The sequence below is a fragment of the Rhizobium sp. AAP116 genome (assembly GCF_001295785.1).
Lineage (GTDB): Bacteria > Pseudomonadota > Alphaproteobacteria > Rhizobiales > Rhizobiaceae > Allorhizobium.
This window is the reverse complement of the sequence record NZ_LJIB01000004.1, coordinates 228474-284603: the sequence shown is the minus strand read 5'-3', so window position 1 is coordinate 284603 and position 56130 is coordinate 228474. Positions and strand designations below refer to the sequence as shown.

Here is a 56130-nt window from a genome sequence, read left to right as displayed (position 1 = left end):
GCGACACCTGCGCGTGCAGGAAGGCGGCAAGCGCGTCGGATCGTCCGACCCCATGGGCTGACGCCACCGCACCAATGGCGACGCTGTAGGGCACAGGCCCCGCCAGTGTGTCGATCACGGGATGCGGCCAGGCGGCAGCCGCCTTGACGAAGGCCTCGCCAAGCCGGGTGAGTTCAGCATGCCGCTCCGCGGACCCCGCCAACGCTGCCGCGAGTGCAATGAGGTCGGCAAGCGCCCGGCCCTCGTTCTGGCAGCGATGCGCCTCGGAGAGCAGGATTGCATCATTGCGCAGCCCGCCGTCGCTCATCAGCATCTGAAGCCAGGCCTCGACCGCGTCACCATCAACGACATGCCTCTCCACCACAGCGCTCTCAAAGCCCGCAGAATAGGAGAACCCGCCAACCGGAAAGGCCGGTGACAGCCAGGCCATCAGACGCAGAAGCGCCTGGCGACCACCAAGGCCACCGGCGCCCAACTCAGCCGTGGCCGGCATCGTGGTGCCCCCCGTGGGAACCGTGGCTACCATGCGCATGATAAGCCCCGCGCACCGGCTGGAACGGCTCGACCACCTCACTGACCTCGGCCCCGAGCCCGGCCAGCATGTCGCGGATGACGTGATCGCGTTGGATCAGAATACGGTCGGCCTCGATCTGGGCCGCCAGATGCCGGTTGCCGAGATGCCAGGCAAGTTCGATCAGATGCAGAGTATCGCGCGCGCGGATCTCGAACAGCCGTTCCTCCGCCGCCTGGATCTCGATGGTCGTGCCATCGTCGAGCACGAGCCGATCTCCATGATGGAACAGCACAGGCTCCTTGAGGTCGAGCATGACCATCTCGCCATTGTCGAGATGCAAGAGCTTGCGCCGCAGATGGCGCCCGTCATGGGGAAGCACAACGACCCCATCAGGCGCATCGGTGATAAAACCGGCGGATTTGAAAGACGTTGCACGCTGCATGAAAACTCCGGCATGGCTGTTTTTTGAACCATGCACAGGAATAAGGCAGACAGCAAGATCGTTCTTCAGCCCCGGCGTCCGATGGCCGCAAAAAGCTGAGCATCATCAGGGGCATGATCGGCGGAAAAAGCCTCCACAAGGGCGAGCGAATTTTCGTGGAAAACGCAATCCCGTCCACTTTCCTTGGCAAGGTATAACGCCTTGTCTGCCCAGGCATAGACGCTTTCGGGCCGCTTGCCGGGCGTAAATTCGGCAACGCCGGCGGAGACTGTGACGTGAAGCTCCGCATCCTGGAACAGGATTGTTTCGGCCGCCACACGACGTCTCGCCTGCTCGACAAGAGCGAGCCTTTCGGCAACGCTGCCGCCCCTGATGATGACGCCGAATTCCTCCCCGCCGAGGCGGGCGACGAGATGCGCTTCGCCAAAGACCTCCTTCAACAGCGAGGAGATGGACTGGATGACGCGATCCCCCGTCTGATGGCCGTAGCGATCATTGATCGTCTTGAACCGGTCGATATCGATGATCGCGAGGGAAGCATCCCGATCAATGGCGAGTGACGCCTCGTTGAAGGCACGGCGGTTGGCGAGACCGGACAGTGTGTCGGTGCGGCTGAGGCGCTCGAACTTTCGCCGCGACAGCAGAAGTTCACGCAGCACATGGCCGGCGACGAAAGCACAGGCAGCCGAAAGCACGCCGCCGAACAGCCAGGAAAAGGCCACCATCAACCGCATCGTCTGGTCGATCGGAGTGGCGACGACGTTGAGGACATAAAGGAGCGGCAGCAAGACGAGGCCTGCCAGACTGGTCACGATCACCGCTCGGAAACCAACCGACAGGGCAAAGCGACGGACCGCGCCGGCGCTGTCCAGCGCCCCCACATCGACCTGCCGCCAAAGCCATTTGCTGCCGCGACTCAACCGCCCGCTCCTTCATGAAGATGCGTACTGGATTAGGCAGTGTCGCTTCCTCAATCCCTAATCGAATCGCTAAAATGCGATCGATCGCCGCATTGACCTCGGAAGCACCTAAAATGGACGACAATGTCATCCGATGACGCGCGGTCAGGCGGCGATGGCAAGATCGATGTCGAGGTCTCAGGCACCGTGGTGAAGATCGATGGAAAGATCGAGCAATTGCGGCAAGGGCGTCCACCAGCCCGTACGCACCCCACCTGCCCGCAACACCGCAGCCGTCCAGGTGTTGCATCCGAGAAAGGCGTTAAACGCGCCCTTTGCCTCGAAGAAGGCGTCGTCGAAACCATAGGCCGTACCGGGAATGGCAACCGGCGAACCGCCGTCACGCACGAAGCTCGCACGGATCGCCGCGATCATCCGTTTGCGCCCCTCTTGCGTCACCACGAGCGGGCGCGCCGTGGGATGGGCAGGATCGATCGGACCGGCAACCGAGACATGCAGTACGGAGCGATCGATGGTCAGCGCCTTCAGGACCGGCAGCGGCCGGATATCGCCCCAGGTCGGCGTTTCGATGTAGAAGGACCGCCCACCCCAGCCGATGATCAGATACTCGACACCGGGCATGTCGACCGGCAGGCCGGAGGGAACGAGATCGGCAAAGGCGGCCCGCACCTCGTCATCGACCGGCAGCGCGATATCGGTATGGATAGGATTGGCGAGCAGCAGGATCTGCGTTCCGTCGCCCACGGATGCCTCCGCAGGCGAGGCCAGCGGACGGGGCACGAACACGCCCATTGAAAGCGCAACAAGAAGGGCGACCATCAGGCCGCCCATCCATTTCGTCACCTTAATGGCAAAGCGCATCAGAACAGGAAATACCGCTGCGCCATCGGCAGCTTCGTTGCCGGCTCGCAAGTCAGCAACTCACCATCAGCGCGCACTTCATAGGTTTCCGGATCCACTTCCACATGCGGCGTCAAGTCGTTGTGGATCATCGACTTCTTTGAAATTCCGCCACGGGTGTTCTTGACTGCCACGAGCTGTTTGGCGACGCCGAGACGGTTGCCGAGACCGGCATCGATGGCGGCCTGGCTGACGAAGGTGACGGAGGTGTTGGTGCGCGCCTTGCCATAGGCACCGAACATCGGACGGTAATGCACCGGCTGCGGCGTCGGGATCGAGGCGTTCGGATCGCCCATCGGGGCGGCGGCAATCATGCCCCCCATCAGGATCATATCAGGCTTGACGCCGAAGAAGGCCGGGTTCCAGATGACGAGATCGGCGCGCTTGCCGACTTCGACCGATCCGATCTCGTGGGAGACGCCATGGGCGATCGCCGGGTTGATGGTGTATTTCGCGACATAACGCTTGGCACGCATATTGTCGTTGTCGCCGGTTTCGGACGGCAGCGCACCGCGCTGGCGTTTCATCTTGTCGGCCGTCTGCCAGGTGCGGATGATCACTTCGCCGACGCGGCCCATGGCCTGGCTGTCGGACGAGATGATCGAGAAGGCACCGATGTCATGCAAGATGTCTTCGGCCGCGATCGTTTCCTTGCGGATGCGGCTTTCGGCAAAGGCGATGTCTTCGGGGATCGACGACGACAGGTGATGGCAGACCATCAGCATGTCCAGATGCTCGGCGATCGTATTTACCGTGTAGGGGCGCGTCGGATTGGTCGACGACGGGATGACGTTCATCTGGCCGCAGATCTTGATGATATCAGGCGCATGACCGCCGCCCGCCCCTTCCGTGTGGAAGGCGTGGATCGTGCGGCCACGGATGGCGTTGACAGTATCCTCGACAAAGCCGCTCTCGTTCAGCGTGTCCGTATGGATCATCACCTGGACATCGTACTGGTCGGCAACCGAGAGGCAGCAATCGATGGCGCCAGGCGTCGTGCCCCAGTCTTCGTGCAGCTTCAGCGAGGTAGCACCTCCGAGTACCATCTCCTCAAGCGCGCCGGGCAGCGACGCATTCCCCTTGCCGGCAAAGGCAAGGTTCATCGGGAAGGCATCGGCTGCCTCGATCATCCGGGCGATATGCCAGGGGCCGGGCGTGCAGGTGGTGGCAAGCGTGCCATGTGCCGGCCCCGTACCACCGCCCAGCATGCAGGTGAGGCCGGACATCAGCGCCTCCTCGATCTGCTGCGGGCAGATGAAGTGGATATGCGCGTCCATGCCGCCGGCAGTGACGATCTTGCCTTCGCCCGCGATGGCTTCCGTGCCGGGACCAACGATGATGTTGACGCCGGGCTGGGTATCCGGATTGCCGGCCTTGCCGATCGCGACGATCCGGCCGTCCTTGAGGCCGATATCGGCCTTCACGATGCCCCAATGGTCGAGGATCAGCGCATTGGTGATGACAGTATCGACGGCGCCATCCGCCCGCGTTACCTGGCTCTGCCCCATGCCATCACGGATGACCTTACCGCCACCGAATTTCACCTCTTCGCCATAGGTGGTGAAATCCTTCTCCACCTCGATGAACAGTTCCGTATCTGCAAGACGCACCTTGTCGCCCGTGGTCGGACCGAACATCGAAGCATAGGCGGCGCGGGACATCTTGTAGGACATGGGCGTCAGGTTCCTTGGGAGAGGGAGGAAGCGAAGAGAGGCTGCAGCCGCATCACGCGGCCACTGGCAATGTAACGGTCCACCAGACGGCGTTCGGCCTCGAAGGGATGACCGTCCCAGCCGCTGTGGCCGAAGCCGGCAAGAATGATCGTGTCCTCGGCATGCCGGGGATCCGTGAGCAGCGCCTGGATCACCACCATGCCGCTCGACGGCACGACATAAGGTTCGGCATCGAGCGCCAAAAGCGCCGCATCCAGGGCCGTATGCACGTCGCCATGGATAATCCTGTGCTGTTTGCCATTGGCCGTGGCAAAGGTCGCAAAACCATCGGTGTAGTCGTCGCAGAAATCGTCGAGCTCGGGATGGCTGATCGCCAGCTGCGGCTTGAGTTCGGCGAATTTATCGGGATCACGCACGGACCAGATCGCGGCGGTACGGCGGACGGCCTCGCTATCGCGCCACTCTGGGTCGGCGAGCATGACAGCTCCCGGTCGCCCGGTGTTGCAGACGGCGATGATGTCGGTCTTTTGTCCGGCTGAACCAAAATTCCGGCTGCCGTTGAAGCGGATCACCAGATCGGCCCCGTCGATCAGAGGCGCTGCCCCCGCATCAACAGGTCCATTGCCGACGATCATGATCTGTCTCGCCTGAGCCATCGCGTCACACCCTCAATAGAGCCCGACCAGCGATTTCAGCGCCTCCGTGCGGCGCCTGGTCAGCTCCGCAAGGCAGGATGAAATCACCAATGGCTGCATCGAACCACCTTCGACCGAGTAACCTTCGACATCGCAGGCCGTGTCGCGATAGGCGAGCCAGGCACGCTGCGAAGCCAGAAGCCGCTTGGCTGCTCCATTCTCGTCCGGGGGTGGCGTCGCCTTGTCCCATGCGAGCATGGCGGCGCGCGTCTCGGCCCATTGGGCATTCATCGCGGCATCGGCTTTTCGATAGTCCTCGGCCGCACACTGGTTCATGTCGGCCTGGGTCTGGGCATTGTTGCAATCGACGTCCCGCACGTCCTCACCCGAGGCCGGCGCGTCTTGCAGCAATACGCAACCGCACAGCATCAGGATCACGCTCCAGTTCATCGCTCGCCCCATGCCCCCGCCTCGCCCATATCAGAGGCTGCCCATGACCTGCTGGCGGAAACCATAGACCTCCCGCTTGCCGGAGAGCGGGATCAGCGTCACCTGACGCGTCTGTCCTGGCTCAAAGCGCACGGCCGTTCCAGCCGGGATGTCGAGCCGCATGCCACGCGCCTGTTCGCGCTCGAAGATCAGCCCGGCATTGGTCTCGTAGAAATGATAGTGGCTGCCGACCTGCACCGGGCGATCGCCGCTATTCGACACCTCGATCGTGACCGTCGGATGGCCGGCATTCAGTTCGATTTCGCCAGGTGCTGCAATGATTTCACCGGGGATCATCAGGCTTCTCCATATATCGAGCACAACTGAAACAAGAAGTTGAGTAGCGTGATTGACGCGCCGCCTCCCCAGTAGACGTGCCTCCAAAGCCGATGATTGAGAGGCTTCCCCGCAATGTACTCTCCGTAGTATCTCACAAATCCAGGCCTCGATGTACCACTGTGAAAGTAAGGCTCTATAAAATCACGAATATAATCATCATGCTTCACAATCGCATCCATGATCAATTTATATCTCACCCACCCATAAACAAAAAAAAGAAAAACAAACAAACCGATTAAAAAAAACACATAATCACGACTCAAAACAAAAAGACCATCAGCGGATGCCGAATGCTGAGACTCCAAATCACCGAACAACATAAAACCATAGAACGAGACAAACCCGCTTAAGGAAAATATCTCAATCCGGGTGACTTCGGAAGAGAGACCTTCCAGTCGAGACCTGATGTACTTCAACTCCTCGATGAGATACTGAGCCGCCTCGACTGACGTCGCACCCATTTTATCACCTTATTGGTTCGTGCACGGTCACGAGCTTCGTCCCATCGGGGAAGGTCGCTTCGATCTGCACGTCGTGGATCATCTCGGCAATGCCTTCCATCACCTGATCGCGGGTGATGACATGGGCGCCCGCCTCCATCAGATCCGCCACCATGCGGCCGTCACGCGCACCTTCGACGACGAAGTCAGTGATCAGCGCGATCGCTTCCGGATAGTTGAGCTTCACGCCCCGTTCCAGCCGGCGCCGGGCTACCATGGCGGCCATCGCGATCAGCAGTTTGTCCTTTTCCCGCGGCGTCAGATTCATGCGTGCTCCAATGGCGTGATCGTCAGAGATTCCAGACTTTTGGCACAGACGCGCCCCCGCGCAAGGCCGAAATGACGGGCAACAGGATTTTTCTCAAGGCAAAACCGTCGGAGGCAGCCACACGGGCAACAAGCTTGCCTTGCCAATGACTTACGCCGCCCATTTCTTCACCGATCTGCTCACGAATTGGGCGGATCAGCGCTTCGGCACGCGGGCTGACGAAGATGAGAGTCGCAAAGGCCACGCGCCCGGCAAGTACCGCCGGGGACGCCACAAGGTTAGCGACATCCCCCTCGAGCTTCAGCTCTTCGGCATGCAAAAGCTGACCTCCGCGACGGATCCGCCAGCGGTCGCGAACCAGACCCGCATTCATCGCCTCCCCCATGGCCTTGCGCCCGAGCAGGATCGCCTCGACGGCCAAGAATTCGGCATCCTCGGCGAGGTCGACCTCCAGCCGGCGCGTCAGCGAGGCGTTGTCGAAGAGAATGCTTTCCTGTGGCAGCCAATGCATTTTGGCGCCCTCGCCCACCTCGATCCGCGTGGTGATCTGGCCGGTACCGGCAGAGGCCTTGTAGATCTTCTCACAGGCCTGCGTGGTCGCGGTGAGGAAACATTCAGGACCGGCGCGAAAGCTCCAGTCGAACTGGTCGCCACCAGTAATACCGCCCGCAGTGTTGATCGTCACCGCTTCGAGCTCGTCGGTGAAACTCTCAGGAAGGCGGATCTTGGCCGCCCCTTCCTGATAAAGCTCGGCGATGCGCGTACGCCCGCCGAGCGACTTTGTCACAAGTCGTCCGACACCGACGGCGCGTTGCTGTCTGGTTTGCTTGTTCGCGTGCACCGTGTCCCCTGCCCGCCATCGCTGATCGCGGCGGTTTTCTGTTTGTCGCTGCAGGCAGCGTCGACTGCGACTGTCGCAATCATCTCGCCGCCCGAGGCTTTGAAGAACTCCCACATTCTGTCGGTCGCATCAACCTCGCGGATCGCCTTGTCGCCGTTAGAAGCGAGACGGAAGCGCACCGTGCGGGCCGGCCAGGCGTGGTCGGCACTGGCAATCACATAGGAGACAACGCTGGTGCCTGCGCGGCAGCCGGCATAGGTCGCCACGTCGGCATTCTCACCGGTCTCGAGAGAGGCCCGCGTATCGCAGCCGTTGAGTTCGGCCCAGCGGTTGAGCGCAACTTCGCCGCCATACCGCCAATAGGCCCGGCCACCGCCTTCGAACGGATTGACGTGATCCTTCTTGCCGGAAAAGGAGATAATCGATACCGGCCGGCTCGGCTGGCAGCTTTCCCGCCGCGGCCGCCAGACACCGTTTTCTTCGACGGGTGTACCGGCACGCAGGCCCATGACGAAGCCGGCAGCGGCAAAGTCGCCGAAGCCGTTGCAGATATACTGCGACAGCATGCGCCCGCCGCCGGAATAACCCGAGGCGTAAACCTTGGTTGCGTCGATGCAGAGCTTTTCTTTTGCGATCTTCAGCGCCTCACGAATGGCGGCGGACTCATCCGCGCCCTCACCTGCCGTGACACCGGGCACGTTCCAGGCATAGGTGTTCGGCAATCCACCCTTCAGGCTGCCGGCCAGCGCCATGACCACGAAGCCCTCGCGCTCGGCAACCTCGTTCCAGTGGCTGCGGCCGAGCTGGACCTTCGGATTGCTGTTGGAGCCGTGGAAATCGAGAACCAACGGGACCTTCTTCTTGCCCGTATAGCTCGACGGAATAACATAGATCGCCTCGCGCTCCACACCACCGGACTGAAAGCTGAGGCTGTAGTGGCCGGGCTGGACGGGTTCGCCACACCCCGCCGCCTGGGCGGCGGCGCTGGAAAGACCAAAGAGAAAGAGCCCCGCGACCACGCGCGAAATACCGCGTGCCCGCACGAGTGGGAAAACCGTGCTGGTTGTCATGGATGTGCCTTCTGTTCGAAGATGCGCGTTCAATATCACGCGTGTCCCCAGCATCAACCCGACTTCGCTAATAAATCATCAACCCTGTCTTGCAAAATCAGACGGTCAGATGACGCCGCGCTTCCGGCGTATCGAGCGTCTCCGCTGCACCCTCATGCACGATCTCGCCGCGATCCATGATGTAAACGTGATCGGCGAGCTCCCGGCAGAAATCCAGATACTGCTCGACCAGCAGGATCGCCATGCCGGTCGTATCGCGCAGGTAGCGGATCGCCCGGCCGATATCCTTGATGATCGACGGCTGGATGCCCTCGGTCGGCTCGTCCAGCACCAGGATCTTCGGCCGCGTCACCATAGCTCGCCCGATCGCCAGCTGCTGCTGCTGCCCACCGGAGAGGTCACCCCCGCGCCGCGACAGCATGGTGTCGAGGACTGGAAACAGCGCGAAGATATCATCCGGAATGAAGCGGTCCTTGCGCTCCAGCGGCGCATAACCGGTCTCGAGGTTTTCTTTCACGGTCAAAAGCGGAAAGATCTCGCGACCCTGCGGCACATAACCCACCCCTGTTCGCGCCCGGTTGAACGGCGCCATGCCGTTGAGCTTTTGGCCGTTGAAGGTGATCGTTCCCGCCGACACCGCATGCTGGCCGGTGATGGCGCGCAGAAGCGACGACTTGCCGACCCCGTTGCGACCGAGCACGCAGGTGATCTTGCCCATCTCGGCATTGATGGAGACGCCTCGGAGAGCCTGTGCGGCACCGTAGTGGAGATTGACGTTTTCGACTGTCAGCATCGCAATTCTCTTTTCAAATTTAGGTCGCCCCTCATCCGGCTGCCGCCACCTTCTCCCCGCAAGCGGGGAGAAGACCCCGTGCTGCCGCCCTTGCGACCACCGCCGAGGTTCCGGCGGGCAAGTCCCCTCTCCCCGCCTGCGGGGAGAGGGTTAGGGTGAGGGGCAAACGCCAGAGCGCTCATCATCACCGCCCCAGATAGTTTTCGATGACCTTCTGGTCGTTCGAGACGAAATCGATCGAGCCCTCGGCCAGGACCGAGCCTTCCGCCAGACAGGTCACCTTGACGCCGAGGTCGCGGATGAAGCCCATGTCGTGTTCGACGACGACGACGGAGCGGGTCTTGGCGATTTCCTTGAGCAGGATGGCCGTCTCAGCCGTCTCGGCATCCGTCATGCCGGCGACCGGCTCGTCGACGAGCAGCAGCTTCGGCTCCTGCGCCAGCAACATGCCGATCTCCAGCCACTGCTTCTGGCCGTGGGAGAGATTGGCAGCGAGCTCGTCCTTGCGATGGGTCAGACGAACCGTCTCGAGGATCTCCTCGATGCGCGCCTTGTCTTTGGACGACAGGCTATAGAACAACGTGGCAAAGACACCCCGCTTGCGGTTCAGCGCCAGTTCCAGATTGTCCCAGACGGTATGGCTTTCGAACACCGTCGGCTTCTGGAACTTGCGGCCGATCCCGAGCTGGGCAATCTCGGCCTCATCCTTCTTGGTGAGGTCGATCTTGCCACCGTCGAAAAAGACTTCGCCACTGTCAGGCCGGGTCTTGCCGGTGATGATGTCCATCATCGTAGTCTTGCCGGCGCCGTTCGGGCCGATGATGGCGCGAAGTTCACCGGGTTCGACGATGAAGGAGAGCGAATTCAGCGCCTTGAAGCCGTCGAAGGAGACGGAGACACCGTTGAGATAGAGCAGGCTGGACGTGGTCTTGTCGCTCATCACATCACTCCGCAGCCACGGGGGCCGGTTGAGGTTTCACGCCGGTATCAGCCGCATCCTTGTCGGCTGCATCCCGATATTCCTTCCGGCGTGCGAGATACTGCTGCACCGTGCCAACGATGCCCTTAGGCAGGAAGAGCGTGACGAAGATGAAGAGACCGCCGAGTGCAAACAGCCAGAGGTCGGGGAACGCGCCTGTGAAATAGCTCTTGCCGACATTGACGAGGATCGCCCCGATGATCGGCCCGATCAGCGTGCCGCGCCCGCCGACAGCCGCCCAGACCACGACTTCGATCGAGTTGGCCGGATCGAATTCACCGGGATTGATGATGCCGACCTGCGGCACGAAGAGCGCACCGGCAATGCCCGCCATCATCGCCGAGACGACGAAGGTGAAGAGCTTGATGTTCTCGACCCGGTAACCAAGGAAGCGCACGCGGCTTTCCGCATCGCGCACGCCGACCAGCACCTTGCCGAACTTAGAACGGGTGATGCCGGACGCAATCACCAGGCAGAGCGCCAGGAAGATCGCCGAGAGCGCAAAGAGCACCGCACGCGTTCCGTCCGCCTGGACGGAGAAACCGAGGATTTCCTTGTAGTCGGTGAGGCCGTTATTGCCGCCAAAGCCCATGTCGTTGCGGAAGAAAGCAAGCATCAACGCATAGGTCATCGCCTGGGTGATGATCGAGAGATAGACGCCGTTGACGCGGGAGCGGAAGGCAAACCAGCCGAAGAAGAAGGCGAGCAGACCGGGCACGATCAGCACCATGGCCATGGCGACCGGGAACATGTCCATGCCGTGCCAGAACCACGGCAGCTCCTTCCAGTTCAGGAAGACCATGAAGTCGGGTAGGATAGGGTCGCCATAGACGCCACGGGAGCCGATCTGGCGCATCAGATACATGCCCATGGCATAGCCGCCGAGCGCGAAGAAGGCGCCGTGGCCAAGCGAGAGAATGCCGCAATAGCCCCAGACGAGATCGAGCGCCAGCGCCAGCAGCGCGTAGCAGAGATACTTGCCGAGCAACGACATGACATAGGTCGGCACATGCAACGGGCTGTCGGGTGGTGTGAGCAGGTTGAGCGCTGGAATAAGCAGTGCGAAGGCGACGAGGATGCCGGCGGCAATGAGGATCTTGCCTTCGAGTGCGCGTAAGATGAAGCCGGTAATCATGCTTCCACCGCCCTTCCCTTGAGCGCAAAGAGGCCGCGCGGTCGTTTCTGAATGAAGAGGATGATCAGCACGAGCACGAGGATCTTGCCGAGCACCGCACCAACCGAAGGTTCGAGGAACTTGTTGAGAATGCCGAGCGACAAGGCGCCAACCAGCGTGCCCCAGAGATTGCCCACACCGCCGAAGACCACGACCATGAAGCTGTCGATGATATAGGCCTGGCCGAGGTTCGGTGAGACGTTGTCGATCTGGCTGAGCGCCACACCGGCAATCCCAGCAATGCCCGATCCGAGCGCGAAGGTGAAGGCATCGACCCAGGGTGTCCGAATGCCCATGGAAGACGCCATGCGGCGGTTCTGGGTGACGGCGCGCATCTGCAGGCCGAAGGCGGACTTCTTCATCAGCGCGAGCAGCGCGAAAAAGATGGTGAGCGAAAACAGCACGATCCAGAGACGGTTCCAGGTGATCGTCATGCCCCCCAGCGCAAACGAGCCGGACATCCAGGACGGGTTGCCCACTTCCTGGTTGGTCGGGCCAAAGATCGTGCGCACGGTCTGCTGGAGGATCAGCGAAATGCCCCAGGTGGCAAGCAAGGTCTCCAGCGGCCGACCGTAGAGGAAACGGATGACGCCACGCTCGATGATGAGACCAATGACCGCCGTCATCAGGAAGGCGACGGGCAGCGCAATGGCGAGAGACCAGTCGAAGAGACCGGGATAACTGGTTCGGATCACCTGCTGCACCACGAAGGTGGAATAGGCGCCGATCATCACCATCTCGCCATGCGCCATGTTGATGATGCCCATGACGCCAAAGGTGATCGCAAGGCCAATCGCCGCGAGCAGCAGCACCGATCCGAGCGAGATGCCGTACCAGACACTCTCGGCGGTATCCCACAGGATCAACTCGCCTTCGATCTTCGAGACGGCGGCGTCGAGATCCGGCCGCAAGCTCTCATCAATGGTGCCGGATACGGAGAGCAGGATGCTCTTGGCCGGTCTGCCGCCGATCGATGCGACAGCCTCGATCGCGCCTCGCTTCTCCTCGATCGAGCGGTCAGACGCCAGAATGGACACGGCACGGGCCTGCTCCATGCGCGCCTTGACCTCGGCATCGGTTTCCTTGGCAAGCGCTGTCTCGACGAGCTCCAGGTTTTCGGCACTCGGAGACTGCAGCACCGCCTGGGCGGCAGAAAGACGGACATTCCTGTCCGGGCTGAGCAGCGTCAGTCCGCCCAGGGCGGAACGGATGGCGCGGCGGAGATTGTTGTTGACCCTCACCTTGGTGAAGGCGCCCTTGGGCTCCTCGCCGACAGTCTCGCCCGTCAACGGATCGATGGCCGCCAGATTGCTGCCGGCAGCCTTGGTGATGAAGACCTGATTGTCCGACTTGCGAACGAAGAGTTCGCCCTCTGCAAAGGCTTCGAGCGCAGGAACGACGCGCGGATCGCCTGTCGCGGCGATCTGCCCCAGAAGCGCTTCGGCCTCTTTAAAGCTGGCTTTTCCAAGAGCGTTGATGAGATCCTTGGGATCGCTCTGCGCAAAGGAGGGCGCGGCGAAGGAAAGGAATAGAAAGGAGAGTGTGATGAAACGGATAAGCATTCTGTTGTCCCCCGGTTGGCGGGGCGGCGGAGCCTGAAAAGCCCCTCATCCGCCTGCCGGCACCTTCTCCCCGTGAACGGGGAGAAGGGGTAGCCCGCATAAAGCCGGTTCGAAAACACCCTCCCCTTGAGGGGGAGGGTCGAACCGAAGGTTCGGGGTGGGGTGACGCTGTGCACGAGATCACCCCCACCCATCGCTAGGCGATGACCTCCCCGTCAGGGGAGGTCGGGATCGGCCAATCAGCTGCCTTTGCCGCCGCACTTGCCGGTGGCAACGTTGAAGTTGCCGCATTCCATCGGCTTGCGCCAATCGGCGATCAGGTCCTTGGAATCAGGCAGATAATCGGACCACTCGTCACCGACGACGGCAGGCGTTTCCTGGACGACTTCAAACTGGCCGTCGGCCTGGATTTCGCCGATCAGCACCGGCTTGGTGATGTGGTGGTTCGGCATGACGGTCGAGTAGCCGCCGGTCAGGTTCGGAACGGCAACGCCGATGATCGAGTCGAGAACGGCATCGGTTTCGGTCGTGCCGGCAGCTTCGACGGCCTTAACCCAGGCGTTGAAGCCGATATAGGCAGCTTCCATCGGGTCGTTGGTCACGCGCTTTTCGTTGCCGGTAAAGGCATGCCAGGTCTTGATGAACTCGGCATTGGCCGGGGTGTCGACGGACTGGAAGTAGTTCCAGGCGGCAAGGTGACCGACGAGCGGTGCGGTATCGAGACCGGCGAGTTCTTCTTCACCGACCGAGAAGGCGACGACCGGGATGTCTTCGGCCTTGATGCCCTGGTTGCCCAGTTCCTTGTAGAACGGCACGTTGGCGTCACCGTTGATGGTCGAAACGACGGCGGTCTTCTTGCCGGCCGAACCGAACTTCTTGATGTCGGAGACGATGGTCTGCCAGTCGGAATGACCGAACGGCGTGTAGTTGATCATGATGTCTTCTTCGGCAACGCCCTTGGACATCAGATAGGCTTTGAGGATCTTGTTGGTCGTCTGCGGATAGACGTAGTCGGTGCCGGCGAGAACCCAACGCTCGACGCCTTCGTTCTCGGCCAGGTAGTCAACGGCCGGGATCGCCTGCTGGTTCGGAGCAGCACCTGTGTAGAAGATGTTGCGCGAGGATTCTTCACCCTCGTACTGGACCGGGTAGAAGAGGATCGAGTTCAGCTCTTCGAAAACAGGGAGAACGGACTTGCGCGACGACGAGGTCCAGCAACCGAAGACGGCCGCAACCTTGTCCTTTTCAATCAGCTCGCGCGCCTTTTCGGCAAACAGCGGCCAGTCAGACGCCGGGTCGACAACGACGGCTTCGATCTTCTTGCCGAGAATGCCACCCTTCTTGTTCTGCTCTTCGACGAGCATCAGCATGGCGTCTTTCAGCGTCGTTTCCGAAATCGCCATCGTGCCGGACAGCGAGTGCAGAACGCCGATCTTGATCGTGTCTTCCTGGGCGAATGCGCCGTGGAAGGCCGTCGTCGACAGCATGGCGCCGAGAAGCGCGCCTGTCAGTTTCATCTTCATGGACATTGTTGTGATCCCCTCTTCTTGGTCGCAACCGGTCGGTTAATGAGTGTTAACCGTTGCTGAAGGGGACTATCCGATGCCGCAGTGCAAAACCGTATACGTCGTTTGACGTAGGTCGGGGGGTAAAAGAGGGAACACGTATGGCGGACCGATCGCAGCCTTACAAGTTCAGGGTTGTACAGATCAGAAAGCCATCGATATAGAAGGACGTATCTAGAAAGGACTGCAATGGATTTCCCGCTCCGTCGAACGGCTCTCAAAGAGGCGACTGCCGACGCTCATGCGGCGCTCGATAGTCTCGTCGGCAGTTTCCGGACTCTTGATGACTACAAGTGTTACCTGGCCGGCATCGCAGCCTTCCGCATGCCGGTCGAAGCCTGGCTCTCCGAGGCAGAACTGCCTTTGGACCTCAAGGGCTACGAGCCCCACCGTGTCCATGCGGAACTGGAGGCCGATCTTTCCGACCTGAACACTCGCCCGCCGACTGACCAGCCGGCGTTCACGCCGCCAGAAGGCGACGGCATCGTCGGATTGCTTTATGTCCTGGAAGGATCGGCGCTCGGTGCCCGCCTCCTCGCCAAGCGCGCGGAAGCACTCGGCTTGTCGGCCGATTTCGGCGCACGACATCTTTTTTCACAAGCACGGAACTTTTCCAGCTGGCGTGCGTTGACCGAGCATATGGAGAACGTGCGTGTATACGACAACCGAGCCGCTGCGAGTTGGGCAAACACCGCTTTCGACTATGCCCGTAGTGCCTTCGAAAGCGCCCTGAATGCAGAACGTTCCATCCGTAGACCTCACCAATTGTGATCGCGAACCCATCCACATCCCCGGCTCGATCCAGCCGCACGGATGTCTCCTCGCCTGCGACCCCGGCATAAGTTCGATCCGGCTTTATTCGGCGAATGCTCCGGAAATGCTGGGCGCCGAGGGCCCGATGGACGGGCTCTGGATCGCCGACCTGCTCGGCGAGGACGTGATCCACGATATCCGCAACGCCGTGGCCGCGGCTCCCGAAGCGAGCCGCCCGGCCGTGATCGCCCATCTCCAGCTTCCGACGGGGCAGCACTTCGATGTCGCAGTCCATCGCCAGAAGCAGGGCGCCATCCTCGAATTCGAGCCCTCGTTTCGGCGCACCCAGCCGCTGCAGCTCGCCCGTGAAATGATCGGCCGAGTAAAGGATATCAACGATATCGATCTGCTGATCACCTCGTCCGCAAAGCTGGTTCGCACTGTGCTCGGCTACGATCGCGTCATGGTCTACCGCTTCGAGGAAGATGGATCGGGCAAGGTCGCGAGCGAGGCCAGGCGCCACGATCTGGAGAGTTTTCTCGGCCAGTATTTTCCGGCGACCGATATCCCGCGCCAGGCGCGCATCCTCTACATGCAAAACCCGATCCGCGTCATTTCGGATGCGCGAGGTCTGCGCGTCGATCTGCTGCCGCAAGCTGAAGAACGGGCCGCGCCGCTCGATCTTTCCTTCGCCCACCTGCGCAGCGTCTCGCCGATCCATTGTGAATATCTGCGCAACATGGGCGTTTCGGCCTCCATGTCGATCTCGATTATCGTCGACGGCAAGCTCTGGGGCCTGATCGCCTGCCATCACTATGCGCCCAAGACCCTGACCATGTCCGAGCGCATCGCGGCAGAAATGTTCGGCGAGTTCTTCTCGCTGCATCTCCTGGCGCTGAAGCAGAAACGCAAGCTGGATATCTCCAACGAGGCGCGGCGCTCGCTGGACCGTTTTCTCCAGGCGGCATCGCATCGCTCCGATCTCGACGACATCCTGACCGCCGCCCTGCCCGAGTTCCAGACGCTGTTCGCCTGTGACGGCGTCGGACTTCTGATGAATGGCCGCTGGACGGCCATCGGTAGCACGCTGCCGCTGGGCGCCGAGGAGGACTTTACCCGCTTCATCACCGAGGCGGCAGATGGCCGGATCTGGTCGACAAAGGCGCTTTCTGAGGACTATCCGCCGGCCGAAGCCTTCTTCGAAGACGTTTCCGGCGTCATGGCCGTTCCCCTCTCGCATTTGCCGCGCGACTACATCTTCTTCTTCCGCAAGGAACGCCTGCAGACGCTGAACTGGGCGGGCAATCCGGACAAGTCCTATGAGACTGGCCCGCTCGGCGATCGCCTGACCCCACGCAAGAGCTTTGCCCTTTGGAAGGAAACGGTTCAGCGCCAGGCGGCGCCTTGGCGCGACAGCGATTTCGAGATTGCGGAAGCGATCCGTTCGGCGACCGTCGAGATCGTCCTGCGTCACAACGAGCTGATGCAAGAGGAACGCAGCAAGTCAGACGTGCGCCAGCGCATGCTGAACGAGGAGCTGAACCACCGGGTCAAGAACATCCTGGCCGTGATCAAGTCGCTGGTGGCGGCGCCCTCGCAGGATGAGCTGCCGATCCAGGACTATATCGGCTCGCTGCGCGGGCGGATCCATGCGCTATCTCATGCCCATGACCAGCTGACGCGGGGTGGTGGTGGCGGCACGCTGAAAGACCTGCTGCAGGCAGAGCTTCTGCCCTATCGCGCTGGTCGTAGCGTGATCGAGGTGAACGGCCCCTCCGTCACGCTCGACGCCCGGGCCCATGCCGTGGCAGCACTGGTGATCCACGAGATGTGCACGAATGCTGCAAAGTACGGCGCCCTTTCGCGTGACGGTGGCGCACTCGCCATTTACTGGGAGGAAACCGGGGACGGCGACTGCCGACTGCATTGGCGCGAAAGCGGCGGACCGACCATTGGCCCCATCGGTCGCAAGGGCTTTGGCTCAGCCCTCATCGAGCGTAGCATTCCCTACGACCTCGGCGGGACGAGCCGGGTCGATTATCGCCCCGAGGGACTGGATGCAGAGTTCCGGCTGCCAGGCCGATTTCTGAGCTGGGAGGCTGAAACCGTGAGCGAAGAACCAAATCCGCATGTCGAGGCCGAAGTGGCCGATCATCCGACCAGCATCGCCGGAATACCGGTCCTACTGGTTGAGGATCAGGTCTTGATCGCCATGGATGCGGAAATGATGCTCGCCGATGCCGGCATCGACGATGTCGTGACCGCGAGCTCGAGCAGCGATGCCTTGAACCGCCTCAAGAGTTTCGCCCCCGCGATCGCGATCCTCGACATCAACCTCGGCAGCGACACCTCGGTGCCCGTCGCCCTGGAGCTGATACGTCGGGGCATCCCCTTTGTCTTCGCCACCGGTTACGACGATCGCTCTTCGGTTCCCGAGGAATTGCTGTCCGTACCCGTCGTGCGTAAGCCCTATGATGCCGACGCCCTCGTGAAAGCACTCTCCGACAGGCTGGCCGCCCAGGTTCCGGCAGAGTGATCCGCTGAAACTGTCGCAACCCCTGCGTTGCTACGGTTGCCAGGCCGGCCCGAAGCCAATACGTTCTCATTATGTTCCGACATAAGGGAGGCGACCGTGGAGGCTCTGGAAAGTTTCATCATTGAAGCCAAGGCCGTGACCTATGTCAGCGGTAAGGTCCCTGCCCCCTCGGCAAGCCGGACTGGCGCCAAGGACATTTCCTATGAGCGCGGACGCTTTCGTTATCTCGACAGCCATTTTGGCGGAACGGACTTTCTCGGCCAGGAGGTGGTCTGGCAGGACGAGATCCCGGTCTGGGCAATGAACTATTATGGTCGCATCCTCGATGCCGAGCGTTTCGACGGCGGGCGGGCGGGCACTGTCATCAAGCAGGCTCTGACGGCGCTTTATCAGGAAAAGCGTTTTCTCGGCGGCTTCACCTACCTGCACCCGCTCGGAGAATATGTCGACCAGTCGGTCGGAGACTACCGCAGCTTCCTCGGTGTCGAGCGTATCCGCATGGGTGAGTGCGTGGTCTATCAACTCGACTATCAGGGCGGCCTCATCAAGCCCTGACGGGCCTTGCTATTCTGGACAATCGCGTGAAAATGCCTAAAGGAAAGCCACTCACAACAAGGCGCTAGAATTTAGGCATGGCCGCACGCCAACGCATCATCCCCGTTCGCCGCGAATACAATCGCTGGGTTGCGAACCAGACGCTGGAAGACTATGCGCTGCGCTTTACGGCAAAGAGCGCCCGCAAATTCTCCTCCAGTCGCATCTCGCAAACGGCAATCGGCGCGATCAGTTTTCTGGCACTGGAGGCCATCGGCGGCACGATCACGATCGCCTATGGAACCACCAACGCCTTCTTCGCCATCATCGTCGCCGCGATCCTGATGCTGCTCGTCGGCATACCGATCAGTCGCTACGCAATCCGCCACGGGGTCGACATCGACCTTCTGACCCGCGGCGCCGGCTTCGGCTATATCGGATCGACCATCACCTCGCTGATCTATGCAGCCTTCACCTTCATGCTCTTTGCCATCGAGGCTTCGATCATGACCAAGGCGCTAGAACTCGCCTTCGGCATTCCGCTCTGGCTCGGCTACATCATCTCCGCCGTGGCCGTACTGCCGCTGGTGACCTACGGCATCCGGATGATCTCGAAGTTCCAGCTGATCACCCAGCCCTTCTGGATCGTGCTGAACATCCTGCCCTTCATCTTCATAGCTTTTCTCGACTGGGAAAAGATCGACCTGTGGCTGGCTTTCGCCGGTGTCGGCCACTCCAACGCCCATCTGGGCGAGACCGCCCCCTTCAATCTCCTTGAATTCGGTGCCGCTTCCGCCGTCATTCTGGCGCTGATGCCGCAGATCGGCGAACAGGTCGACTTCCTGCGCTTCCTGCCGCCGGAAGGCGCCCGCAAGCTGCACCATCGCGTCGGCATCTTTCTCGCCGGCTCCGGCTGGGTCGTGCTCGGTGTGCCCAAGCTGCTGGCAGGCTCCTTCCTCGCCGTCCTGACCCTCTCGACCGGCGTGCCGATCAGCGAGGCCGCCGATCCCGCCCATATGTATGTCGCGGCCTTCGGCTACATGATCCCGAACGAGACGGCAGCCATGCTGCTGATGGCGGGTTTCGTCGTCATCTCTCAGCTCAAGATAAACGTGATGAACGCCTATGCAGGCTCGCTCGCCTGGTCGAACTTCTTCTCGCGCCTGACCCACAGCCATCCGGGGCGCGTCGTCTGGCTGGTCTTCAACGTCGCGATCGCCCTGCTGTTGATGGAGCTCGGCATCTACGGCCTGCTCGAAGAAACGCTCGGCATCTTCTCGATCATTGCCATGAGCTGGCTCTGCGCCATTTCAGCCGATCTCTTCGTCAACAAGAAGCTCGGCTTGTCCCCGCCCGGCATCGAGTTCAAGCGCGCCCACCTCTACGACATCAATCCCGTCGGCTGCGGCACCATGGCGCTCTCTGCCGGATTGGCGCTCGCCGCCCATTTCGGCGCCTTCGGCTCGACCATGGCTTCGCTGTCGACCTATGTGACGCTGGTCGCCTTTGTGATCTCCCCGCGGATCGCCTGGGCAACCGACGGCAAGTTCTACCTGGCCCGCAAGCCGCGCTACAGCTGGAAGAACCAGACCGGCATCACCTGTTCGATCTGTGAGCATCCGTTCGAGCCGGAGGACATGGCCTGGTGCCCCGCCTATGCAGCCCCGATCTGCTCGCTCTGCTGCACGCTCGACAGCCGCTGTCACGACATGTGCAAGCCGCATGCGAAGATCAATGCACAGGCCGCGACAGTTGCCCGCGCACTTCTACCGGAAGCGGTGATCGAGACCTTCTCCACACGTCTCGGCCGATACGCGCTGACCGCCATGATCTCGATTTCCGTCATCGGCATCATCCTTGCGGTCATCGCCCATCAGGTGAATGCCGCGACCCCCGCCATGACCGACGTGGTCAACCGCGCGGTCACCGTCGTCTTCTTCATCTTCGCCATCATCGCCGGTATCGTCTCCTGGTTCTATGTGCTTGCCCATGACAGCCGTGTCGTGGCGGAAGAGGAATCCTCCCGCCAAAACACGCTGCTGCTCAAGGAAATCGCCGCGCATCGGAAGACGGACGCCGCGCTGCAGAATGCCAAAGAGACCGCGGAAGCGGCGAACCGCGCGAAGAGCCGTTATGTCGTCGGCCTTTCCCACGAGCTTCGGACGCCCCTCAATGCGGTGCTCGGCTATGCCCAGATCCTCGAGCGCGACGAGACGATCCCCGTGCCGCGCCAGTCGGCGATCAAGGTCATCCGTCGCTCCGCCGACCATCTGTCCGGCCTGATCGACGGCCTCCTCGATATCTCGAAGATCGAGGCTGGCCGCCTGCAGGTCTTCTCCAACGAGGTCAATATTCAGGATTTCCTCGACCAGCTCATCGACATGTTTGCGCCGCAGGCTGCCGCCAAAGGCATTCTCTTCGAGCACCAGCGCTCGCGCGCCCTGCCGCTCTATGTGCGCACCGACGAGCGGCGCCTGCGCCAGATCCTTGTCAATCTGCTGTCGAACGCCATCAAGTTCACCGAGGAAGGCACGATCCGCTTTAGCGTCGATTATCGCAGCCAGGTGGCGACGTTTACCGTCAGTGACACCGGTCGTGGCATCTCGGAAAAGGACCTCAACCGCATCTACGAACCCTTCCAGCGCGGCGAGGCCGACAACATCCGTCCGCAACCGGGCCTCGGCCTTGGCCTTACCATCACCAAGCTCCTGACCAACACGCTTGGCGGCGAGATCTCGGTCACCAGCGAGCGCGACAAGGGCTCGACCTTCAAGGTGCGCCTGATGCTGTCGGCCATCGACCGTCCGAATACGGCACCTGCACCGGAGCGCAAGATCGTCTCCTATACCGGCCCGCGCCGCACGATCGTCGTCGTCGACGACAACGAGGACCACCGCGAACTGATGCGTGAGGTGCTCGCCCCGCTCGACTTCGTCGTCCTGACGGCAGGTGGCGGGCCCGAATGCCTGACCCTCATCGAAGGCGTGAAGGCCGACCTTTTCCTTGTCGACATCTCGATGCCGGGCATGAATGGCTGGCAACTCGTTGAAAAGCTGCGTGACGTAGGCCAGAAGGCACCGATCCTGATGCTCTCGGCCAATGTCGGCGATGCGCCGGCCCCCGGCGGTGATGGCCATGACGACGCGATCACGAAGCCCGTCGACATCACCCGTCTGCGTGACAAGCTCGCTCGCTTTCTCGGCCTCGACTGGATCTATGCAGACGACCCGCGTCTGCTTCAGCCGGGAGTGCCGTCGGAGCGGCCGGTCTCACCGGGGGCGATGCATATCGAGGAGTTGATCAGCCTCTGCGATATCGGCTATGTCCGCGGCATCGAGGCAAAGCTTGCCGAACTCGGCGGGCTGGGGAACACCACGGCCTTCGTCGACGCGGCCCGCGCCTATCTGCAGGCCTTCGACCTCGCCGGCCTGCGCAGTTTCCTGACCTCATTCGAAACCGGCAGGGAGCCGATCCATGGCTGAGGCGAACCGCCGCGATATCGTGCTTCTGGTGGACGACAGTCCCGATGCGCTCGGCTTCCTCACCGAAGCGCTGGAAGCATCGGGCTATTCCGTCCTGATCGCCACTTCGGGCCATGGCGCGCTCTCGATCGTTGCCCGCATCAGCCCCGACCTCATTTTGCTGGACGCGGTCATGCCCGGAATGGACGGCTTCGAGACCTGCCGCACCTTGAAGGCCGATCCGGTGGTCGCCCAGGTCCCGGTCATCTTCATGACCGGGCTCACAGAGACCGAACATGTGGTGAAAGCACTCGAATCGGGTGGCGTGGACTACCTCACCAAGCCGATCAACATCGACGAGCTGCGCGCCCGCATCCGGGTACACCTCTCGAACGCCCGCTCGGCCCAGAGCGCCCGCGTCGCGCTCGACGCTGCCGGGCGCCATCTGCTCGCCATCAGGGGTGACGGTCAGGTCCACTGGACCACGCCGCAGGCCAACCGTCTGATCGAGACGGCGATCGGTCATGCCGAGGGCATCGGCGATGTGGCTAAGGCCGCTGCCGAATGGCTAAGCCATCGGCGCACCGGAACGCCACAGCGGGCCGAAACGAGTTTTGCCTTTCCCGGCGCGACCGGCCTGCCGCTGACGCTGTCATTGCTCGGCACGATCGGCGCCGACGAATATCTCTTCCGCCTGACCTCGGCGAACCGTCAGAGCGAAGACGAAATGCTGCGCGAAAGCTTCGGCCTGACCCATCGCGAAAGCGAGGTCCTGCTCTGGATCGCCAAGGGCAAGGCCAACCGCGACATCGGCGAAATCCTCGGCCTGTCCTCGCGCACGGTGAACAAGCACCTTGAGCAGATCTATTCGAAGCTCGGGGTGGAGAACCGTGCATCTGCCGCCGTGAAGGCGGCCAACGTTTTGCGCGAGGGATGACCAGGCAATCGCGTCCCCCCCTCTTTTCCCTTGAGAGGAACCGGATGGAAAACGCCGTCGTGATCTCAGGCTGTTCGGGTGGCGGCAAGTCGACGCTGATTGCCGAACTCTCCAGGCGTGGCTTTGCAGTCGTGCCCGAACCGGGCCGCCGCATCGTCGCCGAGGAACTGGCAGGCGATGGCAAGTCCCTGCCTTGGGTCAGCCTTGAGAATTTCGCGCGCAGAGCAATCGACGTGGGCCGCCGCGATCGCGAAGAGGCCCACACGTTGAAATCCCGCTGGGTCTTCTTCGACAGAAGCCTGGTAGACGCCTATGCCGCCCTCGCAGATGCGACCGGAGACATCAGCGTAACGGACAGCCTGCTCCGCCGGGACAGATACCATCCCACCGTATTCCTGACACCGCCCTGGCCCGAGATATACCGCGAGGACGCCGAACGACAGCATGATTTCGAAGCGGCTGTCACCGAGTTCGAGCGATTGGCAACGATCTATCCTGCGCTCGGCTATTCATTGGTTCTTCTCCCGAAGGCCCCGGTCGAAGACCGCGCTGACTTCCTTCTGGCCAAACTCTCAGGCAACTAACATCACGAACTGCAAACGCAGAAAGCCCGGCGCGAGGCCGGGCTTTCCGTCGGTCCGATGAAGGATCGAATTAGTTCTGGAAGTACGAGTACTTGCCGTCCTCGCCCTTCTTCCAGGTGTACATGACGTAGTCCGGGCGGGTAATGTCACCCTTGGCGTCGAAGCCGAGTTCGCCGATGACGGTCGTGTACGGGCCCTTTTCCTTCAGAGCCGTCGCAACGGTTTCCGGATCGTTGGAAGCGGCAGCCTTGGCAGCTTCTGCGATGACCTGCAGGGCAGCGTAGGAGTACAGCGTGTAAGCTTCCGGCTCGAAGCCAGCGTCGCGGAACTTCTTCACGGCGTCAGCTGCATTCGGGTTCATGCGCGGATCCGGCGGGAAGGTCATGAGCGTGCCGTCGACTGCGTCACCGGCGATCGAAGCAAGTTCGTTCGAGGTGATGCCGTCGCCAGACATCAGGGTCGCGTTCAGGCCCTGGCTGTCCATCTGACGCATGATCAGGCCAGCTTCCGTGTGCAGACCGCCGAAGTAGACGACGGTGACGCCGGCTTCCTTCATCTTGGCGATGAGCGCCGAGTAATCCTTTTCGCCGGCAGTGATGCCTTCGTAGATCACTTCGGTAACGCCGAGCTCGTTCATCGCCTTCTTGGTTTCGTCGGCGAGACCCTGGCCGTAAGGCGTCTTGTCGTGAACGACGGCAACCTTGCCGTCCTTGAAGTTGTCGGCGATGTACTTGCCGGCAACAGCGCCCTGCTGGTCGTCACGGCCGCAGGTACGGAAGGTGTTCCACAGGCCGCGCTCGGTGAAGTTCGGGTTGGTGGAAGCCGGCGTGATCTGCAGGATGCCGTTTTCGGCATAGACTTCAGAAGCCGGGATCGAAACGCCCGAGTTGAAGTGACCGACGACGAACTTCACGCCGTCAGCAACGAACTTGTTGGCAACCGAAACGCCCTGCTTGGCGTCCGAGACGTCGTCGCCGAGAACCACCTTGATCATTTCGCCGTTGATGCCACCGGCGGCATTGATGTCGGCAGCAGCCTGCTCGGCACCCTTCTGCAGCTGTGCACCGAATGCAGCGTTCGGGCCGGTCAGCGGGCCGGCAACGCCGACCAGGATTTCGGCATAGGCGTTGCCGCTGAAGGCAACCATGGCCGTCAGCGCAACTGCCGAAAGAAGAGACTTCTTCATATTGTTACTCCCAAGTTTTTTGTGCGGGTTTAGGATAAAAACCCTGCGCAATACCCGCTGTGACTGCGCCGGAAAACTGTTCCACTCTTTTGTATCTGGCCGAGGCCTTGTTATATGCCAGGCCGTAGCCTTCTGTCGCCAATCTGCGACAGAAAACAACGGCTTGTCAATCTTTGTTCTTCCACGAGAAATACGAAGTTCTCTCGTAGAGCCAGTAGTAGTTGTCGACCATCTGCGTGGTGCGGCGTGCCTGGAAACCAGCTGCAGCAAACGCCATCAGGATTACGACGTCGACGATGTAATAGAAGGGGCTCAGGAACGGTCCGGCAAACAGCGAGTAGTGCAGGAAACGCATGGCAAAACCCAGCCCCAGCACATAGACGAGAACCGTGCCGTAGCCGTCCCAGCCTTCCGCTGCGGCCTTGCCCGTGCGCCAGGCGGTCCAGAAGCCGAGGAGCAGAACGAGGAAACGCAGCACGAGACGGACTGTCGTGTCGCTTTCGAAAAACAAACCTTGCATGTCAAATACTCCCCGCGCTCAGTGATGGCCGCCTTCGAGATAGGCCGCGCGTACCGACGGATCGGCCAGCAGTTCCTTACCCGTACCACTCATCGTCACCTTGCCATTGACCATGACATAGGCACGGTCGGAAAGCTTCAGTGCGGCGAAAGCGTTCTGCTCAACGAGGAAGACCGTCAGGCCTTCTTCCTTGTTGAGCCGCTTGATCTGCTCGAAGATGCCCTTGACGATCAGCGGTGCGAGACCGAGCGACGGCTCGTCGAGGAGAAGCAGCTTCGGACGCGACATCAGCGCGCGACCGATCGACAGCATCTGCTGCTCGCCACCCGAGAGCGTGCCGCCGCGCTGGCTCTGACGTTCCTTCAGACGAGGGAACATGGTGAACACCTTCTCCACGTCCTCCTTGAAGTATTTCAGGTTGTCGAGGCCTGCGCCCATCTGCAGGTTCTCGAGCACGGTCATGCGCGGAAAGATACGACGGCCTTCCGGCGACTGGGCAATGCGACGACGGGCAATCAGGTGCGTCGGCATTTCGGTGATGTCTTCGCCATCGAAGACCACCCGACCGGTACGTGCCTGGGGGCTGCCGCAGATGGTCATCATCAGCGTCGACTTGCCGGCACCATTGGCACCGATCAGCGACACGATCTCACCCTTGTGCACTTCGACATCGACGCCCGCGAGCGCGCGGATGTTGCCGTAATAGGTTTCGACGCCGGAAACTTTGAGTAGCGGTTCAGAGGACATCAGTGCTCTCCTCCCGCCACGGCTTCGACTTCGTGGATCGCTTCTTCCAATTCTTCATCCTCGACACCCAGGTAGGCCGCGATGACCTTCGGGTCGTTCTTGACGTGATCAGGTGTGCCGTCGGAGATCTTCTGGCCGTATTCCAGGACGACGACGTGATCGGAAATCTCCATGACGACTGACATGTCGTGCTCGATCAGGAGCAGCGAGGTGCCTTCATCGCGGATAGCGCGCAACAGCGTGTTGAGCGCCAGAGATTCCTTCGGGTTGAGACCGGCAGCCGGCTCGTCCAGGCACAGAAGCTCCGGACCCGTGCACATGGCGCGGCAGATCTCCAGACGACGCTGGGCGCCGTAGGGAAGATCTCCGGCCGGATCATCGGCACGCGCGATCAGGTCCGCTTTCTCGAGCCAGTAGCGCGCCTTCTCGATCGATTCGGACTCGGCCTTCTTGTAGGCCGGCAGGCCGAGCAGGCCGAGCACGGTGTAACCGGATGCCTTCATCAGCGCATTGTGCTGCGCCACCAGAAGGTTTTCGAGAACCGTCAGACCGGAGAACAAACGGATGTTCTGGAACGTCCGCGCCACCTTTGCCTTCTTGGGGATTTCGAAGTCTGGCAGCCGCTCGAGGAGATGGCGGTCACCGGATTTCTGGATCAGGGTGATCATGCCCATGGTCGGCCGATAGAAGCCGGTGATGCAGTTGAAGACCGTGGTCTTGCCGGCACCGTTCGGCCCGATCAGCGCGGTGATTTCGCCGCGCTTGGCTTCGAAGGACAGGTCGTTGATGGCCATGAGGCCACCAAAGCGCATCGAGAGATGCTCGACTTTAAGGATCGTATCATTGCTCATTGTCGTGTTCCCGGAGGCCATCAGCCGTGACCCTCCTTGGTAAAGCTGCCCGAGACGGCCTTGCGTTCCTTGAGGAAGGCCGTCGGCTCTCTGCTGCCGACGAAACCGCGCGGCTTGAACAGCATGACGATGACCATGGCGAGGCCGAAGAGGATCATGCGGTACAGTTCCGGAGTGAATTCGGGGCCGAAGATGACCTTGAGGAACTCCATCTCACGCAACGCTTCAGTGCCGCCGATCATGACGATCGCCGCAACCGCGATCCCCGTCAGCGACCCCATGCCGCCGAGCACGACGATGGCTAGGATGACGGCGGATTCGAGGAAGACGAAGCTTTCCGGCGAAACGAAGCCCTGACGTGCAGCGAAGAAGGAGCCAGCAAAGCCGCCGAACATCGCACCGATCGCGAAAGCCGTAAGCTTGGTCGTGACGGTGTTGATGCCGAGCGAGCGGCAGGCGATCTCGTCTTCACGCAGTGCTTCCCACGCACGGCCGATCGGCATGCGGCGAAGCTTGATCGTGACGTAAGCCGTCAGGCAGCAGAGCGCCAGGATCACGTAGAACAAGTAGATCTTGTAATAGGCTGATGACATCGGCAGGTCGAAAGTCTTGGCGAAACCGCCGGCCGAGGCATCGAAAGGCATGCCGAACAGCGTCGCCTTCGGAATGCTGGAGATACCGAATGTACCCTTGGTAACGTCCTGCCAGTTGATCAGCACCAGTCGGATGATTTCCCCGAAGGCGAGCGTCACGATGGCTAGATAGTCGCCTCGGAGACGCAGCACCGGGAAGCCCAGGATGATACCCCAGAAGGCGGCCAGGATACCGGCGAGCGGCAGAAGCAGCCAGAAGGACAAGCCGAAATTCTGGGCAAGCAGTGCGTAGGAATAGGCACCGACTGCATAGAAGGCGACGTAACCCAGGTCGAGCAGGCCGGCGAGACCGACGACGATGTTGAGCCCCCAGGCGAGCATGACGTAGATCAGGATCTGGATGCCGAAGTTATCGACATACTTGAGAGAACCCTGAACCCCGGTCAGCGCAACGATGACCGGCGGGTAGAGGATCAGCGCAAGCAGCGCGATCTTCAGGAAATGCGTCTTGAAGAATGACGGCTGGGCGTCGATCTCATGCACGGGAACGGAAGCGGACTTCTTTTCCCGGCGGGCCGCGAACCATGGCGCGATGAACGCCACCATGGCGAAGCGGCCGACTGCGGCGATCAGCACGAACACTGCGAGAAGGCCGGGACGCGTGTACCAGATCAGCTCGTTCGCCATATTCTGATCGGTCTTGATGCCGATGTAGAGGCTGAACAGACCAAGTGCGATGATACCGGCGAACAGGCCTTCCTTGATGGCGCGCGCCAGTGTGCCGGACGACGCGGCACCATTTACGTTTTCAGAAGTAGTCATGGGATCAAACCTTCTCGACTTCCGGACGTCCGAGGATGCCGGTGGGCTTGAAGATCAGCACGAATGCCAGAATGCCGAAAGTTGCGACATCCTTGTACGCGATGCTGAAATAGGCGGACCAGAGCGACTCGATCAGACCGATGAGCAGACCACCAAGCACGGCGCCCGGCAGGGAGCCGATGCCGCCAAGAACGGCCGCGGTGAAGGCCTTGACCCCCGGAATGAAGCCGTCGTGGAACGATGCGACACCGTAATACATAAGGTACATCGTACCAGCGACAGCGGCGAGTGCCGCACCCATCACGAAGGTGATGGAGATCGTCTTGTCGACGTCGACGCCGAGCAGCGCCGCCATCTTGCGGTCCTGCTCCGTGGCGCGCTGAGCGCGGCCCAGCGGTGTCTTGTTGACGATGTACCAGAATGCGGCGAGCAGGACGACCGTCACCACGACGATGATCACCTGCTTAAGCGCGATGGTGATATTGCCGAAATGCAGAACATCGCTGACCAGCGGCGGGATCGGCTTGTTGCGCGGACCCTGCGAGATCTGGATGAAATTCGACAGAACGATCGACATGCCGATCGCCGTGATCAACGGCGCGAGGCGAAATGAACCGCGCAGCGGCCGATAGGCGACCCGCTCGATGACCCAGTTCCACAGGCTGGTCATCAGCATCGCAACAACCAACATCACAAACAGGGCGACCGCCACGGGAACGCCAGCAAAGAAGGATGTCAGGACCAAGAATGCGATGAGAGCGGCAAAGCCGCCAAGCATGAAGATATCACCATGGGCAAAGTTGATCATGCCGATGATGCCGTAGACCATCGTATAGCCGATAGCGATAAGGCCATAGATGGAACCAAGAGTCAGCCCGTTGATGAGCTGCTGGGCAAAGTACTCCATATATTATCCCCCGGACGCGCCTTGCTGTTGCGTCTCATTTTGTTATCCCTTGCGGGCATAGGCGTCGGGGGATTCCATATCGCTTTGTCCGAAAATGTGAAGCCAAAAAGGCAGGCGTCAGGCAAAATGTTACTGTTAACAGGTGCTTTGACACGGGAAATGACAGGTCACACAAAAAAGCAGCAGAAAAAGCTTACGAAATCAGCAGGTCACGAGAGCGACCTGCCGTCTATCGGATGGAACTAAAGCAAGCCCATTTATGTCGAAAACGGTTCAGTTTCTCATTCGCGACCCGTTGGCGTCAAAAAGCGACTGAGGCTGCAGTCTGGCCGGCAAGATTTCCCCAAGAATCTCCACTTCCCAGCCGTCGATTTCGTCTGCGATCTCCTTCGGAACGTACCCGATTGCCACCGATACCCCGCTCGGATGGGCAAAGCCGCCCGACGTCACCCAGCCGCGCACCTCCCCCTTGTAGGAGATCGGCTCGTCACCGATGACGTCGGCATCCTTCGCATCGATGATGAAGGTCCGCAGCCGAAGCGTACCGCCAGACAGCTTCTCCTCCATCGCCGCCTGCTTGCCGATGAAGCTTGCTTCCTTCTTGAGCGCGACGAAACGCGACAGCCCGGCTTCCAGCGGCCCATAGAGCGGGCGATACTCGCGCGACCAGCTGCCGAAGCTCTTTTCCAGTCTGAGCGCATTGAGTGCCCTGAGACCGAAGAGCGAGATGTTGAACTCGGCCCCCGCCTCCATCAGCTTGTCGAAGACGTAGCGCTGGTATTCCGGGCGCATCCAGATCTCGTAGCCGAGATCGCCGGTATAGCTGACGCGCCCCAGAATGACCGGCGCCATGCCGAGATCCATTTCGCGGATCGCCATGAACGGCAGAGCCTCGTCAGAGACGTCGAGATGGGTGAGTTTGGCGAGCACATCGCGCGACTTCGGCCCGGCGATCGACAGGCCCACGAGACTGAGGTTCAGCGGTTCGACATCGACGGACCCATCGTCCGGCAGATGGCTCTCGAACCAACGCATGTGATAGTCCTCGGCGATGCCGGACCCGATGACCAGGAAGTCCTCGTCATCGAGATTGGCAACGGTGAAGTCGCCGATCAGCTTGCCGGCGTCGTTCAGCATCGGGGCGAGCGCCATGCGGCCCACCTCCGGCAGCTTGCAGGCGAGCATATGGTCGAGCCAGTCGCGGGACCCCTCCCCGCTCACCATATATTTGGCAAAGCCCGAGGTCTCCATCAGGCCGACGCTGTCTCGCACGGCCCTGGCTTCCCGGCCGACGGCCTCGAAATCGGTCGAGCGGCGCCAGGAGAAGGCGTCCTCGACACCTTCAGGCGCAAACCACAGCGGCGTTTCGAGCCCGTAGGAAGCGCCAAACACGGCACCGGCGCTTTTCAGCTTGTCGTAGATTGGCGTGGTGAGAAGCGGCCGCGCGCCGGGCAGCTCCTCGTTCGGATAGCGGATCGAGAAGCGGCGGGAATAGTTCTCGCGCACCTTGGCATTGGTATAGGCAAGCGTCGCATAATCGCCGTAGCGGCAGACATCCATGGCAAAGACATCAAAGCCCGGATCGCCCTCGATGATCCAGTTGGCAAGCGCCAGCCCCACGCCGCCGCCCTGGGAAAAGCCGGCCATAACGGCGCAGGCCGACCAGTAATTGGTCATGCCGCGCACCGGGCCGACCAGCGGATTACCATCCGGCGAGAAGGTGAAGGGGCCGTTGATGATCTTTTTGATACCGGCATTGTTAAAGGCCGGGAAATGCCGGAAGCCGATTTCAAGCTCATTGGTAATGCGCTCCAGGTCTTCCGCCAAGAGTTCATGGCCGAAGGTCCAGGGCGTCTCGATCGGCGACCAGGGGCGGCAATCCTTTTCATAGGTGCCCATCAGCATGCCATTGCGCTCCTGGCGGATATAGATCTCGCCGTCGAAATCGACGCAGTGCATCAGCTCCTTGCCGGTCGTGTTGTTGAAGTCGATGACCTCGGGCATGTCCTCGGTGATCAGATACATATGCTCCATGGCGAGCACCGGAAGCTCCAGCCCGACCATGCGGCCGACTTCACGTGCCCAGAGACCGGCGGCGTTGACCACATGCTCGGCGCGGATTTCACCCTTGTCGGTGATCACCCGCCAGGTGCCGTCTTCCAGCTGCACCAGATCCTCGACCTTGGTGTGCAGATAGATTTCCGCACCATTCTTCTTGGCCGACTTCGCATAGGCATGCGTGGTGCCGTAAGGGTCGAGATGGCCCTCATGCGGATCAAAGACCGCGCCGACGAACTGCTTCGGGTCGAGAAGCGGCATCATCTCATAGGCTTCCTGTGCCGAAATCAACGTCGCCTCGCCGTTCGCATACTTGCCCTTGGCAAGCAGCGACTTCATCCAGTCAAAGCGCTCCTTCGTGGCCGCCAGCATCAGGCCCGAGGTCATGTGCAAGCCGATGTCCTGGCCGGAATATTCCTCGATCTCCTTGTAGAGCTCGACCGTGTATTTCTGCAGCTTGGCAACGTTCGGATCGCCATTGATCGTGTGCATGCCGCCCGCCGCATGCCAGGTGGAGCCGGAGGTCAGCTCCGAGCGCTCCAGCAGGACGACATCGGTCCAGCCGAACTTGGTCAGGTGATAAAGCACCGAACACCCGACGACACCCCCGCCGATGACGACGACACGCGCATGGCTCTTCATGGAAAAACGCTCCCCTTGGCGGCAATGATTGATCCGACAAAGCTAGATCGCGCGCATGAAAGCCAGAAGACCATGCTGCGACGAAAGATGTCGCATGGGTGATAGCGGGTGTTCTGTGGGCGGCGTGCGAACCGGCCATCGGTACGCCTGACAACTCCGTCGGGAAGCTTGCGAGGCGTTGTCAAATATGACAACATAAGACATGAAAGAGATCTTGTGGTTGAAGCCTGCCCGCAAAGACTTCGAGGCGTTTCCGGCAGGCGCCCGCGAGATCATCGCAACGGCGCTTGTGATCGCAGCGGAGGGCCGAAAGGCCGACATCGCAAAGCCAATGAAGGGCCTGGGCTCAGGCGTTATGGAAATTGCACTGCCTTACCGCTCCGATGCCTATCGCGTCGTTTATGCGGTCCAGATTGGCGACGCGATCTGGGTGGTTCATGCCTTTCAAAAGAAATCCACCAAGGGAATAGCCACACCTCAGAAAGAGGTCGAGGTGATAAAAGCTCGGCTGAAACGCTTGAAGGAAATGATGTCATGAGTGAAGACGATTTCGAAGTCGTGCGCGGCAGCGGCAATATCTTTGCAGACTTCGGTGATCCGGAAGCCGAAACCAAACTTCTGAAAGCAAGGCTTGCAGCCGAAATCATTGGCGTGCTCGACGAGCGCAAGATCACCGTCCGGGAAGCAGAGCGCATGACGGGGGTCGCCGCAGCCGACATATCCCGTGTGCGCAATGCCGATCTGGCAAAGTTCACCCTTGATAGGCTGCTGCGCATCCACCACCGGCTGGCACCCGGGGTAAAGGTAGGGCTGACGTTTTCAGCTCGAGACGGCTCGGACCAGCCGGCTTTGGCCTCCTGAACGGGGCTGGCGATCCCCGACCAGCCTCACCGCCCGCCCGCATTCCCAGGCACCGCCCGCAACGTGAACTCCGTCAGCTCCGCCGGCACGCCGATCCGGAGCGCAAAGCCCGGCCACAGGCCCGTGCCGTTGTTGACATAGAGCTGCAACTCCCCGACCCGGTAGAAGCCGGAGACATAGCCATTGTTGGCCCGGGCGACGATCCGGTCGAGGCCGCGCACCATGCCGCCATGGGTATGGCCGGAAAGTTGCAGCGCAACGCCATGCTTTGCGGCCCGCTCTGCCATGCGCGGCTGGTGGTCGAGAAGGATGACCGGGGCATCGGCAGGCGCGCCATGCAGCGCTCTTCCAAGATCCGGCTCGATGGCACCTGTGAACCGCGCCGAAAGATCCGTCACCCCGGCGATGACAAGCCTGCCCTCCCCGCGCTCGATCACGGCATGCTCGTTTGCCAGGATGCGCATGTTGAGTTCGGGGAAATGCTTGAGCCAGCGGTCGACTTCGAAGAAATATTCGTGATTGCCGGGCACGGTGAGCACACCATTGCGAGCGCTGAGACCCGCAAGCGGCGCGACGTCTTCGCGGCGGATGTCCAGGCTGCCATCGATCAGATCCCCGGTGATGACGATGAGGTCGGCACCGAGCGCATTGGTTTTCTCCACGACGGCGCTGGCCCATTTTCCGGTAAACAGCCGGCTGATATGCAGGTCGGTCAGCTGCACCATCCGATAACCGTCGAACTCTGGGGCCAGTCCGGGAATTGCCACCTCGACACGCTTGATCGGGGGGACGCGAATCGCCTGGCTGATTCCGAAGGCTGCGAGCATTAAAGCCGCAATGCCCATGGTGTAACGGACCTCCGGCGGCACCACAGGAAACGACCAGGTGACGGCAAAGATCAGGATGCTGACGATATCGAGGAGCACCTGCATGGCGGCCAGGAGCACGATCGCCCCGAAGAACAGGTTGAAGGCAATCACCAGCGGTCGTGGAAACTCCGGCGCGAAGACCGATCCGGACGTGAAGCGGCTGAACAGGTGGTATTGCGAGGCCAGCAGCAGAAAGACGGCGAGCGAAAGCTGCACCCACCACGGCCACGGCAGGGGGGCGATGAAGCGCAAGGCCACGATCAGCCACGGCAGGGAGAACATCAGGTGGAACATGCGGGGCGGGATCCTTTGTATCTGAAACGCCGAAACAGCCCCGGCAGTTCACCGAAGGAATGCCATGGTCAGGCCTTCACGCAAACCCCGCCGTCAACGCAAACTCCCGGCCCATCTCGCGCATCTCGTCGAATACAAATCCCGCAAAGCTGCGCATCACGATGATCTCGAACGCATCCTGGCCCGTGCGGGCGAGGTTGGCGGCGACATGGCAAATCTGGCAATTGCTCGACTGGCCGATTTCGAAGAGATCGGCATGCAGGTCAAGCGCCGTGCATTTGGCCAGGATCGACCGCACCTTCGGCCCGTGAATGCGCAGCACCACGCGCCCGTCGCTCTGGTCGACGAAAGAGGCGCGGCTTGCCCCGAACTCGGCAAGCTGCCGCGCGATCGTGTCAGCGGCAACAGTTTCGCTGACGACAAGCCATTCGCCCGGTCCGCAGACGCGGACTGCCACGTCTTCGAGATTGGTCAGCGCCTCGTCGATGTCAGCCTCATGGCCCGGATGGGCAAGCACAGAGAAGACGGACACTGCCCGCAGGATGGCGAGATGATGCGGGTTCGGCGTCGCTTCGAAACCGGAAATGTGGTCCTCGAGCACGTGACTGATGGCATAGGTCACCGGCATGGCAGGATCCTCACAGGTTCAGTTTCTTGTTGTCGGGGTCGTAGAAGACGGGGCTGACGACCTCGGCCACGACTTCCGAGCCGCGCAAACCGTCCCAGACGACGATCTTCTCGCCCAGCCGCTCGCGGCCGGATTTGAGGAAGGCAAGCCCGATCATGTGGCCGAGCGTCGGCGAATGGCAGACGGAGGACACCCAGCCCTGGTCGTTCAGCGTCGACGGCTTGACGTTTTCCTTCAAGAGATGCGCACCAGCAGCGAAGCTCTTGTCGCGATCAACAGGCTTCAGGCCCACAAGCTGCGGCCGATCGGCAGCGGTCAGCCCGAAGCGGCTCGACAAACGCTTACCAATGAAATCGGCCTTCTGCGTCGAGAACATTCGGCCCAGGCCGACATCATCGGGCGTCGTGCGGCCGTCGATTTCGCTATGGGTAATGAAGCCCTTTTCGATACGCAGCACGTTGAGCGCCTCGACGCCGTAAGCGCAAATGCCATGCGGCTTGCCGGCCGCCATGATCGCATCGGCGACCGCCTCGCCGTAATTGGCGGGTACCGCCACTTCAAAGGCGAGTTCGCCGGAGAAGGAAATGCGGAAGAGACGCGCCTTCAAGCCGCCCTTGAGCAGCACCTCGCGGGCCGAGAGGAAAGGGAAGGCTTCGTCGGAGATATCGTCCTCGATGATCTGTTCGAGGATGATCCGCGCCTTGGGACCCGCGACCGACATCTGCGCCCACTGATCGCTGGAGGAGACGAAGCGCACGTCGAGATCCGGCCAGAGAACCTGGGAGCAGAATTCCAGATGCGTCATCACCTCGCCGGCATAGGCCGTTGTCGTTGTCATGAAGAAATGCTCGTCCGAGAACCGGCTCGTCGTGCCGTCGTCGTAGATCATCCCGTCTTCGCGCAGCATCAGCCCGTAGCGCGCCTTGCCGACCGGCAGCTTCAGGAAGGCATTGGAATAGACGCGGTTCAAGAATTCCGCGGCATCCTTGCCGAAGATCTCGATCTTGCCGAGCGTCGAGACATCGCAGATGCCGGCATTGGCGCGGATGTTCAAGACTTCACGGTCGACGGCCTCGCGCCAGGTCTTCTCACCGTCGCGCGGGAACCAGGAGGAGCGATACCAGAGGCCGGATTCGACAAAGACGGCACCGTTTTTCTTCGCCCAGCCATGCAGCGGCGAGGTGCGCACGGGCCGCGAATGTTCACCCCGCGAGGTGCCCGCCATCGCCCCGAAGGAAACGGGTGTGTAGAAGGGCCGGAAGGTGGTGGTGCCGATTTCGGCAGGCGACACGCCACGCATGCCGGCCATGATGCCGATCGTAGCTATATTGCCGAGCTTGCCCTGATCGGTCGCCATGCCGCCGGTCGTGTAGCGCTTGGTGTGCTCGACATGCCCCATGGCCTCGCGCTGGGCAAGGCTCAGGTCCTTCACATGCACGTCGTTCTGGAAATCGACGAAGGCCTTGGATTTGGCGCCCGGCACATACCAGAGCGGCGCGAAGCAGGCATCGAATTCACCCTCGACTTGCGGCACGTCGACCGTGCCGACGAGACGACCGAGATCGCCGATCGCCTCATGCGCCTTGTCTGCACCATCGCGCAAGACAGCAGCAAGTGAAGCATGACCGGCTGCGGAACCGGCGATTCGGAACCCGTGGCCCACATCAGGCGCCAGGAACGCCTGGTGTTCGTCCGACCAGTAAGGCTTGGCGCCACGCTGGCAGGCAAGATGCACGATCGGGCTATAGCCGCCGCTCATCGCCAGCGCATCGCAGGCGATCTCCTCCTGGTGGCCGACGCGTTCGGCGATCAGACCCTTGATCCGGTAAGTGCCCTTAGTGTCGATGACGGAGCCACCACGGATGACCCGCACGCCTGATGGCGCGACATCCGAAGACTGCGCACGCCCGTCGATAACGGCGGCGACACCCACACCGGCAGCGACCAGATCAGCCGCCGTGCGATAACCCGCACCGCCATTGGTGAAGATGGCGACGTTCTGGCCGGCGGCCACGCCATAGCGATTGAGATAGGTGCGCACGGCGCCAGATGTCATCACGCCCGGCTTGTCGTTTCCGCCGAAGACCAGCGGCCGTTCCTCAGCACCCGAAGCGAGGATCGCCCGCTTGGCGACGATGCGCCAGACACGCTCGACCGGAAGCTCACCCGAAGGCTGGGCGACATGCTTCTGCACCTTTTCGACGGCACCGAAGACATTGTCGTCATACCAGCCGAACACGGTGGTGCGCGGCATCAGCGTGACATTGGACAGGCTCTTCAGTTCCTCGACGACGGAGGCAGCATAGTCAGCCGCCGGCACACCGCCGACGGTGACGCGTTCGGAAAGCAGCGAACCACCAAGCCGGAACCCTTCATCCGCCAGAATGACGCGAAGCCCCGCACGCGCCGCAGCCCGCGCCGCCATCAGGCCGGCCGGACCGGCCCCGATCACCAGCAGGTCGCAATGCGCCCAGGCCTTTTCGTAGCGATCGGGATCGGCGATGAACGGCGTCTTGCCCAGGCCAGCGGCTTTCCGGATGATCGGCTCGTAGAGCTTTTCCCAGAAGGCTTTCGGCCACATGAAGGTCTTGTAGTAGAATCCGGCGGATAAGAACGGCGACAACAGGCTGTTGACCGCGCCGATATCGTATTTCAACGACGGCCAGCGGTTCTGGCTCTTGGCTTCCAGCCCCTGATAGAGCTCCGCTACCGTGGCGCGCGTGTTCGGCTCGGTCCGACCGTCCTTGCCGATCGTGACAAGCGCATTCGGCTCGGCCGCGCCCGCCGTCACGATGCCACGCGGGCGGTGATATTTAAACGAGCGCCCGACCAACAACTGATCATTGGCGATCAGGGCCGAGGCCAGCGTGTCGCCCTCATAGCCCGTATAGGTCTGACCATCGAAGGTGAATGACAGCGTGCGGGCACGATTGACCAGCCCGCCGGAGGAAAGCCGGTAACCGGTCATCGCGCGGCCTCCTTCGCGTATTCGCTAGCATCCGTCACGCTATAGACCTCGTGGCTCGAAGCATTGTCGCGCTCGACCACCAGCCAGCGGCGGCAGCCGGCGGTGTGATGCCAGTGCTCGATGATCCGGCCCTTCGGATTGTCGCGGATGAAAACGTAAGCGTTCCAGGCATCGTCAGGCGCACCCGGCGCCGGACGGACCGGGCTCGCGTCACCGCGAATGCTGAACTCTTCCTTGGGACGGACGCCGCAATGCGGACAGGTGATCAGGCTTGCCATGGCGATGTCTCAATGCAGGTTCGGTTGGGGACCCTTGCCGCCTTCGTCGACGGCAAAGCCGCGTTCAAAGCGATCAAGGCGCAAGAGGCGAGCCACGGGATGGGCCTCGTTCTTGGCGATCAGATGGGCAAAGCAGAAGCCCGATGCCGGCGTCGCCTTGAAGCCGCCGTAACACCAGCCGCAATTCAGGTAGAGATTGTCGATCGGCGTGCGGTCGATGATCGGCGAGCCATCCATCGACATGTCCATGGCGCCACCCCAGGACCGCAGCACCCGAACGCGAGAGAGACCGGGGATCAGCGACACGCCCTCCTCGATCGTATGCTCGACAGTCGCGAGATTACCGCGCTGCGCATAGGAGGAATAATAGTCGATATCGGCACCGAAGACCAAGCCGCCCTTGTCGGACTGCGAGATATAGAAGTGTCCGGCGCCATAGGTGATGACGTTGTCGATGACTGGCTTGATGCCCTCCGACACGAAGGCCTGCAGCACATGCGTTTCGATCGGCAGATCGAGCCCCGCCATCTTGCCAGTGACGGAGGTATGGCCGGCGGTCGCCAGCGCCAGCTTGTTGCAGCCGATGAAACCCTTGGTCGTCTCGACGCCGGTCACCTGGCCGAGTTCGTCGCGGCGGATGCCGGTGACTTCGCAATGCTGGATGAGATCGACGCCGCGCTCGTCAGCACCACGCCCGTATCCCCAGGCAACGGCGTCATGGCGGGCCGTACCGCCGCGCTTCTGCAACAGACCGCCCAGGATCGGGAAGCGCGCATGGTCGAAGTTGAGATAGGGCATCATCTGGCGCACCTGCTCGCGGTCGAGCAGTTCGGCGGCCACCCCATGCATCATCATCGCATTGCCGCGCCGTGCATAGGCATCGCGCTGGCCGTCGGTGTGGAAGAGATTGACGATGCCACGCTGCGAAACCATGGCATTGTAGTTGAAGTCCTGCTCGAGGCCTTCCCACAGCTTCATCGACAGCTCGTAGAAGGGCTCATTGCCCTCCAGCATGTAGTTCGAGCGGATGATTGTCGTGTTTCGCCCGACATTGCCGCCACCGAGATAGCCCTTCTCGATGACCGCCACATTGGTGATGCCGAATTCCTTGGCGAGATAATAGGCGGTGGACAGACCATGCCCGCCGCCGCCGACGATGATGACATCGTAATGCGGTTTCGGCTGCGGCTCGCGCCACATCGGCGCCCAGTTCCGGTTGCCGGAAAGCGCCTGGCGGAAGATCGAAAGGGCGGAATAACGCATCGAACAACCTCTGCAAATGTCGCGTCACATTCGCATAGGCGTCATAAAGAGCAAGCGCGATCAGGACAAAATCTATGCTGTTTGAGACATGGAACACAGGTTTGATCGCAGTGCAGCACAGAAACATCACACCCCAGCAAGACCTTGCGACATCGAGCACTTCCAAAGCGTGGGAGACGGGGATAAACCGGAGAGGATGTGATCGGGAGCCCGGTTCAGGTGCGTGACAGGCAGGACATTCTGAAGCTGTTCGAGACGAGCGCGATTGCCGCTGGCCGCGTTATTCTCGACATCTACAAGGCGGGTGCAGGGGTGCGCCTGAAGGGCGACAAGTCTCCGGTGACCGAGGCAGACGAAGCCGCCGAACGCCTGATTCTCGATGCACTTGCCCACGCCTTGCCAGAAGTCCCTGTGGTTGCCGAGGAAGAGGTCGCCGCCGGGCGGATTCCCGATGTCAGTGGCGGGCGTTTCATCCTGGTTGATCCGCTCGATGGCACCCGCGAGTTCATCGGCGGCCATGACGACTTTACCGTCAACATCGCGCTGATCGAAGCCGGCATACCGGTCCTCGGCGTCGTCCACGCGCCAGCACTCAACACGCTTTATCTCGGCGGCGCCGGCAAGGCCGAGAAGCTGAAGCTTGATGAAAATGACACGGTCGTGGCCCGCATGCCGATTGCGGCGCGTTTGAAGGGGGCTTCCCCGTCAGCCCTGGTTTCCCGCTCTCACAATTGCGATGCGACCGACGCCTATATCCGCAAGGCAGAGGTTTTGGAGCGCAAGACCGTCGGCTCCTCGCTCAAGTTCTGCCTGGTGGCCGAGGGCGTCGCCGACCTTTACCCGCGCTTCAGCCCGACCATGGAATGGGACACGGCTGCGGGTGATGCCGTGCTTCGGGCAGCCGGCGGCATGGTTGCGACCGAAGACGGCGCGCCGCTCACCTATGGCAAACGCCTGCCCGGGCTGCGCACCTTCGAAAACCCATCCTTTCTCGCCACCGGACGCCCCTCCGAGCGGGGATGAGTTTCGGAAATTTTCGAGATTTTTCAATGGGGGCATGTGCTTTTCATCCCCCTCCTCTCAGCCTGCCACACACTCTCCGCTTCAACCCCCGCTGCCTCCGGCAGCCGAATGCGAAGGAGAGACCATGCCAGACACGACCCCCAATCTCGCCCTGCCCTTCATCCTGCCGGCGCAGGCCCAGAAGCATGTGACGCACAATGAAGCGCTCCAGCGGCTCGACGCGCTGGTACAACTGGTCGTCGTCGACGATGCAACGAGCCCACCTGCCGATCCAGCCGAAGGGGAGATCTACTGGATCACAGCACCGGAAACCGGTCTTTGGACAGGGCATGCCGGACGACTCGCCCTGTTTCAGGACGGCGTCTGGGTCTTCATCACACCCAGGATCGGCTGGCACGCCATCTTCCGTGACGAGGAACGACTGAAGATTTTCGACGGCACGGACTGGATCGTTCCGCCGCTCGTTGCCGAAGCACGCTTCGAACGCCTGGGAATTGCCGCCGATGCCGATGACCACAACAGGCTCTCTCTGGCTTCACCGGCGACCCTCTTCAACCACGCCGGCGATAGCCATCGCCTGACGATCAACAAGGCTGCTACCCCGGATACGGCAAGCCTGATTTTCCAGTCCAATTGGCAGGGTCGGGCAGAGATGGGCCTTGCCGGAGAGGATCGCTTCTCGCTGAAGGTGAACGGCGACATGACAGGCTGGCGTCAGGCCATGAGCGTCACCCCGGAGGGCTATGTGCGCCACGATCAGCGACCGCTGGCCCGCGCCGCCCTGGCCACGACAACGCTCACACCGACGGCCGGCAGCTTCACCGGCTTTGACGACCTGCACCTCTCGGGCGGCGACATGTCCCTCGGCTCACCGCTCGCCTCCGGCCATGGCCGGCCGCTCGTGGTCGCTGTATCCGGTTACTATCTGCTGTCGCTCAGCATTTCGGCCGTCAGCACCGGCACCCACACGGTCCATCTCAGCCGCAACGGCGACGCCGATATCGCAACCCATGTCGGGGGCGCCGGGACATCGAGCGCGGTCGCTCTGGTTTGGCTCGATGCCGGCGACACCTTGGCGCTTCGCCATCTGGGCACGATCCAGTACCAGTTCGGCTACGGCAAGACCGAGCTCAGCCTCGCCTTTCTCTAAAGATCAAAACGACGAAGGGCGCCGCTTGAAAAGCCGGCGCCCCTTTTCGTCTGTAAAGTATGCGAGTGTCAGAGCAGCCGATAGCGACAGGCGCGCGCCACGGCCTGCATGCGGTTCACCGCCTCAAGCTTGCGCATTGCACTCTTGAGATAGCTGACGACCGTATGGCTGGAAATGTCGAGGATGATGGCGATTTCATCGCTGCTCTTGCCGGCAGCCGACCAGCGAAGACATTCGATCTCGCGTGCCGACAGCTTTTCCTTCGGCCCAAGCCGCGGCACCAGGGCCTCGACGCCCGAATCCAGCAGCTCCATCGCACTCAACTGCAGGGCAGCGATTTCCGGACGCTCGGGCGCATGGTCACGCCCCGAAAAGACGAGCACATACTGGGTCTGGTTGCGGTCGTTCAAGTTGAAGACCAGAGAACCGCCCATCTCAAACTGCTGGAAAAGCGGGGCAAGCGGCTGGCGCGCCTCCGATCCCGGCGTGCCGAGAAACAGATTGTCATGCGTGAAGAGCGGAAGGATAGACTGCTTGATCCGCGCGATCAGCAGGCTGCCGGCATAGACTTCTGCCGCTTCATAGCCGAGGCGCAATTCGTCAGGCCAGGTACAGAGGATCAGATTGGCCGAAAACTCCGGACTATCCGCCTTTGGAACGCGCGCAAGCAGCGTGTTTCGAAAGCCATGGCTGCGACCGAGCGCAGAGAACTCGCGCCCCCATGGGCCGGTGGAGAGCGCTTCGCTCTGAAAAACGGCATCACCGTCACCAAGACCGTGACTGCCCGTCACATCAGTTGGCCTGAACATAAAACTCCTTTCGACCGGACGTTCGTCCGATCGGGATTTCGAATGTTTGTGGACATTGAATCGCTCCATGGGGAACGAGTATCAGCTGGGCCTGTCGCCGGTCTTGCGGCCCCCTACGGAAACCGCGATGCTCGACATCTGCCCTTCCGATCGACGCATCGATCGAGACATCAGTATTGCTGGGGAGCCCAATGCCACAGATCGCTAATGGGCACCAGTCGCAGTCCTCGCATAACTCCTATGCATTTGCCGCAAGTTTAATCAACTTGTCCGAAACGCCACGACTCTCACCCCAGCCCGGTCGCGAAAATTATTATCAAATGCTTACAATGGGCTTAGGCAAATTTTAAAGCATCGGTCCTAGTATGAGGGTGTGTGGTCTTGAGTTTGTATAGAGAGTCCAATGACCGAAATGATCCGCCCACGAGTGAAATATGTCATCGGCCCCGATGGCAGCCCCCTTACGATTGCCGATCTTCCGCCGGCCAATACGCGCCGCTGGGTGATCCGCCGCAAGGCTGAGGTTGTCGCGGCTGTGCGTGGTGGCCTGTTGAGCCTGGAAGAAGCCTGCGAACGCTACACCCTGACGGTCGAGGAATTCCTATCCTGGCAGTCATCGATCAACGATCACGGCCTGCCGGGCCTGCGCACCACCCGAATTCAGCAGTATCGCCATTAGTCCATTTTCGTGCCGGCTCGCCCGGTACACTTCCAATTGCATCAGACCCATACCTGAAACCGGCAAGGCCCAGCCTGCCGGTTTCATGTTTTTTGGGCGACCCGCCCCGCGTTCAAGCCGCTGAGCGCCGCGACCGCTAGGCTGGATCCCGCATAAAACCACAGGCCCGGCTGCGTGAAGGCCTGAGCGAGCCCGCTGGTTTTCGTCGCGAAGATGACGATGGCGACCAGCAACACGTCCATCATCGACCACTTCGACAGCACCGGGACCAACCGCGTGAGCAACCCCTGCCCCGGCTGCACCTCGCCAGCGATATTCTCGGCCGCGAGAAGCAGCAGCTTGATCAGCGGAAAACCGATGGAAACGAGCCCGACCAGAAGCGCGAGCAAGCCGTCTCCGTCGGCATAGAGCGAAACGATCACCTCGATCAGCGAGGCATCGGTGGAGAAGACGTAAAAACTCTCGAACCGCATCAGCGGCAGGCTCACGCCGAGCGCAAACGAGATTGAGGCTCCGACGAGAAGAAGCGCCTTCAACCAGACGACCACAATGGCTCCCTTCCTGACATCGAACACAGCGTATCCGGCAGTTGGCTTCCCGGTCGGCTCTACCCGATGTTAAACAGAACCATCGAAACGGGGCAACAGGAGGCGTCAATGCAGATCACCAGTGAAGAGGCAGGATCGGGTGGACGCTATGTCGGCCGCATCGAGGGCATCAGCAAGCCGGCCGTGATGACGTATTCCCGTGCCTCCGCCAGCCTGATCATCATCGACCATACGGAAGTCCCGGACACCATGCGCGGACAGGGCGCCGGTCAGGCGCTCGCCGAACATGCCGTCGCTGCCGCGCGTGAAGGCGGCTGGAAGATCATCCCGCTCTGCCCGTTCATGAAGGCGCAGATGGACCGGCACCCGGATTGGAACGACGTGCGCAAGTGAGCACCGGTCAGCCGGTGCCCAAGACGAACGAAGGCGGACGCCGGATAACCCGCGCCCGCCTTCCTGTTTGAAATCTCAACCAGACTGAATAGCGTTATTCAGGCCCGGACACGCATCTGGCCATCGCGCTCTTCGAGAGCCGCCGCCTTCTGGTATTCCGCTTCAGCCTCTTCCAACGCCAGTTCTGCCGCTTCCTGCTGGACCTTCAGTTCCCGGATCGAGACCTGGAGATTGTCCGCGCGCTGGCGTGCCGCCTTGGCGAAGGTGGGATAGGCGAAATGATTGGGATCGGTGATGCCCGATTTCTTTTCCTCGATGCCGATCTGAGCTTCTAGCTCCTTCGCCATCCGTTCGAATTCCGACATCATTGACTGCAGCTGCTGCAATTGCCGACGCTTTTCGGTAACCTGAAATCCCTTCAGGCGTACCAGGCTCTCACGCGACTTCATACGCAATACTCCCGTGATGCGAGACCCCCCGCCACACTTGCTACTCAACACGCCCGCCACCGATTCGTCCAAAAAAAGTCCGCGGCGTTAACAAAAAGCTACCTTTGGTAACCTTTCGTTTACGGGCATCGTTAATGATAAGCCCGATCACTTAAGGGTCAGTAAATGCCAGAGCCCGAAAAGAGCTCGTGACAATGATGAGTCAAATGAATCGGTTACAGGGGTTTCCTGAGGCGCTGATTCAGGTGTGGCGATGACCGGAAACACATGAAGAATCAGGAGGCTGATATCTTTGCTTAATAAATTCGATACACCTTGCCAGAGGGAATCAGAATTTGTTAACCAATTGGTGGCAGCCTTCAAATCAGGCAACGACTGGATCCGTATCGCGTAGGGGGCCATCTTGACCTTTCGGCGGCGGTAAAGGGGATAAATATGCGGGTTCTACTCATTGAAGACGATAGCGCAACGGCGCAGAGCATCGAACTGATGCTCAAGTCGGAGAGCTTCAACGTCTACACTACCGATCTCGGCGAAGAAGGTGTCGACCTCGGCAAGCTCTACGATTACGACATCATTCTGCTCGACCTGAACCTGCCTGACATGTCCGGTTATGAGGTGCTGCGTACCCTTCGCCTGTCCAAGGTGAAGACGCCGATCCTGATCCTTTCCGGTATGGCGGGCATTGAAGACAAGGTACGTGGTCTGGGCTTCGGCGCCGACGACTACATGACCAAGCCGTTCCACAAGGACGAGTTGGTTGCCCGCATTCATGCGATCGTCCGCCGCTCGAAGGGCCATGCCCAGTCGATCATCATCACCGGCGAGCTTATCGTGAACCTGGACGCCAAGACTGTCGAAGTCGGCGGTCAGCGCGTTCACCTGACGGGCAAGGAATACCAGATGCTGGAGCTTCTTTCGCTCCGCAAGGGTACCACGCTCACCAAGGAAATGTTCCTCAACCACCTCTATGGTGGCATGGACGAGCCGGAACTGAAGATCATCGACGTCTTCATCTGCAAGCTGCGCAAGAAGCTCGCAAACGCTGCCGGTGGCGCCAACTACATCGAAACCGTCTGGGGTCGTGGCTATGTACTGCGCGAGCCGGATGGTGCGGAATACATGGAAACGGCGTAAGCCCATTTCCACTTCTTCAAAGAGGCCCGCGTCGATGACGCGGGCTTCTTGCATTTTGGAGCCGCGAAACGAGGGCTTCCCCGGCACTGGTCAAGCAAACACAAAAAAGGCGGCGCTCTGGGCACCGCCTTTGTCACACATGTCGTCGTTTAGCCCCGGCAGGGGAAATCAGGCAGCGATTGCCTTGTCGCCGAAGGTCTTCGTGAGGATCTCGCGATCGAAGGGCTTCAGGAGGAAGTCGCTGGCACCCGCCCGCTTCCCGGCCATCATCACCTTCAGCTCGGCTTCCACCACGCAGTAGTAGATCTTGACCGCCTTGCCTTCCGGCAGCGCACGGACATTGGAGATCAAATCGAGGGCATCACTCATCCCGGCATCGACGATCATCACATCGGGAAGCTCGCGTTCGCAGCGCGAAAGCGCCTCGCGACCGGACGCCGCTTCCGTCACCTGGTAGCCGAGTTCCGACAGGATCTTCTTGCCGACCTTGCGAACGATGTCGGACCCATCTGCGATCATCAGGCGCTTCATGGTGAACTCCCCTCCCCAGATACGGGGGATCTGAAATGTAATGGATACCTTAACGGGCCGCGCCTAAGGAAAGGTTACCGGTTGCAGCACTTGCGCGTCCCGAAGCGGGACGGTTCAGCTCACGACCTCGGCGGTGAATGCGATCTCGCCTTCACTCGGCACGCATTTCAGCTCCATGCTGCATTCATCCGCGAGCAGCACCGTGTAATAGGGCTGGATGGTATGGGCATCGACTGCCTCTTCGAGATGACCCGACAGGATTTCCTGATACTTCGGCGGCACCCGCAGCATGCGCCCCTTGGCAACGATCTTGAACTTGGCGTCCGTCTCAGGGTTTTCCAGCGTGATGTCGAGCGAGCCGCCACGCGGAATGGCACCATAGGCGACCAGGAAGAGGTTGAGCAGCAGCTTCACCCGGTTCTTAGGGATGATCGCGCGCGGTCCGCTCCAGCTCACCTCGGTCTTCTTCTCGGCCTGGGCAAAATCCTTTGCTGCCTTTTCCGCCTCGCCGGTATCGATCGAAGCACCGACCGAGCCCGAAGCACCGAAGGCAAGTCGGGCGAATTTCAGCCGTACCGAGGCGTTGAGCGCGCTGGTCCGGATCAGATCCATCGCATCGGCATCGGCGCCGCCTTCGTCAAGCAGTTCCAGGCCGTTGTTGATCGCTCCAACCGGCGAGATCACGTCATGGCAGACACGGCTGCAGAGCAGCGCAGCAAGATCGGGGCCTGCAAGCGTGAGATTAGGATTCTTCGCCATGGTCTTCTCCAGAAGATGTGGACCCTCGAAGCAACAGTCGGACACACGTCCGCTGGCTACGACTTGGTCGGATACCGTTCGGCCATAATGACACCATATTTGGTAAACCGATTATTAAGACGATGCTCGCTAGGTTTAATTACCCCCAAGGAAGACGCCGAATCCGTCGGCTTCGCATTTAGGAGGCACTATGCGTCACCTGCCCCACTGCTCCCTGCCACTGCTGCGGTCGCTGGCCGTCGCCATTCTGGCAACGATCAGCCTCGTTTCGGCTCTGCGCCCCGCCCATGCTGCCGGCGAATACTCGATCCAGGAAGTGGTCGACGCAGGCCACGGCTTCTTCGGCGAGACCAGTGGAGCGCTCGCCAAGGTGATCGAGCAGGCCTTCGAGCAGAATGGCCTTCCGAACGGCTATATTCTGGGCCAGGAAGGCTCAGGCGCCCTCATTGCCGGCCTGACCTATGGCGAAGGCACGCTCTACACCAAGAATGTCGGTCAGCACGACGTCTTCTGGCAAGGCCCCTCCCTCGGCCTCGACTACGGCGGCAACGGCACCCGCACCATGATGCTGGTCTATGACCTGCCGGATGTCGACACGCTCTATGCCCGCTATGGCGGCGTGAGCGGCTCGGCCTATATCGTCGCCGGCGTCGGCATGACGGTATTGAAGAGCCGTGACGTGGTCCTGGTGCCGATTCGCACCGGCATCGGCGCACGCCTCGGCATCAATGTCGGCTATCTGAAGCTGACCCGCACACCCACCTGGAACCCTTTCTGAACCGTCTCGCCTTAATCCTTAAGGCTGAAGCAAGCTCGATCTGTTCTGTCGTTAGCCATATTGGTGTAAGGACATGGCTCGTCAGGCTGTTCTGCTTGCCGGGCGACACTCTGCATGCTTAACTATCTGCTAATGCTTCCCTAGTGCTGTGGCGCCGTCGTGATTGAATATACCCTGATATTCGCAATGGGATTTATGGCGGCAGCGCTGCTGGTGATGCTGGTTGCCCCGGCCGTGCATCAGCGCGTGGTGCGCTATACGGAAAACCGTCTGAAGGCCACCATGCCGCTCAGCCCGCAGGAGATCCGCGCCCAGAAGGACATGGTGCGCGCACTCTATGCCGCAGAAAACGCCAAAACCCAGCATGATCTGACCCGCGAGCGCGAAAAGACCATTGGCCTGACGCTGAAGAACGAGACACTCAGCGGCGACGCAGCACACCTCGTCGCAGAGACGAAGGAGCTCAAGGTCCAGATAGAAGACATGAGCACGGAAGCTGCCGACCTGCGCTCGCGTCTGCGTCGGGGCGACGTGGAAATGTCGACGATGCGCGAAACCTTGAAGCGGGTGGAAATCGCCGCAGCCGCCAAGGATATTGAGCTCGAGGACCGTGCCCATCGCATTGCCCGCCTGATCAGTGACATCGACACCATGCGCATCGAAGCCATGAGCCGCGACACCGAGATCGACACGCTGAAGACACGCATTCAAGGGATGCGCGACGAACGGGAAGACTTGCGGCGGGAAAACAAGCTGCTCGGCAAGCGCGCCAAGGATGCGGAACTGCGCCTGGCTCAGGAAGAGCACAAGGTTCTGCGCCTCGAAGACGTGCTGGCCCGGGATGCAGCGGAAAGAGCCGACGCAAGTTCTCTCGTAGAGCGCCGCACACGCGAACTTCGCGATCTCCGCGCCAAGCTGAAGACGGCCAATGCCCAGCTCCGCGAAGCCCAGCGCGCCCTTCGGGAAGCCGGCATCGCGATACCCGACGCCAAGGATACGCCGATGCCCGAAGACGAGATCGCCAATTCCAACCTCGCGACCGATACGACCGCGCTGGAGTACGATATTCGGCGGAGCCAGACGGCCCTGACCGAGCGCCTGTTGAAGGTGAAGGCCTCGACCGAAGACGATGCAATGCGTGAAGAACTCGGTGATATCGCCGCCAAGATGATCGTTCTGACGGCCGCCCGTGAAGGCGAGCAGAGCGTCATCACAGACTTCGTCTCGCCGCAATCAAAGAGCGGGGACAAGCCGAAGAGCCTGGTCGACCGGGTACTCGCCATGGACCCGTCGATCGGTCGTGGCGCAGGCATGGCGACGCCAGCCGAATAGGCCGACTGGCTCGGCGATCCGAACCCGCAGTCCAGAACCCGGGATTAGCCGAGGCGTCCCATGGCGCGCGCGATGGCGTAGAGGGCAATGCCGCTGGCCGTGCCGACATTCAGGCTGTCGAGACCCGGGGCCTGGGCGATGCGGGCCGACCGGAAACGATTGAGGATTGCAGCCGGAAGCCCCTCCCCCTCCGTTCCCATCACCAGCGCCACGCGCCGGCCCGGCGCAACCGCGCCGATTTCGACCTCACCGGCAGGCGACAGAGCCCAGATTTCGAATCCAGCCGTGGCAAGTGCCCCGAGCACCTCTTCGGCGCTCCCCTGCCGGGCATAGGGAACCGTCAGAACCGAGCCGACAGAAACACGCAATGCCTTGCGATAGAGTGGATCGCAGCAGGTCTCGTCGAGGAGGACGGCATCCGCAGTGAAACCCGCCGCATTGCGGAACAGGGCACCGATATTGTCGTGGTTCGAGATGCCGCACCCGACCAGCGCCAGAGAGCTTTCCGGCAGACCGGCGACCAGATCGTTCAGTTCGGGTGGTGCAGAACGGCTGCCAAGCGCGAGAACCCCGCGATGCAGGTGGAAACCGGCGATCGCATCGAGAACCGCAGCCTCGGCCACGTATACCGGGATATCCTTGGGGAAACGCTCGATCAGATCGGAAAGGCCAGCGACCCTGTTCTTCAGGAGCAGTAGCTTTTCCGCCCGCACCGATCCGAAACCGGCATGCGCCTTGGCCAGCATCGAGAGCACCACCGTGCCCTCGGCGACGAATTGACCGTGACGTCCAGTCAGGTCGCGTTCGCGGATCGAGGTGAACTCGGCGATCCTCAAATCGCCGGGATCGGTGATCTCGATGAGGCGCCCCGGCTCCACGCCTGCCTCAGTTGCTGCCAAGTGTGACGTCGGCAATGATGCGGCCGAGCGGCAGATCGAAGACGAAGGCCTTGCGCGCGCCATCAGCCGTTTCGCCGTAGATCAGCATCTGGCTGCCGGACAGCGAGGTCTGCACGACGCGGAAGCCGGCCGGCAGGTTGGCGGTCAGGCTGAGCGGCTGATCGGATGGGACCGCGAAAGGCTGCGACGTCGTGGCTACGGGCTCCGCCCCGCCTTCGTCACGCGTCAGCTTGTAGACGATCGATACGAGCACCGCGAGGAAGAGCACGGCCATGATGCCGCCCGAGATCAGCTGCAGCTTGACCATCTTGCGGCGCACACCTTCCATGACGGGATCAAGCGGCTTATCTTCCGGGTTCTCGTCGTCGATATGAGCCATGGCAGCAGTCGTTTCCAATCCAAGTTCGCGCTGATTTGGATGCCTTCCCCGATGCGAACGAGCCGGAGAAAATTGCCGGGTCTACCGGCTGTCGATTGTCGAAGACCCCGGTCTGTGCCAAATGGCAGCGACAAAGGCCGAGACCCTGGCCGCCGTAAGACGGGATGACATGATGACCGACCCCTTTAACGAAGCCGCCGCATCAAGGAAAGAGCTGATTGCTGAGGATGATGCCTCAGGCCGCATCGACGCCTGGCTGACGGCGGCGCTCGGTCAGGAGTTTTCCCGCAACCGGGTGAAGGCGCTGATCGAACAGGGGGCGGTGCAGCTCAATGGCAATCTGCTCGACAGTCCGAACCGCAAGATCAAGCCGGGCGACAGCGTCGTCATCGACCTGCCCGAGCCGGAGGATCCGCAGCCGAAGGGCGAGAACATCCCGCTCGAGGTCCTCTACGAGGATAAGGACCTGATCGTGATCGCCAAGCCGCCGGGTCTCGTGGTCCATCCGGGCGCCGGCAACTGGCATGGCACGCTGGTCAATGCGCTGATCTATCATTGCGGCGACACGCTCTCGGGCATCGGCGGCGTCAAGCGCCCGGGCATCGTCCACCGCCTCGACAAGGACACGTCGGGCGTGATGGTCGTTGCCAAGAACGATATCGCCCACCGCCACCTTGCCGACCAGTTCGCCGACCATGGCCGCACCGGTCCGCTGGAGCGCGCCTACCGCGCCGTGGTCTGGGGTCGCCCTCGTACGCTTGCCGGCACGATCGATGCGGCGCTGGGCCGCTCTGGCGCCGACCGCACCAAGCGGACGGTCAAGCGCGAGGACACCGACGACGCCCGCGAGGCGATCACCCACTATACCGTGCTCGAACGCTATGGTGAAAAGCCGGACGCCACCTGCCTTGCCTCACTGGTCGAGTGCCGCCTGGAAACGGGCCGCACCCATCAGATCCGCGTGCACATGGCCCATATCGGCAATCCGCTGGTTGGCGACCAGGAATATGGCGCCGCCTTCAAGACCAAGGCGAACCTCCTGCCCGAGGACGCCAAGCGCGCCGTCAACAAGTTCCACCGCCAGGCTCTGCATGCTTACCTGCTTGCCTTCGCGCATCCGACCACAGGCAAAACCATGCGCTTCGAAGCCCCGATCCCGGCGGACCTGCAGAAGGTGATCGATGCGCTGAAGGCGATGTGACACCCTGACGCTCTGATCCTGCCCGTTCTCTATCGATTGACACTCCGTCACGGCCTCGTGACGGAACACAAATCTTGTATCGCCGTTTTGCCATACTTATCTGTCATACGGATTTCTGTGGGATAGAGAGATCCACGGAGGTGGGGCTCGCCGGAATTGGGAGCCCGCGAAGAAAGAGGGGTGCTATATGGCCCGCAGTAGTTTGCCATCGATCACAGCCGGAGAAGCCGGCCTTAACCGTTACCTGGACGAGATCCGCAAGTTCCCGATGCTGGAACCCCAGGAAGAATACATGCTTGCCAAGCGTTATGCCGAACACGGCGACCGTGACGCGGCGCACCGGATGGTCACAAGCCACCTGCGCCTGGTCGCGAAGATCGCCATGGGCTATCGCGGCTACGGCCTGCCGATCGGCGAAGTCGTATCGGAAGGCAATGTCGGCCTGATGCAGGCCGTCAAGAAGTTCGACCCCGAGCGTGGCTTCCGCCTGGCGACCTATGCCATGTGGTGGATCAAGGCCTCGATCCAGGAATACATCCTGCGCTCCTGGTCGCTGGTGAAGATGGGCACCACCGCCAACCAGAAACGCCTGTTCTTCAACCTGCGCCGCCTCAAGGGCAAGATCCAGGCGATCGAGGAAGGCGACCTGAAGCCCGACCAGGTCACCGAGATCGCGACCAAGCTGAAGGTGTCCGAGGAGGAGGTCATTTCGATGAACCGCCGCCTCTCCGGCGACGCATCGCTGAATGCACCCTTGCGCGCCGCCGAAGGCGAAAGCGGCCAGTGGCAGGATTGGCTCGTCGACGACCACGAAAGCCAGGAGGCAGTCCTAATCGAACAGGACGAGCTCGAAACCCGCCGCAGCATGCTGAAGCGGGCCATGAGCGTGTTGAACGACCGCGAACGCCGCATCTTCGAAGCTCGCCGCCTCGCCGATGATCCGGTCACGCTGGAAGAACTCTCCACCGAGTTCGACATCAGCCGCGAACGCGTCCGCCAGATCGAGGTCCGCGCCTTCGAAAAGGTCCAGGAAGCCGTCCAGAAGGACGCTCTGGAGCGCGCCAAGGCCTTGCGGGTGGTCGAGGCTTAAAGAGCCTGCAGCCCCTGCAATAGCTGTTCAAGCCGTCCGGGCAACCGGGCGGCTTTTCCTTTGTGGGTGGCCGATTGTTACTCCGATGCCAGTTGCTGCCGCGAGAAGACTGCAAGTCCAAGCCCCGTCAGGACGCAGAACCAGCCGAAAAGCACCGCGGCGCCGATCATTGCCGCAACGGGCGTCCCTCCCGCGAGCAACCAGTCCCGCAAGTCCTGAGCCGCGTAGCCCGGCAATGGCAACCGATCGGCATCCGCTCCCAGATAGAGTTGGAGCAGTGTCGAACCGATCGCCAGCAGAAAGCCCGGGATAACGGCCGCAATCATCGACCGAAAGGCAACCACGAGCAGGGCAGCGAGCGACGCCAGAACCGCAAGTTCAAGAAATGCGATCCCGAATGCCGCCACCAGCGCAATGAGCGAGGACGCCGAGATGTCGAGACCTTGCCCTTGCAAGACACCAAACAGCATGGTCAGCACAATATCGCCGACAGCAGCCAGCAACAGAGCGAATGCGAGCCACGCAAGGCAAACGAGCAGCTTCGCTGCGAAGAGCTGCACGCGCGAATGCCTGGGCACCAGCAGCCGCCAGGTGGAATAGCGATATTCGAGAAAGAAGACCGTGGCGATCCCGAGCGCGAAGAGCAGGTGGCCGAGCGAGTTTCCAGAGAGACTGAGGCTCTTCGCCGCCGACAGGAACACATCGACATCGCCGGACTGCCGCCCCATGCGCAGATAGATGAAGCCCGCGATGACCAGCTTGACCAGAAGTGCCGCGACCGGCACGGCCAGGAAGCCCCAGAAGAGTATGCCCGGCTGACGGACAAGCTTGAGCATTTCGGCAGAGAGAAGCGGGTTCAAGAGCGCACCTCCCGCGTCTCTGACAGGAAGACGGTTTCCAGATCCGGCTTGATCCACTTGGCCTCGTGAATGCGAACACCGGCATTGGCGAGCGACAGGATGAGTTTGGGTACCTCCGTCCGTTCGATCCGCACGTAAACGCCGCCGTCCGCTTCCTCGGCCTCTTCGCCGAGACGGGCAAGCACCGCATCCGGCGCGTCCACTTTCAACCAGAAGCGACCGTCACGATCAAGGAGGTCGGCAACCGCACCTTCGGCGACCAGCGCCCCCCGCCGGAGGATCGCCACCCGGTCGCAAACCCGCTCCACCTCGTCCAGCAGATGACTGGAAAGAAGCACAGTCAGGCCATCGCGATGCGCCAGTTCGTGGACAAGGGCCCGCATCTCCAGAATGCCATCGGGATCGAGCCCGTTGATCGGCTCGTCAAGGACGAGCGCCTCGGGCTGCCCGATCAACGCACAGCCGATGCCGAGCCGCTGCTTCATGCCAAGCGAAAAGCCGGAGACGGCTTTATCAGCCGCCTTTTCAAGTCCAATGCGCCGCAAGATCGGCTCCACAAGCGTTGCGGTACCCGTGGCGCCCGCCAACATCCGCAAATGCTCTCGGGCCGTCAGGAAGGGGTAGAAGCTCGGCGATTCGATCAACATGCCGAGACGGCTGCGCTGGGCGGGGCAAGCCGGCTCGCCGAAGATCCGGATCTCGCCGCGATCGGGCCTGACCAATCCGGCGAGAATGCGCAGGAGCGTACTCTTGCCCGCGCCGTTCGGACCGAGCAGGCCATAGACGACACCTCGGGGGATGGAAAGGCTCAAATCATCGAGCGCCTTGATGACCCCGCTTCCACGCCCGAAACCCTTGCTGACGGCCAGGAAGGCAATGGCCGGATCACCGCCCGGATCGGCAAAGGGAATCGTCGACACTCGCTGCGCCTGTACTGACATCACGTCGTCCCTGCATTGGTCGCTGGCGGCGAGAACTTCCGCTGCCCTAACCCTGAAATCGAAAACAAAAATCCGCCGGGACATGCCCGACGGATCCGTAGAAAAGCGATAGGGACGAGCCTCAGTTCGCTGGCGCGGCGGGCGTCAATGCCGCCCACTCGCGGATGACCTGATCGAAGACATTGCCACCGGTCGTTCCCTTGTCGAGCGTGATCAGCGCGCGTCTGCCATTGCGGTAGGTGACGGGAATATCGATCCAGCCGCGCGTGGACAGAAGGTCCATGTTGCGCTTTACCACGTCCTCGAAGTCGTTGAGCGCCACGAGATAGGTGTCGTCGGTCACCTTGGCCGTCACGGCAACCAGCGGGTCGCCGCGGTCCTGCTCGGTACGCTTCATGGCAATCCGCTGCAGATTCTCCACCGCACCACCCTCGAAATCCGCAGGCACGGAGAACACCACTTCGATGATGTGGCTCGCCGGCAGCGAATTGTCGGTGTTGCGCTTGAAGGTCAGGAGCGCCGAGATGCCGCGCTCCGGCACGTTGATACGGCCCTGGATCTGCGGATCAGGTCGGCCGTCCGCCCCGTTTTCACGCACAGCCGTCCATGTGATCGAACCAGGCACTGCGACCGGCGTCGCCTGGCCGATACGCTCTTCGTAGAGGAAGAGCTTTTCCCCGCCGGCCGCGACTGCCGTATTGGCGGCGGTTCCCGGCGTCTGCGTGGCAGCCGCGCCATTGGCAGCAGCCGGCGCATCGGTCGGCTCGACCGTGGACGCCACGGTCTGGGCCGAGACGGAGCGACCTTCGGCGGGCGCGCCCTCGATGGGCGCCGATCCGGCCCCTGCATCGATTTCCGTTCCGTCGGCCTGCAGTCGCTGCGTGAATTTCTGGCTGCCGTCGTCGACTGCAGGTGCCGCCACTTCCGGTGCAGCCGCCGTGTCGGCCGGTGCCTCCGGCTGCTCGGCAGGTGTCGCCGCGGGCGCTTCGGCGGCCTCTTGCGTCGGCACAACCTCGCCCGTCAGGTTGGCGACCATGCTGCCGATCTGATCCCGCATGCTCCATGCGAGATAACCGCCAGCGCCGAGCACAACCAGCACCAGCGCGGCAACGATGATCGGGGCCGGATTGCGACGCTTCTTCGGCTCGAGGCGATAGGCAGGCTGCTGGCCATAACCGCCGACCAGCGCTTCCATGCCATCGGCCTGGCCCGCGACGTCGACCTGCGCACCCTTGGCGCTGGGTGCAAAGCTGTCGAAATGCTCGTCCCATTCGCTGGCCGCAGGGGCGGCAGAAGCAGAAGCCGGAGCACCATTGCCTTTCTGAGTCTCGCCCTGATCGACATGCTCCTGGAACCACTGGCTGAAGTCATCGGCGTCGATTGCCGGTGCCGTGGAGGTGGACGCGATCTTGCCGAGCACGACCGGATCGGCATCGGGAAGGCTCAAGCCCTCCGGCGCGACATAGTCGTTGCTGGCCTCGACGTGTACAGGTTCCTCATAGGCGGGGAACTCGTCGGTTGGCGTATAGGAAACGGCCGGCGGCGCGGTGTCGATTTCCGGCAGTTCGGGCACGCGATTGGCGGCCGTTTCGGTCGCAGCCGGCAGCTCCCAGCTTGCCGAGGGGATGACCGGGGCCGGATCGAGTGCGCGGCTCTGAAGCCAATCCTCAACCGAATCCACCCGAATACCAACCTCCGGCGCCTGCGGCGGGAGATAAGGCTCGACCTCGACTGCCGCGTCAGAGCCAAGGGGCTCTTCGGCAACAGGTTCGACCTCGACAACAGGCACGGCATCCCAGGCGGGTGCAGCCGTTTCCGGCTCGTCACCCCGAGGCCAGGTCTCTTCGGCGGTCAGGCCTTCGCCGTAGGGTGCAGCGGCTGCGACCGTTTCGACATCGTCCCTCGCCTCCGGCGCCGGTTCGTATGGCGGCTCCGGCTCGACGGCAGGAGCATCGTCTTCACGGCTCTCGTAGAGCCGCGAATAGTCGTTCTCCGGCTCCTGAACCGCAAAGGGTTGGTCCTGCCAGGCGGTTTCCGCCGACGGCATCGGTTCGACGGCCTGTTCCGGAACAGACTCTTCTACGGGCGTGATGGTTTCTTCGGCGACGTAGGCTGGTTCTTCGGCGACATAGGCTGGCTCCTCCACCCCTGCAGGTGTCGCAGGCTCGGCCATGTGGGCGTCCGCCCAGTCATCACCGCTTACCGCCGGCTGAGGC

56 protein-coding genes (2 of these 56 running past the window's edge) are annotated in these 56130 nt (G+C 61.5%); 17 read left to right on the top strand and 39 right to left on the bottom strand.

What is annotated here, in order from left to right; all coding sequences use genetic code 11:
• From IP85_RS04080 to urtA, 17 genes are all read right to left on the bottom strand, one after another.
• Positions 1-493, bottom strand: partial view of an urease accessory protein UreF gene (locus IP85_RS04080; protein WP_054148377.1) — the 5' portion only. 203 nt of this gene lie to the left of the window's left edge; only the first 493 of its 696 coding nucleotides appear in the window; its start codon is at positions 491-493; its stop codon lies off the left edge, out of view.
• Complete coding sequence (gene ureE, locus IP85_RS04075; RefSeq protein ID WP_054148376.1) at positions 477-956, bottom strand: urease accessory protein UreE; 480 nt, start codon at positions 954-956, stop codon at positions 477-479. The genes IP85_RS04080 and ureE overlap by 17 nt, the downstream gene beginning before the upstream one ends.
• A gap of 65 nt (positions 957-1021) precedes the next feature.
• A complete protein-coding gene (locus tag IP85_RS04070) occupies positions 1022-1876 on the bottom strand; it encodes a GGDEF domain-containing protein (RefSeq protein ID WP_054148375.1) in 855 nt (284 codons plus the stop codon).
• Between the two features lie 177 nt (positions 1877-2053).
• Entirely contained in the window at positions 2054-2737 is a 684-nt protein-coding gene (locus IP85_RS04065) for a TIGR02117 family protein (RefSeq protein WP_082347575.1), read from the bottom strand.
• The gene (ureC, locus tag IP85_RS04060; protein ID WP_054148374.1) at positions 2737-4449 is read right to left on the bottom strand and encodes an urease subunit alpha; all 1713 of its coding nucleotides are present in this window, start codon (positions 4447-4449) and stop codon (positions 2737-2739) included. The genes IP85_RS04065 and ureC overlap by 1 nt, the downstream gene beginning before the upstream one ends.
• A gap of 5 nt (positions 4450-4454) precedes the next feature.
• Positions 4455-5105 (bottom strand): Urease operon accessory protein, encoded by a 651-nt coding sequence (locus tag IP85_RS04055; RefSeq protein ID WP_082347574.1) that lies wholly within the window; start codon positions 5103-5105, stop codon positions 4455-4457.
• A gap of 12 nt (positions 5106-5117) precedes the next feature.
• Positions 5118-5546, bottom strand: coding sequence for a lysozyme inhibitor LprI family protein (locus IP85_RS04050; protein WP_054148373.1), 429 nt, complete (start codon positions 5544-5546; stop codon positions 5118-5120).
• An 18-nt stretch (positions 5547-5564) separates the two neighbouring features.
• Entirely contained in the window at positions 5565-5870 is a 306-nt protein-coding gene (locus IP85_RS04045; protein ID WP_054148372.1) for an urease subunit beta, read from the bottom strand.
• Positions 5870-6373 (bottom strand): hypothetical protein, encoded by a 504-nt coding sequence (locus tag IP85_RS04040; protein WP_054148371.1) that lies wholly within the window; start codon positions 6371-6373, stop codon positions 5870-5872. Before IP85_RS04040 ends, IP85_RS04045 begins: the two co-directional genes overlap by 1 nt.
• A gap of 4 nt (positions 6374-6377) precedes the next feature.
• On the bottom strand, positions 6378-6680 hold the full coding sequence (locus tag IP85_RS04035) for an urease subunit gamma (protein ID WP_054148370.1): 303 nt from the start codon (positions 6678-6680) through the stop codon (positions 6378-6380).
• Between the two features lie 22 nt (positions 6681-6702).
• The gene (locus IP85_RS04030; protein WP_054148369.1) at positions 6703-7521 is read right to left on the bottom strand and encodes an urease accessory protein UreD; all 819 of its coding nucleotides are present in this window, start codon (positions 7519-7521) and stop codon (positions 6703-6705) included.
• Positions 7464-8591, bottom strand: a complete 1128-nt coding sequence (locus IP85_RS04025; protein ID WP_054148368.1) for a PHB depolymerase family esterase — start codon at positions 8589-8591, stop codon at positions 7464-7466. The genes IP85_RS04030 and IP85_RS04025 overlap by 58 nt, the downstream gene beginning before the upstream one ends.
• Positions 8592-8688: 97 nt before the next feature.
• Positions 8689-9384, bottom strand: a complete 696-nt coding sequence (urtE, locus tag IP85_RS04020; RefSeq protein ID WP_054148367.1) for an urea ABC transporter ATP-binding subunit UrtE — start codon at positions 9382-9384, stop codon at positions 8689-8691.
• Positions 9385-9568: 184 nt separating this feature from the next.
• Positions 9569-10324, bottom strand: a complete 756-nt coding sequence (gene urtD / locus IP85_RS04015; protein ID WP_150127508.1) for an urea ABC transporter ATP-binding protein UrtD — start codon at positions 10322-10324, stop codon at positions 9569-9571.
• 4 nt (positions 10325-10328) lie between these two features.
• Positions 10329-11498, bottom strand: coding sequence for an urea ABC transporter permease subunit UrtC (gene urtC / locus IP85_RS04010; protein ID WP_054148365.1), 1170 nt, complete (start codon positions 11496-11498; stop codon positions 10329-10331).
• Positions 11495-13099: an urea ABC transporter permease subunit UrtB gene (gene urtB / locus IP85_RS04005; protein WP_054148364.1), complete on the bottom strand. Its 1605-nt coding sequence runs from the start codon at positions 13097-13099 to the stop codon at positions 11495-11497. Before urtB ends, urtC begins: the two co-directional genes overlap by 4 nt.
• 239 nt (positions 13100-13338) lie before the next feature.
• The gene (urtA, locus tag IP85_RS04000) at positions 13339-14628 is read right to left on the bottom strand and encodes an urea ABC transporter substrate-binding protein (protein WP_054148363.1); all 1290 of its coding nucleotides are present in this window, start codon (positions 14626-14628) and stop codon (positions 13339-13341) included.
• Positions 14629-14853: 225 nt separating this feature from the next.
• Between urtA and IP85_RS03995 the strand changes: the two genes are divergently transcribed.
• From IP85_RS03995 to IP85_RS03970, 6 genes are all read left to right on the top strand, one after another.
• Entirely contained in the window at positions 14854-15435 is a 582-nt protein-coding gene (locus IP85_RS03995) for a biliverdin-producing heme oxygenase (protein ID WP_054148362.1), read from the top strand.
• On the top strand, positions 15398-17953 hold the full coding sequence (locus IP85_RS03990; protein ID WP_054148361.1) for an HWE histidine kinase domain-containing protein: 2556 nt from the start codon (positions 15398-15400) through the stop codon (positions 17951-17953). Before IP85_RS03995 ends, IP85_RS03990 begins: the two co-directional genes overlap by 38 nt.
• A 105-nt stretch (positions 17954-18058) precedes the next feature.
• The gene (locus IP85_RS03985; RefSeq protein WP_082347583.1) at positions 18059-18508 is read left to right on the top strand and encodes a DUF5680 domain-containing protein; all 450 of its coding nucleotides are present in this window, start codon (positions 18059-18061) and stop codon (positions 18506-18508) included.
• A 77-nt stretch (positions 18509-18585) separates the two neighbouring features.
• The gene (locus IP85_RS03980) at positions 18586-21969 is read left to right on the top strand and encodes an ATP-binding protein (RefSeq protein ID WP_054148359.1); all 3384 of its coding nucleotides are present in this window, start codon (positions 18586-18588) and stop codon (positions 21967-21969) included.
• Positions 21962-22885 carry a response regulator transcription factor gene (locus IP85_RS03975; RefSeq protein WP_054148358.1) on the top strand — a complete coding sequence of 308 codons (924 nt, stop codon included), beginning with the start codon at positions 21962-21964 and terminating at the stop codon, positions 22883-22885. Before IP85_RS03980 ends, IP85_RS03975 begins: the two co-directional genes overlap by 8 nt.
• 44 nt (positions 22886-22929) lie before the next feature.
• Complete coding sequence (locus tag IP85_RS03970; protein WP_054148357.1) at positions 22930-23469, top strand: AAA family ATPase; 540 nt, start codon at positions 22930-22932, stop codon at positions 23467-23469.
• A gap of 70 nt (positions 23470-23539) precedes the next feature.
• Here the strand turns inward: IP85_RS03970 and IP85_RS03965 are convergent, their stop codons facing one another.
• The 7 genes from IP85_RS03965 to IP85_RS03935 form a co-directional block, all read right to left on the bottom strand.
• Positions 23540-24655 carry a branched-chain amino acid ABC transporter substrate-binding protein gene (locus tag IP85_RS03965; protein WP_054148356.1) on the bottom strand — a complete coding sequence of 372 codons (1116 nt, stop codon included), beginning with the start codon at positions 24653-24655 and terminating at the stop codon, positions 23540-23542.
• Between the two features lie 166 nt (positions 24656-24821).
• The gene (locus IP85_RS03960) at positions 24822-25175 is read right to left on the bottom strand and encodes a DUF6867 family protein (protein ID WP_054148355.1); all 354 of its coding nucleotides are present in this window, start codon (positions 25173-25175) and stop codon (positions 24822-24824) included.
• A gap of 18 nt (positions 25176-25193) precedes the next feature.
• Complete coding sequence (locus IP85_RS03955; RefSeq protein WP_054148354.1) at positions 25194-25922, bottom strand: ABC transporter ATP-binding protein; 729 nt, start codon at positions 25920-25922, stop codon at positions 25194-25196.
• Positions 25922-26794, bottom strand: coding sequence for an ABC transporter ATP-binding protein (locus IP85_RS03950; RefSeq protein ID WP_054148353.1), 873 nt, complete (start codon positions 26792-26794; stop codon positions 25922-25924). Before IP85_RS03950 ends, IP85_RS03955 begins: the two co-directional genes overlap by 1 nt.
• The gene (gene livM, locus IP85_RS03945) at positions 26794-28188 is read right to left on the bottom strand and encodes a high-affinity branched-chain amino acid ABC transporter permease LivM (RefSeq protein ID WP_054148352.1); all 1395 of its coding nucleotides are present in this window, start codon (positions 28186-28188) and stop codon (positions 26794-26796) included. The genes IP85_RS03950 and livM overlap by 1 nt, the downstream gene beginning before the upstream one ends.
• A 4-nt stretch (positions 28189-28192) precedes the next feature.
• On the bottom strand, positions 28193-29095 hold the full coding sequence (locus tag IP85_RS03940) for a branched-chain amino acid ABC transporter permease (RefSeq protein ID WP_054148351.1): 903 nt from the start codon (positions 29093-29095) through the stop codon (positions 28193-28195).
• 273 nt (positions 29096-29368) lie between these two features.
• Positions 29369-31795 carry an FAD-dependent oxidoreductase gene (locus IP85_RS03935; RefSeq protein WP_054148350.1) on the bottom strand — a complete coding sequence of 809 codons (2427 nt, stop codon included), beginning with the start codon at positions 31793-31795 and terminating at the stop codon, positions 29369-29371.
• 220 nt (positions 31796-32015) lie between these two features.
• On the opposite strand from IP85_RS03935, the gene IP85_RS03930 reads away from it, so the two are divergent.
• Both IP85_RS03930 and IP85_RS03925 read left to right on the top strand, forming a co-directional pair.
• Entirely contained in the window at positions 32016-32333 is a 318-nt protein-coding gene (locus IP85_RS03930) for a type II toxin-antitoxin system RelE/ParE family toxin (RefSeq protein ID WP_236759289.1), read from the top strand.
• Entirely contained in the window at positions 32330-32656 is a 327-nt protein-coding gene (locus IP85_RS03925; protein WP_054148348.1) for an XRE family transcriptional regulator, read from the top strand. Before IP85_RS03930 ends, IP85_RS03925 begins: the two co-directional genes overlap by 4 nt.
• A gap of 26 nt (positions 32657-32682) precedes the next feature.
• Here the strand turns inward: IP85_RS03925 and IP85_RS03920 are convergent, their stop codons facing one another.
• The 5 genes from IP85_RS03920 to IP85_RS03900 form a co-directional block, all read right to left on the bottom strand.
• The gene (locus IP85_RS03920) at positions 32683-33819 is read right to left on the bottom strand and encodes a metallophosphoesterase (protein WP_054148347.1); all 1137 of its coding nucleotides are present in this window, start codon (positions 33817-33819) and stop codon (positions 32683-32685) included.
• A 76-nt stretch (positions 33820-33895) separates the two neighbouring features.
• A complete protein-coding gene (locus tag IP85_RS03915; protein WP_054148346.1) occupies positions 33896-34447 on the bottom strand; it encodes a sarcosine oxidase subunit gamma family protein in 552 nt (183 codons plus the stop codon).
• Between the two features lie 10 nt (positions 34448-34457).
• Positions 34458-37415 (bottom strand): sarcosine oxidase subunit alpha family protein, encoded by a 2958-nt coding sequence (locus tag IP85_RS03910; RefSeq protein WP_054148345.1) that lies wholly within the window; start codon positions 37413-37415, stop codon positions 34458-34460.
• On the bottom strand, positions 37412-37693 hold the full coding sequence (locus IP85_RS03905) for a sarcosine oxidase subunit delta (RefSeq protein WP_054148344.1): 282 nt from the start codon (positions 37691-37693) through the stop codon (positions 37412-37414). The genes IP85_RS03910 and IP85_RS03905 overlap by 4 nt, the downstream gene beginning before the upstream one ends.
• A gap of 9 nt (positions 37694-37702) precedes the next feature.
• Positions 37703-38956, bottom strand: a complete 1254-nt coding sequence (locus IP85_RS03900; RefSeq protein ID WP_054148343.1) for a sarcosine oxidase subunit beta family protein — start codon at positions 38954-38956, stop codon at positions 37703-37705.
• Between the two features lie 219 nt (positions 38957-39175).
• On the opposite strand from IP85_RS03900, the gene cysQ reads away from it, so the two are divergent.
• Together cysQ and IP85_RS03890 are read left to right on the top strand one after the other, a co-directional pair.
• Positions 39176-39979, top strand: coding sequence for a 3'(2'),5'-bisphosphate nucleotidase CysQ (gene cysQ / locus IP85_RS03895; protein ID WP_082347582.1), 804 nt, complete (start codon positions 39176-39178; stop codon positions 39977-39979).
• A 124-nt stretch (positions 39980-40103) separates the two neighbouring features.
• Positions 40104-41129, top strand: a complete 1026-nt coding sequence (locus IP85_RS03890) for a DUF2793 domain-containing protein (RefSeq protein ID WP_054148342.1) — start codon at positions 40104-40106, stop codon at positions 41127-41129.
• A gap of 68 nt (positions 41130-41197) precedes the next feature.
• Here the strand turns inward: IP85_RS03890 and IP85_RS03885 are convergent, their stop codons facing one another.
• Entirely contained in the window at positions 41198-41938 is a 741-nt protein-coding gene (locus IP85_RS03885; RefSeq protein ID WP_054148341.1) for a helix-turn-helix transcriptional regulator, read from the bottom strand.
• A gap of 403 nt (positions 41939-42341) precedes the next feature.
• Between IP85_RS03885 and IP85_RS03880 the strand changes: the two genes are divergently transcribed.
• On the top strand, positions 42342-42617 hold the full coding sequence (locus IP85_RS03880) for a DUF1153 domain-containing protein (RefSeq protein ID WP_006725852.1): 276 nt from the start codon (positions 42342-42344) through the stop codon (positions 42615-42617).
• 83 nt (positions 42618-42700) lie between these two features.
• Here the strand turns inward: IP85_RS03880 and IP85_RS03875 are convergent, their stop codons facing one another.
• Positions 42701-43192, bottom strand: coding sequence for a paraquat-inducible protein A (locus IP85_RS03875; protein ID WP_082347573.1), 492 nt, complete (start codon positions 43190-43192; stop codon positions 42701-42703).
• An 81-nt stretch (positions 43193-43273) separates the two neighbouring features.
• Here IP85_RS03875 and IP85_RS03870 point away from each other — a divergent pair, with 81 nt between their 5' ends.
• Positions 43274-43558 (top strand): GNAT family N-acetyltransferase, encoded by a 285-nt coding sequence (locus IP85_RS03870; RefSeq protein ID WP_054148340.1) that lies wholly within the window; start codon positions 43274-43276, stop codon positions 43556-43558.
• 98 nt (positions 43559-43656) lie between these two features.
• Here the strand turns inward: IP85_RS03870 and IP85_RS03865 are convergent, their stop codons facing one another.
• Positions 43657-44007, bottom strand: coding sequence for a hypothetical protein (locus IP85_RS03865; RefSeq protein ID WP_054148339.1), 351 nt, complete (start codon positions 44005-44007; stop codon positions 43657-43659).
• A 435-nt stretch (positions 44008-44442) separates the two neighbouring features.
• On the opposite strand from IP85_RS03865, the gene ctrA reads away from it, so the two are divergent.
• Positions 44443-45144, top strand: coding sequence for a cell cycle two-component system response regulator CtrA (gene ctrA, locus IP85_RS03860; protein WP_054148338.1), 702 nt, complete (start codon positions 44443-44445; stop codon positions 45142-45144).
• A 168-nt stretch (positions 45145-45312) separates the two neighbouring features.
• Here the strand turns inward: ctrA and IP85_RS03855 are convergent, their stop codons facing one another.
• Positions 45313-45675 carry a response regulator gene (locus IP85_RS03855; RefSeq protein ID WP_054148337.1) on the bottom strand — a complete coding sequence of 121 codons (363 nt, stop codon included), beginning with the start codon at positions 45673-45675 and terminating at the stop codon, positions 45313-45315.
• Positions 45676-45789: 114 nt separating this feature from the next.
• Positions 45790-46434: a histidine phosphotransferase family protein gene (locus IP85_RS03850; protein WP_054148336.1), complete on the bottom strand. Its 645-nt coding sequence runs from the start codon at positions 46432-46434 to the stop codon at positions 45790-45792.
• A 190-nt stretch (positions 46435-46624) separates the two neighbouring features.
• Between IP85_RS03850 and IP85_RS03845 the strand changes: the two genes are divergently transcribed.
• Together IP85_RS03845 and IP85_RS03840 are read left to right on the top strand one after the other, a co-directional pair.
• On the top strand, positions 46625-47212 hold the full coding sequence (locus IP85_RS03845; RefSeq protein WP_054148335.1) for an EipA family protein: 588 nt from the start codon (positions 46625-46627) through the stop codon (positions 47210-47212).
• Positions 47213-47398: 186 nt separating this feature from the next.
• Positions 47399-48544, top strand: a complete 1146-nt coding sequence (locus tag IP85_RS03840) for a hypothetical protein (protein WP_245280795.1) — start codon at positions 47399-47401, stop codon at positions 48542-48544.
• A 44-nt stretch (positions 48545-48588) separates the two neighbouring features.
• Here the strand turns inward: IP85_RS03840 and IP85_RS03835 are convergent, their stop codons facing one another.
• Both IP85_RS03835 and IP85_RS03830 read right to left on the bottom strand, forming a co-directional pair.
• Entirely contained in the window at positions 48589-49443 is an 855-nt protein-coding gene (locus IP85_RS03835; protein ID WP_054148334.1) for an RNA methyltransferase, read from the bottom strand.
• A complete protein-coding gene (locus IP85_RS03830; RefSeq protein WP_054148333.1) occupies positions 49430-49822 on the bottom strand; it encodes a hypothetical protein in 393 nt (130 codons plus the stop codon). The genes IP85_RS03835 and IP85_RS03830 overlap by 14 nt, the downstream gene beginning before the upstream one ends.
• Positions 49823-49994: 172 nt before the next feature.
• Between IP85_RS03830 and IP85_RS03825 the strand changes: the two genes are divergently transcribed.
• Both IP85_RS03825 and rpoH read left to right on the top strand, forming a co-directional pair.
• Complete coding sequence (locus tag IP85_RS03825; protein WP_054148524.1) at positions 49995-51023, top strand: RluA family pseudouridine synthase; 1029 nt, start codon at positions 49995-49997, stop codon at positions 51021-51023.
• 187 nt (positions 51024-51210) lie between these two features.
• Positions 51211-52113: an RNA polymerase sigma factor RpoH gene (gene rpoH / locus IP85_RS03820; RefSeq protein ID WP_054148332.1), complete on the top strand. Its 903-nt coding sequence runs from the start codon at positions 51211-51213 to the stop codon at positions 52111-52113.
• Positions 52114-52190: 77 nt separating this feature from the next.
• Here the strand turns inward: rpoH and IP85_RS03815 are convergent, their stop codons facing one another.
• The 3 genes from IP85_RS03815 to IP85_RS03805 all read right to left on the bottom strand — a co-directional run.
• Entirely contained in the window at positions 52191-52973 is a 783-nt protein-coding gene (locus tag IP85_RS03815; protein ID WP_054148331.1) for an ABC transporter permease, read from the bottom strand.
• Positions 52970-53914 carry an ABC transporter ATP-binding protein gene (locus IP85_RS03810; RefSeq protein ID WP_082347572.1) on the bottom strand — a complete coding sequence of 315 codons (945 nt, stop codon included), beginning with the start codon at positions 53912-53914 and terminating at the stop codon, positions 52970-52972. The genes IP85_RS03815 and IP85_RS03810 overlap by 4 nt, the downstream gene beginning before the upstream one ends.
• A gap of 121 nt (positions 53915-54035) precedes the next feature.
• Positions 54036-56130 carry the 3' portion of a hypothetical protein gene (locus tag IP85_RS03805; protein WP_054148330.1) on the bottom strand. It continues 401 nt past the right edge of the window, so the window shows 2095 of its 2496 coding nt (coding positions 402-2496); its start codon lies off the right edge, out of view; the stop codon is at positions 54036-54038.

What these genes read in the sequence shown, in the direction of transcription:
- IP85_RS04035 (WP_054148370.1), bottom strand. Translation starts at nt 6,680, where the DNA reads ATGAATCTGACGCCGCGGGAAAAGGACAAACTGCTGATCGCGATGGCC.
- ureE (WP_054148376.1), bottom strand. Translation starts at nt 956, where the DNA reads ATGCAGCGTGCAACGTCTTTCAAATCCGCCGGTTTTATCACCGATGCG.
- IP85_RS04045 (WP_054148372.1), bottom strand. Translation starts at nt 5,870, where the DNA reads ATGATCCCCGGTGAAATCATTGCAGCACCTGGCGAAATCGAACTGAAT.
- IP85_RS03850 (WP_054148336.1), bottom strand. Translation starts at nt 46,434, where the DNA reads ATGGCGAAGAATCCTAATCTCACGCTTGCAGGCCCCGATCTTGCTGCG.
- livM (WP_054148352.1), bottom strand. Translation starts at nt 28,188, where the DNA reads ATGACTACTTCTGAAAACGTAAATGGTGCCGCGTCGTCCGGCACACTG.
- urtE (WP_054148367.1), bottom strand. Translation starts at nt 9,384, where the DNA reads ATGCTGACAGTCGAAAACGTCAATCTCCACTACGGTGCCGCACAGGCT.
- urtA (WP_054148363.1), bottom strand. Translation starts at nt 14,628, where the DNA reads ATGTCCATGAAGATGAAACTGACAGGCGCGCTTCTCGGCGCCATGCTG.
- IP85_RS03925 (WP_054148348.1), top strand. Translation starts at nt 32,330, where the DNA reads ATGAGTGAAGACGATTTCGAAGTCGTGCGCGGCAGCGGCAATATCTTT.
- IP85_RS03955 (WP_054148354.1), bottom strand. Translation starts at nt 25,922, where the DNA reads ATGTCCTCTGAACCGCTACTCAAAGTTTCCGGCGTCGAAACCTATTAC.
- IP85_RS03990 (WP_054148361.1), top strand. Translation starts at nt 15,398, where the DNA reads ATGCAGAACGTTCCATCCGTAGACCTCACCAATTGTGATCGCGAACCC.
- rpoH (WP_054148332.1), top strand. Translation starts at nt 51,211, where the DNA reads ATGGCCCGCAGTAGTTTGCCATCGATCACAGCCGGAGAAGCCGGCCTT.
- IP85_RS03960 (WP_054148355.1), bottom strand. Translation starts at nt 25,175, where the DNA reads ATGCAAGGTTTGTTTTTCGAAAGCGACACGACAGTCCGTCTCGTGCTG.
- IP85_RS03910 (WP_054148345.1), bottom strand. Translation starts at nt 37,415, where the DNA reads ATGACCGGTTACCGGCTTTCCTCCGGCGGGCTGGTCAATCGTGCCCGC.
- IP85_RS03995 (WP_054148362.1), top strand. Translation starts at nt 14,854, where the DNA reads ATGGATTTCCCGCTCCGTCGAACGGCTCTCAAAGAGGCGACTGCCGAC.
- urtB (WP_054148364.1), bottom strand. Translation starts at nt 13,099, where the DNA reads ATGCTTATCCGTTTCATCACACTCTCCTTTCTATTCCTTTCCTTCGCC.
- IP85_RS03855 (WP_054148337.1), bottom strand. Translation starts at nt 45,675, where the DNA reads ATGAAGCGCCTGATGATCGCAGATGGGTCCGACATCGTTCGCAAGGTC.
- IP85_RS03970 (WP_054148357.1), top strand. Translation starts at nt 22,930, where the DNA reads ATGGAAAACGCCGTCGTGATCTCAGGCTGTTCGGGTGGCGGCAAGTCG.
- IP85_RS03825 (WP_054148524.1), top strand. Translation starts at nt 49,995, where the DNA reads ATGACCGACCCCTTTAACGAAGCCGCCGCATCAAGGAAAGAGCTGATT.
- IP85_RS03810 (WP_082347572.1), bottom strand. Translation starts at nt 53,914, where the DNA reads ATGTCAGTACAGGCGCAGCGAGTGTCGACGATTCCCTTTGCCGATCCG.
- IP85_RS03940 (WP_054148351.1), bottom strand. Translation starts at nt 29,095, where the DNA reads ATGGAGTACTTTGCCCAGCAGCTCATCAACGGGCTGACTCTTGGTTCC.
- IP85_RS03920 (WP_054148347.1), bottom strand. Translation starts at nt 33,819, where the DNA reads ATGTTCCACCTGATGTTCTCCCTGCCGTGGCTGATCGTGGCCTTGCGC.
- IP85_RS03975 (WP_054148358.1), top strand. Translation starts at nt 21,962, where the DNA reads ATGGCTGAGGCGAACCGCCGCGATATCGTGCTTCTGGTGGACGACAGT.
- IP85_RS04040 (WP_054148371.1), bottom strand. Translation starts at nt 6,373, where the DNA reads ATGGGTGCGACGTCAGTCGAGGCGGCTCAGTATCTCATCGAGGAGTTG.
- IP85_RS04055 (WP_082347574.1), bottom strand. Translation starts at nt 5,105, where the DNA reads ATGGCTCAGGCGAGACAGATCATGATCGTCGGCAATGGACCTGTTGAT.
- IP85_RS03950 (WP_054148353.1), bottom strand. Translation starts at nt 26,794, where the DNA reads ATGGCCTCCGGGAACACGACAATGAGCAATGATACGATCCTTAAAGTC.
- IP85_RS03905 (WP_054148344.1), bottom strand. Translation starts at nt 37,693, where the DNA reads ATGGCAAGCCTGATCACCTGTCCGCATTGCGGCGTCCGTCCCAAGGAA.
- IP85_RS03935 (WP_054148350.1), bottom strand. Translation starts at nt 31,795, where the DNA reads ATGAAGAGCCATGCGCGTGTCGTCGTCATCGGCGGGGGTGTCGTCGGG.
- IP85_RS03840 (WP_245280795.1), top strand. Translation starts at nt 47,399, where the DNA reads ATGGGATTTATGGCGGCAGCGCTGCTGGTGATGCTGGTTGCCCCGGCC.
- urtC (WP_054148365.1), bottom strand. Translation starts at nt 11,498, where the DNA reads ATGATTACCGGCTTCATCTTACGCGCACTCGAAGGCAAGATCCTCATT.
- urtD (WP_150127508.1), bottom strand. Translation starts at nt 10,324, where the DNA reads ATGAGCGACAAGACCACGTCCAGCCTGCTCTATCTCAACGGTGTCTCC.
- IP85_RS03915 (WP_054148346.1), bottom strand. Translation starts at nt 34,447, where the DNA reads ATGCCGGTGACCTATGCCATCAGTCACGTGCTCGAGGACCACATTTCC.
- ureC (WP_054148374.1), bottom strand. Translation starts at nt 4,449, where the DNA reads ATGTCCTACAAGATGTCCCGCGCCGCCTATGCTTCGATGTTCGGTCCG.
- IP85_RS03845 (WP_054148335.1), top strand. Translation starts at nt 46,625, where the DNA reads ATGCGTCACCTGCCCCACTGCTCCCTGCCACTGCTGCGGTCGCTGGCC.
- IP85_RS03980 (WP_054148359.1), top strand. Translation starts at nt 18,586, where the DNA reads ATGGCCGCACGCCAACGCATCATCCCCGTTCGCCGCGAATACAATCGC.
- IP85_RS03830 (WP_054148333.1), bottom strand. Translation starts at nt 49,822, where the DNA reads ATGGCTCATATCGACGACGAGAACCCGGAAGATAAGCCGCTTGATCCC.
- IP85_RS03865 (WP_054148339.1), bottom strand. Translation starts at nt 44,007, where the DNA reads ATGAAGTCGCGTGAGAGCCTGGTACGCCTGAAGGGATTTCAGGTTACC.
- IP85_RS03890 (WP_054148342.1), top strand. Translation starts at nt 40,104, where the DNA reads ATGCCAGACACGACCCCCAATCTCGCCCTGCCCTTCATCCTGCCGGCG.
- IP85_RS04065 (WP_082347575.1), bottom strand. Translation starts at nt 2,737, where the DNA reads ATGCGCTTTGCCATTAAGGTGACGAAATGGATGGGCGGCCTGATGGTC.
- IP85_RS03870 (WP_054148340.1), top strand. Translation starts at nt 43,274, where the DNA reads ATGCAGATCACCAGTGAAGAGGCAGGATCGGGTGGACGCTATGTCGGC.
- IP85_RS04050 (WP_054148373.1), bottom strand. Translation starts at nt 5,546, where the DNA reads ATGGGGCGAGCGATGAACTGGAGCGTGATCCTGATGCTGTGCGGTTGC.
- IP85_RS03885 (WP_054148341.1), bottom strand. Translation starts at nt 41,938, where the DNA reads ATGTTCAGGCCAACTGATGTGACGGGCAGTCACGGTCTTGGTGACGGT.
- IP85_RS04025 (WP_054148368.1), bottom strand. Translation starts at nt 8,591, where the DNA reads ATGACAACCAGCACGGTTTTCCCACTCGTGCGGGCACGCGGTATTTCG.
- ctrA (WP_054148338.1), top strand. Translation starts at nt 44,443, where the DNA reads ATGCGGGTTCTACTCATTGAAGACGATAGCGCAACGGCGCAGAGCATC.
- IP85_RS03880 (WP_006725852.1), top strand. Translation starts at nt 42,342, where the DNA reads ATGACCGAAATGATCCGCCCACGAGTGAAATATGTCATCGGCCCCGAT.
- IP85_RS03900 (WP_054148343.1), bottom strand. Translation starts at nt 38,956, where the DNA reads ATGCGTTATTCCGCCCTTTCGATCTTCCGCCAGGCGCTTTCCGGCAAC.
- IP85_RS03965 (WP_054148356.1), bottom strand. Translation starts at nt 24,655, where the DNA reads ATGAAGAAGTCTCTTCTTTCGGCAGTTGCGCTGACGGCCATGGTTGCC.